Genomic DNA, 56,434 nt, shown 5'->3' with positions numbered 1-56,434 from the left:
CCGCGGCGGACGGTCGCACGCTGGTGCTGGAGGCCGGCGACCCGGCACTGTGGGCGGCCTTCGGCACGCCGCCCCGGCCGGCCGTGCTCATCGACGTACCGGTGCAGATCACCCCGTCGACCCGACCGGCCCCACCCGTCCTGCGACCGCTGCGGCTGCGGCAGCTGGAGATGGTGTCCCTCGACGGACGCGTCGTCGGTCCGGCCGAGCAGCCCCTCGCGTCCATGCGGGTCGAGGTCGTCGGCCAGCCGAACGCGACACGGACCGACTCGGCCGGACGTTTCCGGCTCGTCGGCGTCCCCCACGACCCGGACCGGCCGGCACCGGTCCGGCTGCGCCTCACCGGTCGGGGGCAGGTGCTCACCGCCGAGGTCGACCCGGCCGAACCCGACATCGTCATCGTCTGCGCGCCACCGACACCCTGATCCGCCGACCCGACCCGCACGGGAGGAACCGATGCCCACCTACTTCTCGCCCGGCATCTACGTCGAGGAGGTGCCAAGTGGTGCCCGGCCGATCGGACCGGTCGGCACCAGCACGGCGGCCTTCGTCGGCGTCGCGCCGGACCGCACCGCCCATCTCGGTGCGGCGCTCGCGGTGAACAACTGGACCGACTTCCTCCGCCTGTACGCCGACGGCGACCAGTTGGAGAGCACCCCGCTGGCCCGGGCCGTCTTCGGTTTCCTGGACAACGGCGGCACCCGCTGCTGGGTGGTGAACGTCGGCGAAGGCGGTGCCGTCTCCGGCACCGGCCGCAAGCGTGCCGGCCTGGACCTGCTGGAAGCGGTCGACGAGATCTCCATCCTGGCCGCGCCCGGCTTCCACGACCCGGTCTCCCACGAGGCGCTGCTGAGCATGGCCGAGCGCACCCGCACCATGGTCGCCATCTGCGACCCGGCACCCGACATCGACGACATCTCCACCCTCACCCGGGTCGCCACGCCCGGTTCGGGCCGCCCAGCGAAACCGGCGGACACCGGCGATCCGGCCGCCGCCAGTGGATCCGCCGGTGGGGGCGGTCCGGTGGCGCACCGTCCCCGGCAGTCCGACTTCGGTGCCCTCTACTACCCGTGGCTGCGGGTCCGTGACCCGCTCAGCGGCGAGTTGGTGCTCACCCCGCCGAGCGGGCACGTGGCGGGCATCTGGGCCCGTACCGACGCCCTGCGCGGGGTACACAAGGCACCGGCGAACGAGCCGGTACGCGGCGCGGTGGACCTGGGCCACCTGGTCACCCGGGCCGAGCACGACGTGCTGAACCCCAAGGGCGTCAACGTCATCCGCTACTTCCCCGGGGAGGGCATCCGGGTCTGGGGCGCCCGCACCCTCGCCGCCGAGGCCAGCGAGTGGCGTTACCTCAACGTCCGGCGGCTCTCCATCGCCATCGAGCAGGCCATCGCCAACGGCACCCGGTGGATGGTGTTCGAGCCGAACGACTACACGCTGTGGCGGTCCATCCGGCGGGACATCGGCGCCTTCCTCACCCGGGTGTGGCGCGACGGGGCGCTGCTGGGACGCACGCCGGAGGAGGCGTTCTTCGTCAAGTGCGACGAGGAGACCAACCCGGCCGACGTCCGGGACGCCGGGATGGTGGTCGCCCACATCGGCATCGCCGTGGTCAAGCCCGCCGAGTTCGTGGTGTTCAAGCTGAGCCAGTGGGCCGGCGGCACCGAGACCGAGACGATTGGAGGCTGACATGCCGACCACGGCCACCCCCCAGCCGGGCACCCCGGTCGACCCGTACCGGGCGTACAACTTCAAGCTGTTGGTTAACGGGGTGACGAACGGCCACTTCACCGAGGTCAGCGGCCTGGAGGTGAACATCCCGGCGGTGCCGTACCGGGAGCAGGGCAACGACCGGATCCGGATGGTCCCGGGCCAGGTGGAGTACGGGCCGGTCACCCTGCACTTCGGCCTCACCGCGTCGCGGGAGCTGTGGGACTGGGTGCACGCGGTCGCCCGAGGCACGGTCAGCCGCCGCAACGTCTCGGTGGTGCTGCTCGACGCCGCCGGCACGGCGGAGGTGCTGCGCTGGAACCTGATCAACGCGTGGCCGACCAACTGGCGCGGCGCCCACCTGAACACGCTCGGGCAGGAGATCGCCATCGCGGCGCTGACGCTGCGCTACGAGAGCCTGGAACTGGAGGCCGGCGGTGCCGCGCCGACACCCGCGTAACTGGCTCGCCGACCGGCTGCGGTCCGCGGCGGCCACCGTGGACCGCCTCGCCGGTGCGCTCGACTCCCCCACCCCGCCGGCTGACGCCGCCGCCTCACCGACTGGCGCTACCGTGCGGCCGGCCAGCTCGCCGGGGCCGTCGGGCGGCAGCTCCGGCACGGTCGAGGGTGTGTTCGCGACCGCCAACGGCCCCTGGGATCACCGGCCCCGGCGACCGGGTCAGCCGCCCGCGCACTGGCTGCGGGTCGTCACCGCCCACGCCCCCGGCCTGCTGCGGGACCTGGCCCTCGACCCGTCGCCGGACGCCGGGTCAGCGCCGGTCGGTGCGTACCACCATGAGCCGGGCCACCACGAACCGGGCGGCGACGGCCGGCCGGACGTCGATCCCCCCGGCCCGCCGGGCGGGGGTGGTGCCGAGGGTCCGGAGCACCGACCTGTGCTGTCGCTCGGCGCGGCCGGCCGGTACGTCCAGCGTCCCGACGCGACGGCCGATCCAGCCCCGGCCATCGACGCGCACCCCCGCTCGACGGCACCCTTTACGACGTCCGGACGGGCACCGGAGCCCCACTCCCCCATGTCCTTTGCTCTGCTTCACCCCACGCAGCACCCGACGTCCGGTACCCGGACGTCGACACGTGCGCCGGTTGAAGCAGAGCAAAGGGATCGCAGGACAATGTCCCGGCCCGCTCCGGCAGCCGCCGCGCAGGCGGAGCCGGTCGGGGCCAGCGGGCCAGGTGGGCCCGGCGGACCGGGCGGACCGGGCGGATCCGACTGGTCGGGTGGGATCCGCCGACAGTGGAGCCGAGGGGCGATCGGGGCACCAGCGGCGGCAGCCGCGACGGATGGCCTCGGCGGGGCCGCAGCGTCAACGCCGGGTCACCGCCCGGCCCAGCCGGCGGGAAGATCGACGGTGACGAACCCGGGCACCACCCGGGAACGGCCGCTTCCGCCCCCGACACCCCGACACCCCGACCCAGCGGGCCCGCCGGCCGACCCGGCGGGCCGGCGCACCGACATGGTCAGCCCGCGGTCTGCCGGGCCGGACCCGTGGGCAGCCAGGCCGCCGAACAATCCGGAGCCGACCTCGGCCGAGACCGTCCCAGGGCACCGCGCGACGCTCCGGTTGGTCACCGGACGGCAGCAGACGGCCGACCCCGACCTGCCGGGCGGCGACGGCGGGGCGGGACGAACGATCCGGCCCGGCGACGGACGGCGGTTTCCCAGCGGACTCGTCACCGGCGACGGGCGCTGGCCCGGCAGCGGGCTACCCACCGGCGACGGACGCTGGTCGGTGGGCCCGGACGTGCGCTGGCCCGACCTGGAATCGTCGCGCACCGCGGCTGACCCGTGGCCGGCCCTGCCCGACGACCGGGCCCTGTGGTCGGTGTCCGGACCGGCCGACGGCGACGGGCACCGGATCAGGCGGCTCGACGGGGAACAGGCGGGTGGCTGATGCAACGGGTGGCCTTCCTCATCGACAGCGGCGAGCGGATCGACTGCCTGCTCAACCCCGAGACGGTGCAGGTGACCCGCCTCGCCGGGGTGCGTCAGCGGGGTGGCGCCGACGGTCAGCTCACCGGCGTCGGGCTGGCCGACGATCCACTGCTCTTCACCGGCGGCGGCCGCACCGAACTCGTGCTGGACCTGCTCTTCGACATCGACTTCGCCGAGGGGCAGGTCCGCCCCACCGACGTACGGGCGCTCACCCGACCACTCTGGATGCTGGCCGAGAACTCGGCGGTGGAACACGGTTGGCTGCGGCCCCCGCTGGTGCGGATGGTCTGGGGCAAGACCTGGAATGTGCCCGGTGTGATCGTCGCGGTGGCGGAACGCTTCGACGCGTTCACCGCCACCGGCTCCCCGCGCCGGTCCTGGCTACGGCTCAAGCTGGTCCGGGTGGCCGAGGACGCCCGCCGCGCCGAGGAGGGTTTCGCCGAGGAACTGTCCGCCGCGCAGACCCCCACCGTCGCCCCGGGCACGGCCGTGGTGGCCGCCGGCGACGGCACCGCCGCCGACACCTCGGGCGTACGCTTCGACCTGCTCGCCCACGACGCGCTGGGTTCTCCCCTGCGGTGGCGGCTGCTGGCCGAGCACAACCGGATCACCGACCCGCTGGCCGTGCCCGCCGGCACCGCGCTCGCCGTACCGCCGCTGCCCGGCACCGCACCGCCGGAAACGAGCAGCGCGGAGTCCTCGGGGAGCGGATCGTGAGCGCCGCCGCGCCCCGGGCGCTGACCGTGCTGCTCGGCGGCAGACCGGTGCCCGACGCGGTGACCGGCCAGGTCACCTCGGTGCGGGTGGCCGCGCGGCTGAACCTGCCCACCCAGTGCGAGGCGACGCTGCGCACCGCGCCCGGCACCGCCGCGCTGACCGGCCCGGTACGGATCGGCGCGAGCCTGGACGTCCGGCTCGACGGGCACCCGGAGGCGCTGTTCACCGGGGAGGTCACCGCCGTCGAGGTCGAGTACGCCGCCGACGGTACGGCCGTCCTGCGGGTACGCGGGTACGACCTGCTGCACCGGCTGCGCAAGCGGCAACGGATCCGGGTCTTCGAGTCGGTCACCGCCGCCGAACTGGCCACGGAACTCTGCGCCGACCTGGGGTTGCGCGTCGAGGCGGAGGTCGACGGCCCGCACCTCGACCGGCTGCCCCACCACCGCCCCAACGACCTGGACCTGCTCGTCGACGTGGCCGGACGGGCCGGGCTGCACCTGAGCCTCGACGGCGACGTGCTGCGACTGGTCACCCTGGACGGCTACGGCGAACCGATCGCCCTGCGACTGGGCCGCGACGTGCACGGTCTGCGGTTGTCGGTGAACGCCGACAGCGCCGCCGGGGAGAGCGCGGTGCTGGGCTGGCACCCGCAGCGCGCCGAACCCATCGTCCAGCGGGTGGAAACCCCCCGCTGCGGGCGCCGCACCCCGGCGGATCCCGACCCGGCCGAGGTCGGCGCGGACGGCCCGCGTACCGCCCTGGACCAGCCGGGACGCAGCGACGACGAGATCGCCGCGCTGGCCCAGGCGCGGCTCGACACCCGGGCCGCCGCCCTGGTCACCGCCGACGGCACGGCCGAGGGCACGCCCGCGCTGCGGCCCGGCCGGCGGATCCGGCTGAGCGGGGTGGCCGAGCCGGTGGCCGGCACGTACGTGCTGACGGAGGTGGTGCACACCGTCGACGCGAACGGTCACCTGAGCCGCTTCTCGACCGTGCCGCCGCCGGCGCCGCGTTCCGGGCCGCCGGCACCGGCGGTGGTCACCCTCGGCACCGTCACCGACGTGACCGACCCCGACGGTCTGGGCCGGGTACGGGTCGAGTTGCCCGCGTACGGCGGGGCGGACGCCGGCTGGCTGGCGGTGCTGTGTCCGGGCGCGGGGCGGGGCAAGGGACTCGTCGCGCTGCCCGACCCGCAGGACAGCGTGCTGGTGGCGCTGCCCGGTGGTGAGCCGACCGCCGGCGTGGTGCTCGGCTCGCTGTTCGGCACCGTCGAGCCGTACGACACCGGGGTCGACGACGGGCGGGCCCGGCGCTGGTCGCTGCGTACCGCCGGTGGTCAGCAGGTGGTGGTCGACGACGTGGCACGCAGCCTGCGGCTGAGCACCGACGCCGGCAGTTGGCTGGAACTGACCCCGCAGTTGGCCACCCTGCACGCCGCGACGGATCTCGTGCTGTCCGCGCCGGGTCGGGCGATGGTCGTCCGGGCCCGCAGCGTCGACTTCCTGCACGCCGAGGCCGTCGAGGACCCGCGGACCGCCGCCGAGCAGGCCCGGGCGCTCGCCCGCGCCCACCACGAAGGAGGCAGCTGATGCGTTGGATCCACCGCGACTCGGTGATCAGGTGCAGCCACGACGGCCGGGTCCGCAACCGGGCGTCCCAGGGTTGGGTCACGGTGGCCGGCGTGCCGGTGCTGGTGGCCGACGACCCGAAGGGGCGGGAGATCGTCGCCTGTCCGAACTACGGCGCCACCGTCAAGCCGTGCACCGGCACCGAGGCGGTGCGGGCCGGCTACAGCGACTGGGTGCGCGTCGGCGGCCGGCGGGTCGTGCTGTCGCACCTGTCCGGGTTCACCAACGGCAGCCCGCCCGGCCAGTTCACCTACCGGGTGCGCGATCCCCGGCAGCGTTTCGTGGGGGCCGACAAGTGAGGGCGATCCGGTTCGTCGGTGCCGGCTTCGACCCGGGTCAGGGCGGTGGGCTCGGGTTGACCGCGGCCGGCGGCCTGGCGATGACCGACGGCGACGAGACGGTACGCCAGGCGCTGTTCCTGCTGCTGTCGACCACGCCGGGCGAGCGGCTGATGCGACCCGGGTACGGCTCCCGCCTGCACCGGCTGGTCTTCGCGCCCAACGACGACACCACCGCCGGGCTGGCCATCCACTACGTCCGCGCGGCCATCGCGCGCTGGGAACCCCGCATCGACGTGCTCGACGTCGACGCCGGACCGGATCCCGACGACCCGTGGCGGCTGGTGATCCGGCTGGACTACCGGATCCGGGCCAGCCTCACCCCCGGTCAGTTGGTCTTCTCGGTCGACCTGCTGCCCGCCGACGACGATCCGCCCGTCGGGCCGACCACCGGCCCGGACATCGAGGAGGCACGATGACGTTGCCCGTGCCGCACCTGGACGACCGGAGCTTCCTCGACCTGGTGACCGAGGCCCGGGACCGGATCCGGCAGTCCTGCCCCGGATGGACCGACCTGTCCGCGCACGACCCCGGTATCGCGCTGCTGGAGGCGTTCGCGCACCTCACCGAAGTGATGATCTACCGGCTGAACCAGTTGCCGGAGAAGGCGTACGTCGCCTTCCTCAACCTGCTCGGGGTGACCCGACACCCACCGGCGGCGGCCTGGGCGGACGTCCGGTTCACCCGCACCGGTCCGGACGAGGCCCCGCTGCGGATCCCCGCCGGCACCCGGGTGGCCGCCGCCCGGGGGGCCGACCCACGGCCGGTGGTCTTCGTCACCTGCGAGCCGGCGCTGCTCGCCGCCGGGCAGCGCGAGGTGACCGTCCGGATGCACCACTGCGAGCCGGTGGAGGCGGAACTGCTCGGCGTCGGCACCGGGCAGCCGGGGCAGGTGCTGCGCGCCGGGCGGGCGCCGCTGGCGCGGACCGCCGAACCACTGGACCTGCTGCTCGGGGTCGAGGTGCCGACCGGTTCGGTGGAGCTGGGTGCCGCGGCTCGGGAACACGACGGGCGCACCTTCGAGATCTGGCGTGCGGTGGACAGCTTCGCCGGCCTCGGCCCGCAGGACAAGGCGTACCTGGTGGACCGGTGCTCCGGCACGGTGACCTTCGCACCGGCGCTGGACCTGCGGGTCACCGGCGACGGAACGCTGTCCTCGGGTGACGGCGCGGTCGCGGCGGTGCCACCGGCGGGCCGGCAGGTCCGGCTGTGGTACCGCGCGGGCGGTGGACCGGCCGGCAACGTGGCCGCCGGCACCCTGACCAGCCTGCGTGACCCGCTGCCGGGGGTGAAGGTGGTCAACCCGCTGCCTGCGGCCGGTGGGCGGGAGCTGGAGGCCATGGAGTCGGTGCTGCTGCGCGGGCCGTACGCCTTCTTCGCCCAGCAGCGCGCGGTGACCGCCCGGGACTTCGAGGTGCTGGCCACCGCCGCCGGCGGCGTGACCCGGGCCCGTGCCTTCACCCGGGCCGCCGTCTACAGCTTCGCCCGCCCCGGCGAGGTGGAGGTGGTGCTGGTGCCGCACGTGCCGGACGGCGCGCGGCCCGGCGGCCGACTGCCGGTGTCGGTGTTGCGGGAACACGAGGTCGAGGAGGTCCGGTTGCGGGTCGAGGCGGACCTGGAGCGCCGCCGTTCGCTGGGGACCGCCTGCCGGGCCAGCTGGGCGCGGTACAAGGCGGTGTCGATCCGGGCCCGGGTGGTGGTGCGCCGGGAGGAGGACGTCGAGGCGGTACGCCGCCGCATCCACGACCGCCTGCACCAGACGCTCAGCCCGCTGCCGAGCACGCTCAACCCGACCGGGTGGGCGTTCGGCGAGCCACTGCGGGCGTCCAACGTGTACCGCCTGCTGGAACACGCCGAGCCGGGGGTGCGCTACGTCGAGTCGGTGCGGTTCGAGGTCGACGAGACACCGGACAGTCACGTGCGTACCCTCGCGGCCGACCAGTACCAGCCGCGCACCTGGTACGCCGGCAGCGGGGCGGTGCTGTTCCGCTCGACGAACGCGGGGGCCGGTTGGGAGCCGGCGGGACGCTTCGACGACGGGGAGACCGTGCAGCGGGTGGTGCCGGCGCCCGCGCCGGTGCGACCGGGCATCGTGCCCCGGGCCGGTTCGGTGGCGGTGGCGACCGTACGCAGCGACGGCGGCTCCCGGGTGCACCTGAGCACCGACCTGGGTGAGACCTGGTCGCTGCTGGCCGACCTGGACTCGCGGGTCGGCGACCTGGCCTGGATCGACCGGGACGGCGCGGGCGCGCTGCTGCTCGCCACCGACACCGGCCTGTACGAGGTGTCCCTGCTGCCCGGTTCGGTGCCGTTGCAGATCCTGGTCGACCCCGCCGACGCCGACCGGGGCTTCTACGCGGTGCGGGCGTTCGTCTCCGAGCGCGGCGCCGCCGGGGTGGCGGTGGCCGCCCAGGCCGGCTTCGGGGTGTACCTGTCCGGCAACGCCGGCCGCCCCGGCAGCTTCAGCCACGTGGGTCTGGCCAACGTCGACAACCGAGTGCTCGCCGTGCAGTACGACGGACCGGCCACCCTGCTGTGGAGCGGTACCGGCGAACCGGATCCGAAGCGACCCGGCCAGGGCTGTTTCCGCGCCCGGCTGTTCGAATCCGACGTGAAGTGGCAGGCGCTGTCGGCGGGCTGGCTCGGCGGCACCTGCCGGGACCTCGCCTTCAGCGGCCCGCTCGCGCTGGCCGCGACCCAGAGCGGCGGGGTGCTCCGACTGGACACGCTGTCCGCGCAGCCGCAGTGGACGTCGGTGTCGGTCAACTGCGGGCTGCCGCTGCGCGACCGGACCCGGTTCATGCCGGTGGACACGGTCGCCGCGACCGGCGCGGCGGACCGCCTGGTGCTGGCCGGCGGGGAACGCGGCGTGCACCGCAGCGGCGACGCGACGGAGTGGTCGGCCAGCGCCAACCAGGCCACCGCCGACGTGGTGACCGTTCCGGACACCTGGCTGCTCTGCTCCGGCGAGCACGACATCGAGGTGGTGCGGCAGGATGCGACGAGCGGGCATTGAGCGGCTGCTGCCCGCGGCGTACCAGCGGGCGGCCGGGCCGGGCAGCGTGCTGGGGGCGCTGCTGGACGTGATGGAGGCATTGCACGCCCCGGACGAGGCGGTGCTGGCCGAGATCGACGCGCTCTTCGCGCCGTACCGGGCACCGGCGCCGATGGTGGCGTACCTGGCCCGGTGGGTGGCGATGGACCACCTGGTCACCGCGCCCCGGCGGGACGTCCCGCTGCCGCTGGCGCTGAACCGGCTTCGGGATCTGGTCACGCACGGTGCCGCGCTGGCCGCCTGGCGGGGTACGCCGGACGGTCTGCGTACCGCCCTGGAGTTGGCCACCGGAGTCACCGGGTTCGTCCTGGACGAGCCGGCCGATCGACCGTTCCACCTGGTCGTCCGGGTGCCCCCGGCCGCCGCCGACCAGCTGGCCCTGGTCGACCGGATCGTGGCGGCGGAGAAGCCGGCCGCCGTCACCGCCGAGGTCACGGTCGGCGACGCCCCGGCCGAGCGCGCGGTCGGACGGGCCAGCGTGCCGTCATCCGTCGTCGCACCGTCATCCGCCGTTTCCGCTCCCGAGGAGCCGTCATGACCACCGAATGGACCGTCGTCGCCGCCGCCGAGCAGTTCACCCTGGACGCCCGCAACGCCGGTGAGCTGACCTTCACCGTCTCCAACCCGGGCGTCGCGCCGGACACCGTGGTGTTCGACGTGGCGCCCGGCGAGGGCACCCAACGGCCGTGGTTCACCGTCACCGAGCCGCAGCGGGTGGTACCGGCCCAGGGTTCGGTGTCGTTCCTGGTCCGCCTGGCCGTGCCGGCGGGCACCCCGCCCCGGCGCTACGACATGACGGGGTTCGCGTACTCGGCGAACACCGCGCCGGAGGAGAGTTCCCGCTCCAGCGGCCGGGTCACCTACGAGGTACGCGCGGTGGCGCCGCCGAAGCGTACGCCCTGGCCCTGGATCGCCGCGGCGGCGGCGCTGGTGCTGGTGGTCTCGGCGGTGGTGGTGTTCCTGGTGACCCGCGGCGACGAGCCACCGCCGCAGGCGCGGGTGGTGACCGTCGAGGCGGAGACCCTGGCGACCGGGGCGCGGGTCGAGTCGCCGTCGGGTTCCGGGGCCAGCGTGCAGGTGCAGCAGAACTGTTGCGAGGTGACCTGGTCGCAGGACGCCCAACTGTTCTTCCTCGGCCGTGCGGTGAACGACCGGGTGACCGTGACGGTTGAGCTGCCCGCCGAGGCGACCTGGCAGTTCTCCGCCGTGCTGACCACCTCGTTCGACTACGCCAACACGGTCTTCCTGATCGACGGCCGGCAGGTCGGCGACCCGTTCATCGGCTTCAGTCCGAAGGTGCGGGTCACCGACTGGGTCGACGTGGGTCGGGTGCGGCTCGGCCCCGGGACGCACGAGATCACCCTGGTCGTGATCGGCAAGACGCAGAGCACGAACCGCTACTTCGCCGGCGTCGACCAGCTGCGGTTCACCGAGGTCGGGTCGGCGGACCAGCGGTGACCGTGAACGGAGGGCGGCGGTGAGCGGACAGCAGAAGGCACTGCTCGCGGCGCTCGGCGTGCTGCTGGTGGTGCTGTTCGCGGTGGCGGTGGGTGCCGGCAGCGACGACCGGGGCGACCCGACGGCCCGGCATCCGCTCGTCGACCTGCTGGGCCGGGCCGGGGGCGGACGCGGCGCCGTCGATCCGGCCAGCGTGGACGCGGACTGTCTGGCGGCCACCGGGCAGTTGGTCGTCGACGGCCGCTGCGAACTGCGCGTCGCCGACCCGGACGGACTGCGCACGCTGATCCTGCGCGGTCCGCAGGCGTTCAGCGTGCGGGCGACGGCCCCGGGTGACGCCGACTTCACCGTCACCGACGAGGTGGAACCCGCCGCCGACGGCAGCGGCGCGGTGGCCCGCGTCGCCGTCGACCGGGCCACCACGGTGCTGGTGAGTTGCCCGGCCGGGTGCCTCGTCACGATCGCGCTGGACTGAGGCGAGGGGGCTGGGATGGGTGGGCTGCGCAGGCCGTTCCTGTTGCTGGCGATGCTGGCGCTGGTGCTGGCGGTGGGCGTGGAGGTGGGCGCCGGGCTGCTGCTCGGCGGCGGCGACGCCGGCGCGGAACTGGCCGGCAGCGCCGCCGACCTCGGTGTCGAGGTCGGCGACGTACGCCAGGTCAGCGAGCCGTCCGGCCGCGGTACGGGCTACCTGGCGCTCATCGACGCGGCGGCGCTCTGGACGACCGGGCTGTTCTGTCTGGGCCTGGTGCTGCCGGAGCGGCTGCACGGCCGGATCCAGGGCGTCGCCACCCTGATCTTCTCGATCATCCTGATCCTCGTGGCCCTGCTGGCGCTGGTGCTCGCCTTCATCGAGCTGATGATCATGGTGTCGTTGTTCCTGGCGCCGCCGTTCGGCACGCTCGCGTACCTGGCACTGTGGGGGTTCTTCCCGGTCGGTGACGCCGCGGCGCTGCTCGGCCTGGTGCTGCTGCTCAAGCTCGCCTGGGCCGGGTTGCTGATTCTGGCCCAGCCGAAGTTCCTGCAGAACAAGGGCCTGGTCCTGCTGATCCTGACCAGTCTGCTCGGCACCGTGGTGCTGGGGTTCCTGCACGGCCTGGTGCCGGTGATCCTGGTCAGCATCCTCGACTCCGTGGGCGCCGTGGTCTTCGCGGTCATCGCGATCGTCTGGGCGCTGGTGCTGCTGATCGGAGCGATCCCGGCGATCGTCAAGGCGGTGCGGGCCACCGCCGCGCTGCGCGCCGAACCGGACCCGCACGGTTGAGGCGGGGGCCGCGACCGGCCGCGTCGCGGCGAGCGGCGATTCCCGGACACCGCCGGTGGCGCCGACCGGATATGGTTGCCCGGTGATCGGGCTCGGCCTGCTCTGGTACCTCGTCGGCGTACTGGCCGACGTCGGTGCCACCAGCATGCTCACCGGCACGGCGGCGGTGACCGGCGCACTGCTGACCGCCCTGCTGGCCGCCGCGGCCCTGATCCCCGCGGGGGTGACCGATCCCGACCTGCGGCTCACCCGTCGGATGCTGCGGGAACGCTCCGGTCGTACCGGCATACCCCGCCACCGTGATCCGGACGCCGCCGGCCGAGCCCGCCCCAGAGCCCCCACCACGGCGACCCTCGCGGTCGCCTGAGCCTCACCTCACCCACTTCCTGCCGCTCGTCGGCGACCGCTGCTGGTGACCGTTCCTGCTCGCATCAGTCGTAGTCGCACGTCGAGGGGTGTTCTCATGTCCGTGATCTACCATGCCATCTCCGCGATCCTGCTGTTCTGGCACAGCGCCTGGCAGCGGCTGCTCGGCGACGCGTCCGCGCTGGGCACCGACTGGTCCTGGGTGCTGGGCATCGTCTTCCTGGTGCTCACCGTCCGGGTCGTCCTGTTCCCGGTCTTCGTCAGACAGATCCGTTCGCAACGGGCGGTGCAGGCGTTGCAGCCGAGGATCGCCGAACTCCGGACCCGGCACCGCGACGACCGGGAGACCCTGCAGCGGGAACTGGTCGAGCTCTACCGGGCGGAGAAGGCGAACCCGCTGATGGGTTTCCTGCCGATGGTGGTGCAGATTCCGGTGTTCCTCGGCCTGCTGCACGTGTTGCGTCATCTCAAGCCGACGATGCCGGAGCAGCTGAAGACCTTGTACGGCTGGACCGTCACCCAGTTCGACAGCGCCTCGTCGGCCACGCTGTTCGGCGCCCCGATCGCGGGTACCTTCGGCTCAACAGGGCGGGATCTGGCCCTGCTCGGGGCCGACGGCGCCACGGTCCGGACCGTGGCCGCCGTGCTGGTCGCCACGATGGTCGTCACGACCTACCTGTCCAGCCGGCAGCTGATCCTGCGCAGCGGCTGGGCCACGGATCCGCCGCAGCGGCTGGTACAGCGGCTGATGCTCTACGGCATCCCCGCCTCGCTGCTCGTCTCCGGGTTGATCTTCCCGATCGGCGTGATCATCTACTGGGTGACCACGAACCTCTTCTCGCTCGGGCAGCAGACCTGGATGCTGCGCCGGTACCCGCCGCCGGTCAACGGTGCCTCCAGCCCGGAGGCGCGGGCCGACACGCCGAAGGCGGTCACGAACGGAAACGGCGACGAGCCGGGCCGTCCGGCCGCACCGAAGGTCGGGGCGAAGCCGACCAACCGCCGCCGCAGGCGTGCCACCTGAGTCGTGCGGTCACCGCGCGGCGCACATGCGCCAGGGCAGTTCCCGATCATCGGGAACTGCCCTGGATCGTGCGGTCGACCACCATCGCGGCGGTGGCCGGCCGGCACGGACTCAGCTGACCTCGGCGGTCGTCCAACGGGCGGAGGCGTTGGTGACCGGTGCGACGTCGCCCACCAGGGTGGTCGAGGCCGCCACGTCGCGGCGTGCGCTGGTGCCGACCCAGAGGTCGACGGCACCGGGCTCGACCACGCGGGTGAGCGTCCGGTCGGAGAAGGCCAGCCGGGTGGTGGGCACCGTGAACGCGACGGTGACCGACTCACCCGGCGCCAGGTGGACCCGCTGGTAGCCGAGCAGCTGCGCCACCGGTCGGGTCACCGACGCCACCAGGTCCCGGCCGTAGAGCTGCACCACCTCGTCGCCGGCCACCGCGCCGGTGTTGGTGACACGCACACTCACCGCCAGCGCCCCGTCGGTCGGCACCGTGGCCGGCACCGTCAGGTCCGTGTATTCGAAGGTCGTGTACGACAGCCCGTGGCCGAACGGTGCGGCGGGCGTCGCCAGCAGGTTCGTCACCTCGTTGCCGTCACCCAGCGTCGGGTGCAGGTACGAGTACGGCTGCGCCCCGGCTGACCGGGGCAGGCTGACCGGCAGCCGGCCCGACGGGTTGACCCGTCCGGAAAGCACACCGGCGATCGCGCCGGCGCCCTCCTCACCGGGGAAGAACGTCTGCACCACCGCCGCGCAGCGGCTCAGCGCCCAGTCGATCGCGTACGGCCGGCCGGTCAGCAGCACCAGGACGACGGGCCGGCCCGTCGCCAGCACCGCCTCGACCAGCTCCCGCTGCACACCGGGCAGCTCCAGATCGTCCCGGTCGCATCCCTCGCCGACCGTGCCGCGCCCGAACAGGCCCGCGTGGTCGCCGACGACGAGGACGGCGACATCGGCGGCGGACGCCGCGGCGACCGCCGCCTCGAAGCCGGAGCGGTCGTCGTCGTCCACCGCGCAGCCGCGGGCCGAGGTGACCAGTTCCGGGCCGAACTCGGCGCGCAGCGCGTCGAGCACGCTCGGCACCTCGATGCCGGCCTCCACGTCGGGGTGCTGCACGAGCACGTGGTTGAGGAAGGAGTAGCAGCCGAAGAGGGCGCCCTGCCGGTCCGCGTTCGGCCCGATCACCGCGATTCGGCGGCCCGCCGGCAGCGGCAACGCGTCCTGGTTGGCGACCAGGACGATCGACTTCTCGGCGAGGCGGCGGGCGATCGCCCGGTGTTCGGGCGAGTCGAGGTCGACCGCCTGGACCGGCTCGTCGGTGAAGGTGGCGTCCAGCAGCCCGAGGTCCAGCTTCTGCCGCAGCACCCGCAGCACCGCCTGGTCGATCACCGACTCGTCGATCCGGCCGGCCCGCACCGACTCCGCGAGGGTCAGGTACGCGTCGCCGGTGGGCAGCTCGATGTCGACACCGGCGGTCAGCGCCTGCACGGCCGCGTCCGCGTGGTCGCCGGCGACCTGGTGCAGCAGGTTCAGGAACGCCACTCCGAAGTAGTCGGCCACCACCGTGCCGTCGAAGCCCCACCGGTCCCGGAGCACCCCGGTGAGCAGCGTCGGATCCGCGGCCACGGGCACCCCGTCGATCTCGGCGTACGAGTGCATCACGGAGCGGGCGTCGCCGTCGAGGATCGCCATCTCGAACGGTACGAGCAGCACGTCGGCCAGCTCGCGCGGGCCGGCGTGCACCGGGGCGAAGTTACGCCCGGCGCGGGAGGCGGAGTAGCCGACGAAGTGCTTGAGGGTGGCGTGCACCCCCTGCGACTGCAGCCCGCGCACGTACGAGGTGCCCAGCGTGCCGACCAGGTAGGGATCCTCGGCGATGCACTCGTCGACCCGCCCCCAGCGGGGGTCGCGGATCACGTCGAGCACCGGGGAGAGCCCCTGGTGGACGCCGAGCGCCCGCATCGACGCCCCGATCGCCGCGGCCATCTCGGTGACCAGGTCGGGGTCGAAGGCGGCACCCCACGCCAGCGGGGTGGGAAAGGTCGCCGCCTTCCACGCCGACAGTCCGGTCAGGCACTCCTCGTGCACGATCGCGGGGATGCCGAGCCTGGTCCCCGTCACCAGGTCGGACTGGAACTTCCACAGCCATGACGCCCGCGAGACGGCCTCGACGGGCCGGGTGCCGTAGGCGCGGGTGAGGTGACCGAGCCCGTGCCGGGAGAAGTCCTCGAGCCGGCCGATGTCGCCGAACTCGCCCTGCAGCGGCGCGACGGCCTCACCTTCGGCCTTCTCCCAGAAGCCGACGAGCTGCGCGACCTTCTCCTCGATCGTCATCCGACCGAGCAGTTCACGTACGCGCGTCTCGCCATCGGACCCGTACCGGTCGGGCCGGCCGTGGCCCGATCCTGTCTGGGCCGGCACCGGCGCCGACCCGCCCACGACCTCGCGGACCTCAGTCATGCTGTGTTACCCCTTTGTGTTGGTGCCGCTGCCGCTCAGCCCTTGACCGCGCCCTGGAGGCCACCGACGATCTGCTTCTCGGCGAACGTGAAGAAAATAAGTGCCGGCAACATCGCCAGCGAGGTGAAGGCGAGGATTCCCGCCGTGTCGGAGGTGTACTGGCTGGAGAAGTTCTGCACGCCCAGCGGCAGGGTGTGCAGGCTCGCGTCACCGAGCACGAGCAGCGGCAGCAGGAACGCGTTCCAGCTGGTGACGAAGGCGAGAATACCGACGGTGACCAGCGCGGGCCGCGACAGGGGCAGCAGAATGCGCCAGAGGAAACCGAGCCGACCGGTGCCGTCGATCGCGGCAGCGTCCTCCAACTCGCGGGGAATCGCGGTGAGGAACGGACGCAGGATCACGATCGTCAGCGGCAACGCGAAGGCGACCTGCGGCAGGATCACCGCGTAGTACGAGTTGATCAGATTGAGGTCGCGCAGCATCAGGTAGAGCGGCAGGATCGCCGCTCCGGCCGGGAACAGCAGACCCAGGGTGAAGAAGGTGTAGAGCACCTCCCGGCCACGGAAGGTGTAGCGGGCCAGCACGAACGCGGCGCAGACCCCCAGCACCACGACGCCGATGGTGGTGCCCAGGGACACCACCGCGCTGTTGAACACCTGCCGCCAGAAGTCGCTCTGGGTCAGCACCCGGGAGTAGTTGTCCCAGACCCACGGGTCGGGCAGGCCGGCCGGATCGGCGACGATCTGCGGCGTGGTACGGAACCCGCCGACGATCACGTAGACCACCGGAGTGATCGACACTGCGGCGACCGCGAGCGCCAGCGCGTACGTGAGCGGGTTCCCCCACGAGATCGGGCGACGCTTGGCGGTCGGAGACAGGACGGCGTTCGCGGCCACGATCAGTTTGCCCTTCTGGTGATGGCGCCCTCGATGTCACGACGCAGGAGGAAGCGCTGGAACAGCACCGCCGCGACGAACGAGATGGCGAACAGGATGACCGCCACCGCGTTGCCGTAGCCCCACAGCCGGGCGAAGAACCCGTTGTCCACCATGTACGTCGCCATGGTCGCCGACGCGCCGAGCGACCGCACCGCGGGCACGGAGGTCACCCAGATCACGTCGAAGACCTGCAACGAACCGATCATGGACAGGAACATCCAGATCCGGATCGTGGGTCCCAGCAGTGGCAGCGTCACGTGACGCTGGATCTGCCACCAGCTCGCGCCGTCGATGGCGGCGGCCTCGTTCAGTTCCTGCGGCACGTTCGACAGGCCGGCGAGCAGGAGGATGATGGCGAAACCGACGTACTTCCAGGTGAGTACGGCCAGCATCGTCCAGATGACCACGTCGAGGTCGGCGAGCCACGCCTGCACCAGGCTGCCCAGCCCCAGCGACTCCAGCATGGCGTTGACCGTGCCGGCGTCGGACAGCAGCAGCTTCCACATGATGCCGACGGTGACCTCGGCCAGCACGTAGGGCACGAAGGCCAGCAGGCGGAACAGCGTACGGCCGCGGAAGTTGCGGTTGAGCAGCAGGGCCACACCCAGGGCGATCGGCCCCTGGATCAGCAGTGACCCGAACACGATTATCGCGTTGTTGCGCAGCGCGTCGATGAAGATCGGGTCCTGGAACGCCAGGACGTAGTTGTCGAAGCCGACGTAGTCGGTGGGTGGTCCCACGCCACGCCAGCGGAACAGGCTGTAGTAGAAGGCGAAGCCCATCGGGACCAGCACGAACATCACGTAGACGATGACGGCTGGCGTGGTGAGCCCGATGATCTCGTACCACTTGCGTCGGGTCTCGGCGGCCCGAGCTGACGAGCGTCGGGCAGGCCGGGGTCCCGCCGGCGGCGCGGAAGCGCCGCCGGCGAGGTCCAGGGTCGGGTTGGTCGAGGTCACTTGCGCGCGGCCGCCTTCATGGCCTCGACAACCTGCTCGGGGGTGCCGTTGCCGGCGAAGATGGCGACGATCGCGTCGTTCATCGCGTTGCCGACGGTGCTGCCGAACGCCGTGTCCAGCCAGAGCTGCACGTAGGTGGCGCTGGTGGTGGCCTCCAGGATGGACTTCAGCGCCGGGTCCTTCACGCCGTCCTCGGCACCCTTGGCCACGGGCAGGCCGGTGCCGGTCTCGGCGTAGCCCTTCTGCACCTCGGGGCTGACGATGTACTTGAGGAACTCGACGCACTCGGCCGGGGCGTTCTTGGCGCAGGCGAAGCCGTCGCCGCCACCCAGGGCCGCCTTCGGGTCACCGGCGGAACCGGTGATGGCCGGAACCGGGAACCAGCCGATGAACTTGTTCAGCGCCTCCTGGTCCTCGGTGACGGTGTCCAGGGTGCCCTTGTTCCAGTCACCCATCAGCTCCATCGCGGCCTTGCCGTTGGCCAGCAGGCCGTTGGCGCTGGTCGGGTCGTTCTGACCCGGCGTGGCGATGAAGTTGGGCTGGAACGGCTCGGTGTCGATGAACGCCTTCAGGTCCTGACCGGCCTTGACGAAGCACTGGTCGTCGAAGTTGTTCTCGAGGCTGGCCTTGCGCAGGGTGTCGACCGAGCAGGCGCGCAGCGCGAAGTTGTACCACCAGTGCGCGGCGGGCCACTTGTCACCGGCGCCGACCGCGATCGGAATGACGTTGATCGCCTTGAGCTTGGTGACCGCGTCGTTCAGCTCGTCGAAGGTGGCCGGCGGCGCGGTGATGCCGGCCTGCTGGAACAGCTCCTTGTTGTACCAGATGCCCTCGATGCCCATCCGGTACGGCAGGCCGTACTGCTTGCCGTCGACCTGCCAGATCTCGACCGCGCTGCCGATGTTGGCAACCTCGTCCTTGACCTGGTCGGTGATGTCCTTGAGGTAGTCGGCCTCGACCTGCTCGCGGATCTCGCCACCGCCCCACGCCTGGAAGATGTCCGGCGGGTCGTTGCTGAGCAGCGCGGCGGGGAGCCGGGTGCGCTGGAGCTGGTTGGTCTCGATGCCCTCGATCTCGATCGTGACCGTGGGGTGCAGCGCATTGAAGTCCTTGGCGACCTTCGCCCAGTACTCTTTACCGGGACCGTCCTGGGAGGCGTTGTGCCACCAGGTAAGCGTCACCGGGTTCTTGTACAGCTCGCTCTCGGCAGGTGCCTCACTCTCGCCCCCGCCGCCGCAGCCGGCGACGAGTAGTGCGGTTGTCATGGACAGCGCTAGAAAGGTGGTTGCACGGCGCTTTATAGCCATCGATGTCTCCTCGACCAGTCAGTCGGGTGCTCGGCCTGAGCGAGTTTTTCAGCAAGGTAATCCAGTGTCAATCGGTGTCGATAACGTTTTCGACTCGCCTTCGTAACCGGCCCGCCGGCCCTCTATCATCATCGGCGTGGCGTTTCCCCAGCGTGTCAAGATGTCGGACGTGGCCCGCACGGCCGGCGTCTCCGTGGCGACCGTTTCCAAGGTGGTGAACGGCCGTTACGGAGTGGCACAGGCGACCGTGGAACGGGTCCAGCAGGTCATCCGTCAACTCGGCTACGAGGCGAGCCTGGGGGCGCAGAGCCTGCGCAGCCATCGCACCAACGTGCTCGGCATTCTGGTCGCCGAGTTCGAGCCGTTCTCGACCGAACTGCTCAAGGGCGCCAGCGTGGAGGTCGCCGGCACCGGCTACCAACTGCTCGCGTACTCCGGCGGCGACGGCGCCGGGACGGCCGTAGGGTGGGAACGCCGCTCGCTGGCCCGGCTGTCGGGCACGCTCATCGACGGGGCAGTGATCGTCACGCCGACCGTGGTGGAGACCAAGCAGGGCTTCCACGTCGTGGCCGTGGACCCGCACACCGGCCCGTCGGGGCTGCCGACAGTCGACTCCGACAACTTCGCCGGCGCCGTCCTGGCGACCAACTACCTGCTCTCCCTCGGTCACCGCCGCATCGGGCACATCAGCGGACGCGCCGACCTCGAATCGTCCCGGCTCCGCGAGGCGGGCTTCCGGCAGGCCATGGCCGACGCGGGCGTGACGGTGGACGAGCGGCTGGTCCGGGTCGGCGGGTTCCGGGTCGACAGCGCCGCCGAGCCCGCCGCCGAGCTGCTCTCGTTGCCCGACCGCCCGACCGCCGTCTTCGCCGGAAACGACCTCTCCGCCATCTCCACGATCGACGTCGCCCGGAGCCTGGGCCTGTCGGTCCCCGACGAGCTCTCCGTGATCGGCTTCGACAACATCCCGGAATCGGCGCTGGTGAACCCGCCGCTGACGACGATCATGCAACCGTTGCAGCGGATGGGCGCCGAGGCGTTGCGCCTGCTCATCGACCTGATCGCCGGCGTCGAGCGGGACACCCACATCCGGCTGCCCACCGAACTGGTCGTCCGCTCCTCCTGCCAGGCGCTGCCTGATTGACCGAGGTCGCGGGCCACGCGATCCGGGGACATTTTGCCGGTCGTCGCGCCATCTGACAGCGCGGTGCCCCGGCGACGGTATTTCCAGCCCGTCTTCCCGCTCCTGAATGACGAAACCGCGCCGACACGGTACGGAAACGAACCGCGTCGGCTCAGCCCCCGTCGATGGGAGAGACCTGCCATGAGCAGTGCAGGAAGACGTGTCCGCAGAGCCGCCCTGGTCGTCCTCGCGGGAGCGACGCTGACCAGTCTGCTGGCGGTGACCGCAGCCGCCGCCGCACCCTTCCCGGCGTCGGAGCGGGCGGCCGCGACGGCCCGCACCGACGTCTACATCAAGGATGTCGCCGCCGACGTCGGGCTGGAGCCGCACACGCTCGAACCGCTGTGGATCAGCCCCGACATCAAGGTCTGCCCCACCGCCGTCGAGTGCGCCGTCAGCCAGAACCCGATCGTCGGGGTGACCAACTACGTCTTCGTCAAGCTGCGCAATCCCGGACCGTACGGCTCCGGCGTCGGCAGTGGCGTGCTCCGGGTCTACCGGACCACGCCCGGCGGCGGCGCGACCTGGCCGACCCACTGGACCGAGATCGGGGCCAGCAGCGTCATCGCCGCCCCGGGCGTCACGACCGTCACCATCCCGTGGACCGGAGTGCCCGGGCCGGGTCACTTCTGCCTGATCGCCCGCTGGATCTCCGACTCCGACCCGATGACCGTCGAGGGTCCGAGCATCCCCATCAACGCCAGCCACAACAACAACATCGCGTGGCGCAACGTCGACTCGGTCTTGCTGAACCCGGGCGCCGGACCGGTCGTGCGGCCCTTCGCCATCGGCAACACGCTGAGGGTGCCCTCCAGGAACGAGGTGACCTTCGCGGCCGCCGAGCCGCTGCGGGCCATCGGCGGCCGGGTCGTCGTCGACCTCGGTCCGGAACTCTTCGAGCGCTGGCGGGCCGGTGGCGCGGTCGGCGCGGGGATACGCCCGGCCGGCCGGACCCAGGTGGAGATCGTGGAGCCCACCCGGGCCTTCCTGGGGAACCTGCTGCTGAACCCCGGTGAGCGGTTGCGGTTCTCGCTGCTCTTCTCGGCCGAGACCGCGTCCGACGGGGAGATCGCGTTCAACGTGACCCAGTTCGGGCCGGACAACAACGGCGAGCGGCGGACCGACCTCGGTGGCGTGCAGTATCTGATCAGCACCAGCAGGCGATAGTCCCGACGCCTTCGCGGGGGCCGCGGGCTGGACGACCCGCGGCCCCCGTCAGCGTAGGCAGACCCAGTCGGTGACCACCGTGTGGCCGCCCGCGTCGGCCCGGAGCTGGATCGGACCGGGCGGCGGAGCACCCAGGGAGAAGAGACCCACCGCGTTGACCGGGGCCTCGTCGTAGGTGCCGCTGGTCGTGCGGGCGCTGACCCGACCGCCGCCGGCCGGGGAGAGCTGCCCGACGATCCCGGCGTCGGTCACCTCGATCTCCACGACGACCGGGCCACCGCGGAAGGAAAGCGTACGCACGGAACCCGCCGACCGGGTCAGCCCGGCCGGCTCCGTCTCACTCGCCGAGTCGAAGATCAGCTCGGCCAGGGTCAGTTCGGCGCCCACCGTCCGCCAAGCGAACGCCGCCCGCGCCGCCGTGACGTACTCCTCGGGAACTCCCCCGCCGTCCCAGAGCGCCGCGCCCAGCTCCGCCTTCAACCGGTCGTCATCGACCGGCGGCCACGGCTCCATCGCGTTCACCCCACTTCCGTCCGGTCGTCCCGCCCGGTTCAAGGTACGACGCGAGGGCCGGTGAGTCGCGCAGCCTGCGCAGGCAGCGGGCCTGGGTCGGCCCGATGCTGCCGACCGGCAGGCCCAGCCGGCCGGCGACCTCCCGGTAGGTCAGCGGCGGATCGGCGGTCAGCAACGACAGCAGCTCCTGGCACCGCGGCGGAAGCTGGGCGAAGCTCTCCCGCAGCGCCTGGCGCCGCTCGGCTCGCAGCAGCTCCTCGTCCGGCGCCGCGACGTCCGCCCAGGTCCCGTGGTACGCCTCGAACGCACCGTCGGACGGGTCCACCGGCTGCGTACGCCGGCCGAGGCGGGACATCCGGTAGCACTCGCGCCGGGTCGTCACGGCCAGCCAGGCGGCCAGCGCCTCGGGTTCGCGTACCTGATTCAGGTGTTCCACCAGCCGCAGCCAGACGGTCTGGTTGACATCGGCCGCGTCGGCGCCGCCCAGATCGTGGGACCGGATCACCGAGTACACCAGCGGGGTGTACCGGCGCACCAACTCGGCCCAGGCCGCCTCGTCGCCGTGCGTCGCGGCGGACACCAGGTCGGTGGCGCTGCGATCGGTCAGCACGACATCCCCGTCCGGGCGCTCATCCGACGAGGACACCGTAGTCGGGATGCCAGCGCGGCGCCGCGAGCAACGCCAGGCGTGCCGCCTCGGCGCTCAGGCCGGCGGTGGTCATCAGTGCGGCGAGCCGACCCGCGACGTACGCCGACGCGAACGAGGTACCGGCCCAGGTGGCGTACCCGCGGAACAGCCGGGTCGGCCGACCCGGCAACGGCAGCCGGCCGTGGACGTATGTGCTGTCGTGCCGGCCGAGGGTGCAGGCGTCGACCCATGGACCGAAGCCGCTGTAGGTCGCAGGTGCCGGGCCGGTGGCGGTGGCGGTGACCGCCGCGACCGCCAGCACCCGGTCCAGCGCGGCCGGCCAGATCGGTCGGTCGATGCCGTGATTGCCGGCCGCCGCCACCACCGCGGTCGTCGGTGGTAGTCCGGCCACGGCGTTGGCCAGCGGCAGCGACGGCTGGTCGTCGAGAGTGAAACCGCCCAGCGAGAGATTCACCACCGACACCTCCGGCGCGAGCCGACCGAGCGCGGCCACCAGCATCGCCTCGTCACCGACGCCGGTCGGGCCCAGCGCCGACTCCGGGTCGACGCGCACGCCCGGCGCGGCCTGCCGGACCACCCCGGCGACGAAGGTGCCGTGACCGCCCTGCGCGGCCAGCACGTCGCCGTGGACGTAGAGCGGGTCCTCGTCGTCGGACTCCGGCAGGTACGCGCCGCCGAGCCACTCCGGGTGAACGTCGCCCGCCTGCCGCCAGATGCCGGTGTCGCAGATGCCGACCGTCACCCCTGCCCCCTCGCCGAGCCGGGCCGAATCCGGCGGCGGCAGGGCAGCGACCGTCCTGGGCGGTCCGCTCGGATTGCCCATGATGTTGCCCAGACCGAGCAGCACGTGGTGCGGTTGGACCGCGGGCACCGGCTGGCCGGGCCACTGCCGGGGATCGCGCAGCCTCGTCACCACCCCGGGAATGTCGGTCTCCCCGGCGAACAGCAGCCGGGTGACACCGGCGAAACGGTCGGCGATGGTCACCGCGTGGCCACCGTTGCGCAGCCAGGCGGCGACCCGCCAGGTGTCCGCGTCCGCAGTCAGCAGTTGCCGGGGTCGGTAGAGGATCTCCCGCCCGGACGTGGTGTGCCGCCGCACCTCGCGATCGGCGTTGAGCGCTTCGGCAAACGCGAGCTGGTAGGCCTTGTCGTCGTCGAGGTCGCCGCGCGCCGGCGGCGGACGCAGTCCGGCGCCGAGCGACACCGCCGTCGTAGCCAGGGCGGACGCCGCCAGGAGCCACCGTCGGGACAGCCCGCCTTCGGGACGCGACGCGATGGGATGATCAGGAAGCACGAGGTCCTCCAAGAACGGTCCGGGCAGTGGCACGCGCCACCGGTGGTCGACGCGGCGAAAGTCCCCCGGACTCCCCGATTCTTCCAAGTAATCGGCGTATGTCAATTGATCGGATGACCAGCCCGTGCCCGGCGAGAGCGATGAGCCGGGGCGGTCGACATTGACGCACCGTCATGGATGGGGAACTCTTTGTCCATGCCCGACAGCACCGACGCCGGTGCCGGGACCGCGCTGATGGCGCTCGACACCGTCCAGCGCTGTCCGCGTGAGGCGATCGCGATCGCCCAGCGGGTGCTCGCCGCCAGCACCGCCGACGACGAACGGTCCACCGCCGACCGGGCGATCGGCCTGGCCCTGCGGGAACTCAACGATCTACCCGGCGCGCTACGTCACCTGCGACGGGCGGTACGCACCGCCGGCACCGCCCGGACCCGGGCGCTGGCGCAGATGAGTCTCGGTTACGTACTGGCCAACGCCGGCCGTACCGCGGCGGCGCTGCGGGCCGTAACCGACGCACTGCCCCAGCTAACCGGTGCGGACGCCGGGCGGGCCCGGATGCAGCGCGGGGTGGTACTGCACTACCGCGGACGCTACGACGAAGCGGTTCGCGACTACGGCCACGCCATCGACATCGCCCAACGCGAAGGTGACCTGCTGCTGGAGGCACGGGCCCGCAACAACCGGGGTCTGCTCAACGCCCACCGGGGCACCGTCGGTGGCGCGGACGACCTCTCCCGGGCGGCGGCCGCCTTCCATGGACTCGGCCTGGACCTGGCGGCGGCCGACGCCCGCTGGAACGGTGGGATCGCGGCCGGCCGGCGCGGAGACATCGCGGCCGCGCTGCGCTGCTTCGCTGCCGTCGGCGAGGAGTACCGGCGACTGGCCGTGCCCCGGCCGGCGTTGCTGCTGGACCGCGTCGAGCTGCTGCTGTCGGTGCCGCTGGTCGACGAGGCGGTGCAGGTCGCCGCCGTGGCGATCCGGGAACTACGCCGTCGTGGGATGGCCTCCGACCTCGCCGAGGCGCTGCTGGCCCAGGCCCGGGCCGCGTTGCTCGCCGGTGACCTGGACACCGCGACCGCAGCCGCGGCGGCCGCCCGCACCCGCTTCCGGCGCCAGGGACGCCGGACCTGGGCCGCGTTCGCCCGGCACGTCGAGCTGCGCGCCGAGTTCCGCCGGGGAACCCGTTCGCCGGCCCTGTTCACCGCGATGGTCCGGACCGCCGACCAGCTCGACGCCACCGGCTGGCCGGATCCCGCGCTGATCACCCGCATCGACGCCGGTCTGTTGGCGACTGCCACCGGCCGCACCGACCGCGCCATGGAGCTGTTCGGCCGGGCCGCCCGGGCGCGGGGCCGGGGCACCGCTCCCCGACGGGCTCAGGGTTGGTACGCCCTGGCACTGTCACGCCGGTTGAGCGGCGACGAGTCCGGCGCGGCCCGCGCGCTCCGGCGCGGACTGGCCGTGCTCGACCGGCACCGCACCTCGCTCGGCGCCACGGAACTGCGGGCCCACAGCGGGGCGTACGGGCAGGAACTGGCGGCCGAAGGGCTGGACGTCGCCGTCCGCGCCGGCGCACCGGCCCGGGTCCTCGCCTGGTCGGAGCGGTGGCGCGCCAACACGCTGCGCATGCGCTCGGCGCTCCCGCCCGACGACCCCGATCTGGTCGCCGCGCTCGCCGAGCTGAGGATGGTCAGCGGGCTGCTCGAGGACGCGGTGCTGGCCGACCGTCCGGTACGTGCCCTGCGCGGCCGGCAGGCCCGACTCGAACACCACATCCGCGACCTCGCCCGACGGATGCCCGGCGGAAGCGAGGTGGTCGCCCCGCCCACCGTGGACGCCCTGGCCGAGCGGCTCGGCTCGCGCGTGCTGGTCGAACTGGTGGCGCACGGCGATCGGCTCCGGGCGGTGCTGGTCCGCGACGGTCGGGTCAGCCTGCACGACCTCGGCCCGCGCGCCGAGGCGGCGAGGCTGGCCCGATGGCACCGGTTCGGGCTACGTCGACTGATCACCACCGGGGACTCGGCCGCCGCGCAGGCCGGTGCCGCACACGCCGCCGCGGTACTCGACCGTCAGCTCTTCGATCCGGTGCGACGCCGTCTGGCTGACCGGCCCCTGGTGATCGTTCCGGTCGGTGAGCTGCATGCCGTCGGCTGGGCCGAGTTGCCGACCTGTGCCGGTCGCGCCGTCACGGTCGCCCCGTCGGCCACGGTATGGCTCGGCGCGGACCGACGCGAGGCCGCGGTCGGACCGCCGGTCCTGGCCAGCGGCCCGCGGCTACCGGCCGGGCAGGCCGAGGTCCGCCGGCTCGCCCGGGTGTTGCCGGGAGCCCAACTGCTCACCGGGGCGGACGCCACCGCCGACGCGCTCACCCGGGCACTGGACGATGCCGGGTTGGTGCACATCGCGGCTCACGGCACGTTCCGCGCGGATAATCCACAGTTCTCCACTCTGGAGCTCGCCGGAGGACCGCTGTTCGCATACGAGTGGGAACGCGTCGCCCGTCCACCCGGCTGCGTGGTGCTCTCCGCCTGCGAGTCGGGGCTGACCGGCATCCGCCCGGGCGACGAGGTGATGGGATTCGCCGCGGTGCTGCTGGCCCTGGGCACCCGGTGCCTGATCGCCACGGTGCTACCGGTGCCGGCCGACCCGACCACCGCGCTCATGCTGGACCTGCACCGGCGGATGCGGGCCGGCGCCCGACCGGCGCACGCCCTCGCCGAGGCCCAGCAGGCATTCGTCGCCGCCGGCGACGGCACCGCCCGGGCCACCGCGGCGGCGTTCGTCTGCCTGGGTGCCGGTTGACCGACGGTGGCGCTGCGGCCAGGAATCTGTGGCGGTGCGGGAGTTCCGCGAGCGGCGGGCCGACCACCTGGACCGCCACAGATCGCGGTGCCGTCGATGGCGTCAGCGGGTGAGGGCGGCGGCGGTGTGGCGGTCGAGCCGGCCGTCGGCGACGACGACGCGGTAGTGACCGTGCCGGCTGGTGTTCGTGCGGATGGTGGCGGTCTCCTCGAAAGCGAAGGCCACACAGACCCCGGGGTACATCGTGGTCCGGACGAACCACCTGTCGCCCGGCCCGAGACCGCTGAAGACCAGGGTGTAGGTCCCACCCTCCGGCGCCCGCCCGGTCATCGCCACCCACGCTTCGGCGCACCCGTTGACCTGCTCCTCGCCGGTCAGCCGGGCGGTGAGGACCTCGGGCGGTTCGGCGGCCACCGCACGCCAGAAGAACCCGCCGTAGCCCGCCCCGCCGGGGCGGCCGTTGGTGGCCGGACTGCCCAGCGTCACGTCACGGTCGGCCGGCGCGGTGAGCGTGCTGGTCAGGTCGAGCCGCCACGCGCCGTCGTGGCCGGGTACCGCCGAGGCGGTGAGCACCCGCCGCTCGGTGAGCAGCACCCCACCTGTCGGGTCGCACCACTGCAGCTGGTGGTCGAGCCGGTCCGCAGCCCGGTGCGTCCAGCCGGTGTGCACGATCCGGCCGTGGTCGGCGCGCCAGGTGTAACCGGTGCCGCGCACGTACGTCCGCCCGCCCCACAGGTTGGTGCCGGCCACGTCCTGCACGGCCAGCGACGCCCCCAGGTGCCACACGTGATCGGCGGGCAGCGCGTCGGTGACCCGGGTGCCGGCCAGGGTGCGCACCGGATGCAGGTACGGCCGGGGCCCGTGCCGGGCGTCCAGGTCGGGGGTGAGCACGTACCGGGCGACCGGCGTACCGTCGACGGAAAGTCGTGGGTCGGTCACGACAGCTCCACCCGGGTGACGTGTCGACGGCGGGCGACCGCGTGCACGGCGGCCAGCGCGTACCCGGCGAGGATCGGCACCGCCACCGGCGTGACCAGCACGCCGAGCAGGACCACGACCAGCGCGGTGCCGGCGAGCGCGGCCCAGTTCGCGGGGTGGTCGAGGCAGGCGCGGGCGGCCCGGGTGACCGCCGACCGCCACCCGGTGCCGCCGGCACGCCCCACCTCGACCACGATCGCGGCGGCGTAGCCGAGCAGGGACGCCGCGACGGCGATTGTGACGACCAGCGCCACCGTACCGCCCGGGACGCGGCCGGTGGCCACCGCGACCAGGTCCGCGACGAGCAGCCCGGCGGTGGCCAGCCCGACCAGGACCGCCGGTACGCCCGGCAGCAGCGCCCGTCCGAAGCGCGACAGCGTACGTCGTGCGGGCGGCCAGCTGCCGGTGGTGAGCCACTCGTGCACGGTCGCGCTGGCGGTGCCGATCGCGGCACCGGCGGTCAGCACCGGTGCCGCGGCCAGCACGGTCAGGATGCCCAGCAGCGCGAGGTCGGCGGCGTCGCTGACGGTGTCCCGCCAGTCCCGTCCGGGCTCGTGCCGCCCGGTGCGAGCGTCAGCCCTTGAGTCCACTGGTGTTGATCCCCTCGACGAGCATCCGCTGGAAGGCGACGAAGAATCCGAAGACCGGCAGTAGGGACAGCACCGCCATGGCGAACATCGGACCGACCGCGCTCTGGCTGGTCGAGTCGATGAACAGGGTCAGGGCCACCGGGACGGTGTAGTCGCTCAGGTCGGACAGGAAGACCAGCTGCCGGAAGAAGTCGTTCCAGGTCCAGATGAACGAGAAGATCGCGGTGGTGACCAGCGCGGGCCGGCTCAGCGGCAGGATCACGTGCCGGAAGATGCCGAACGCGTTCGCGCCGTCGATGCGGGCCGCCTCGTCCAGTTCGCGGGGGATGCCGCGCATGAACTGCACCATCAGGAAGACGAAGAACGCCTCCGTGGCCAGGAACTGCGGGATCAGCAGCGGCAGGTAGGGCCATTCCCCACCGACCAGGCCGAGGGTGCGGAAGAGGATGTACTGCGGGACGATCAGCACGTGCCCCGGCAGCAGCAGGGTGCCGATCATGACGGCGAACCACACCCCGCGCAGCCGGAACCTCAGCCGGGCGAAGGCGTACGCGGCCAGCAGGCAGCTCACCGCGTTGCCGACCACGGTGAGCAGGCTGACCAGGGCGCTGTTGAGGAAGAACCGGGCGAAGCTGACGTCGAAGTTGGTCCACCCGTCGGTGTAGTTGCCCGGGGTGAAGTCGCGGGGCAGCAGACCGATGTTGTTGACGATCTCCTCCTGCGACTTCACCGAGGTGCCGATCATCCAGAACAGCGGGTAGAGCACCACCGCGACGATGGCCAGCAGCACGACCAGCCGGAGCCAGGAGCGGCTGCGGGGGCGTTGCGGGCGGGTCGCCCCCGGCGGGGCGACGGTACCGGCCACCATCAGCGGTCCTCCCCGTCGGAGTAGTGCACCCAGAACCGGCCGGTGCTGAAGAAGATCACCGTGATGATCGCGATGGCGATCAGGAACACCCAGGCCATCGCGGAGGCGTAGCCCATCTCCAGGTCGGTGAAGCCGGTGATGTAGAGGTTGAGCGTGTACATCAGGGTCGAGTCGACCGGCCCGCCGGTGCCGTTGCTGAGCACGAACGCGGCGGTGAAACCCTGGAAACCGTTGATGGTCTCCAGCACCAGGTTGAAGAAGATCACCGGGGAGAGCATCGGCAGGGTCACGTTCACGAACTGCCGGAACCGGCCGGCTCCGTCGACCGAGGCGGCCTCGTACAACTCGGTCGGCACCTGCTTGAGGCCGGCCAGGAAGATCACCATCGGTGCGCCGAACTGCCAGATGGCCAGCACCATGAGCGTCTCCAGGGCCCAGTCCGGATCGTTGACCCAGGGTTTGCCCTGGATGCCGAACAGGGCGAGGAACGAGTTGAACGCGCCCTCCCGGTTGAACATGTTGACCCAGACGATGGCCAGGGCGACGCTGCCGCCGAGCAGCGACGGCAGGTAGAACAGGCCGCGGAACAACCCGACTCCGCGCCAGGCCCGGTTGAGCAGCAGGGCCACCCCGAGCGCCGCGGCCAGTTTCAGCGGTACGGCGATCAGGGCGAAGCTGAGCGTGACCCGTACCGAGTGCCACCACGACGGATCGCTTGTGAACATCCGCTCGTAGTTGGCCAGCCCGACCCACTCCACCTCGGACAACGGGGTGAGGATGTCGTAGTTGGTGAAGCTCAGGTACAGCGACAACAGCATGGGTAGCGCCGTGATGCCCATCAGACCGATGAGCCAGGGCGACAGGAAAACGTAACCGGCCAGACCTTCACCGTGCCGGATCCGTCCGGTCCCGCGCCGGTTGGCGTCGGGCCGGACGGATCCGGTGCCGCGTCGGGTCGGGTCGGGCGCCGTGGTCAGGGCCACGAACTGCTCCTCTCCGGGTGGTGCGGCGGGTCAGGAGGCAATTGCCGCCTTGCATGCCTCGACGAACTGGGCGGCGGCCTCGGCGGGGGTCGCCCGGCCGTACTGCGCGTTCTCGGCGGCCTTGGTCAGCTCGGCGCGGACCTTGCTGTGGCCCTTGATCGGCACCTGCGGCGCCTCGCCGAACGTCTTGGCCAGCTCGGTCTCCACCGCGATGGACTGCTTCATCGCCTCGTCGGTGGTGTCGTCGCTGATGACCCGGCGCAGGTCCAGGTTGGACGGCAGGCCCCGGTCGGTGCCGAGCAGCTTGACCGCGTCGGGGTCGTTCGCCAGGAAGTTGATCACATCGACCGCGATGTCCGCGTTCTTGCTGCCCCGGAAGACCGACCAGTACATCGAGGCGCGGGCCCACTGGCCGCTCGGGTCACCCGGGTAGGCGATGACACCGAGTTCGTCGGAGGTGTTCTTCTTCAACTCCGGCATCTGGTTGACCCAGACCCAGGAGGTCGCCGACTTGCCGGTCACCACGAGCTGCTTGGTGATGTCGGTGGCGTTGCCCTCGTGGATCACGTCCGGGGTCGGCGTGGCACCCCGGTCCCGGGCCCCCTTCCACAGCTCGAACCACCTGGTCACGTCCTCGGCGGTGAACCCGAGTTCGGTACCGGCGTAGAGGTCCTTGCCCTGTTGGCGCAGCCACACCCAGAGCGCCTTGTAGTCGGCGCTGGGGTCCTGGGTGCCGGGTACGCCGGTCTTCTCGCTGACCTGCTCGGCCCAGGCGATGTGCTCCTCCCAGCTCATCCCGGTGGTCGGCTCGGGCAGGCCGTTCTTGGTCAGCAGCGTCTTGTTGTAGACCAGGCCCTGGGTGTTCTCCCCGGCGGCCACGCCGGCGAGCTTGCCGTCGACCACCCCGTACTGGAGCAGGCTGGGCGGGAACTTGGTGGTGTCGAGGTCACCGGAGTCCTGGTACGGCTTGAGGTCCAGGGTGGCGTTGCGGGCCGCGTACTCGGCGAGGAAGTTGTCGTCGATCTGGAAGATGTCCGGCGGGTTGCCGCCGGCGGTGAGGGTGGCCAGCTTGTCGAAGTAGCCCTGGTTGGCCTGCCAGACCTTCTCGAAGACGACGTCCGGATTCTTCTGGGTGTAGAGGTCCAGCGCCTGCTCGGTGAGCTGGGCCCGGGCGTCACCACCCCACCAGAAGATCGAAATCTTGGTCTTGCCGTCGGACGCGGCGTCGTCGCCGCAGGCCGCCGCCGCGCCGACCAGCGGCACGGCCACGACCGCGGCGAGCAGGCCGCGCAGCAACCGGCGGCGGAGCAGGGGGGTACGGTAGGTGCGCCCGTCGGGCGCGCTGGCGGTGGGGTGTGTTGCGGGGTGCATGTGCGCTCACTCCTTGGCGTTAGGAGGCGACCACGTCACCGGCGGCCACGACCGGGTTGCCCGGGTCCGCACGGCGATGCGGGCCCGGGCCAGCGGCAGCGGTTCCGGGACGTTCCCGGCCGGCGTAGGGGCCCGGCCCGGTGGAGTCGCGGATGACCAACTCGGTCTGGAGCATTACCTGTGCGGTGGTGCGACGGACGCCGACTGCCACGGTGGCACCGCCGCCCCGCGCGGTACGCGGGAGATCGGTGTCCTGTTGCAGCAACATGTCGACGGCCGTCCGGCCGGCGGCCGCGGTTGGCGTGGCCACCGTCGTCAGCTTGGGGCGGGTGAGTCGGCTCAGGGAGATGTCGTCGACGCCGACGACACTGACCTCCTGCGGCACCCGGACCCCGAGTGCGTCGAGCCCTTCCATGAGGCCGATCGCCATCAGGTCGTTGTAGGCGAGCACGGCGGTGACGCCGGCCCGGTGGACCTGCTCCGCCTGGGCGAGACCGCCCGTCTCGGTGGGCGGGTTGGGACCGAGGACCGTCAGGTCGGCGCCCGCGGCCCGGGCGGCGGCGCTGGCGGCGCGCCGGAGTTCCCGGCTGGTCCACGAGCCACGCGGCCCGCCCAGCAGCGCCAGCTGCCGGTGGCCCAGCCCGGCGAGGTGCTCGATCGCCGACCGCGCGCCCTGCCCGACGTCCATCAGCACACACGGCAGCCCGGCCAGTTGCCGGTTCACCACCACCAGCGGCACCTCCCGGCTGAGCTGCTCGATCAGGCTGTTGCTCATCCGGGGGCTGCACAGCAGCACCCCGTCGACCTGCTTGGCCAGCGCGTGGACCAGTTCCTCCTCGGCGGCGGCGTCCTCGTTGGTGTCGGCGACGAAGACGTGGTAGTCGCGGTGGCGGGCCTGGCTCTCCGCCGCCTTGATCAGTGGCGGGAAGAAGGGGTTGGCGATGTCGGCGATGATCAGCCCGATGTTGTGGGTACGGCCGGTGATGAGTGCGCGGGCGGCGCGGTTGGGCCGGTAACCCAGGTCCTCGGCGCACGCGAGCACTCGTACCCGGGTCTCCGGGTTGACCAGGTGGGGCGCCGAGAAGGTGCGGGAGACGGTGGAGATGTGCACTCCGGAGGCCCGGGCGACGTCCCTGATGGTGACTGGCATCCAGGCCCCCTTCGTCGATGTGTCGGCGGTCACGGTGCCGCCAATTAATGCAAACGGTTGTGCCACTGTCAACGGTGGATGGTTACAGCTGTGTTTCGGCAGACCGCTTGCCATGCACAGGTAAGCCCTTCAATCGGGGCAAAGGCCGCCGATTTTTCCGCCTTCGTTGACGCGAGCCGATCGACCGTGGTTACTTCGATGCAAAGGTTTGCAGAAAGATCGAGGAGGATCGCTCCGTGTCACCGCAACCCGGCAGCCGGACCCGGTACGCCGTGGTCGGCACCGGCGCCCGTGCCGAGATGTTCGTCCGGGCGCTGGCGCGCGAGCACGCCGACACCGCCGAGCTGGTCGCCTTCGCCGACGTCAACCAGGCCAGGATGGACGCCCACAACCGGTGGCTGGGTGAGCTGGGGCACCGGCCCGTGCCGACGTACCACGCGGGTGACTTCACCGCGATGCTGGCCAAGGAGCGCGTCGACGTGGTGCTGGTGACCTCCGTGGACGTCACCCACGACGGGTACGTGGTGGCCGCGCTGGAGGCCGGTTGCGACGTGGTCTGCGAGAAACCGATGACCACCGACGCGCCGCGCTGCCAGCGCATCCTCGACGCGGTACGCCGCACCGGCCGGCGGGTGACGGTCGCCTTCAACTACCGCTACAACCCGCTGCACGAGCAGCTGCGCCGGCTGCTGGCCGACGGCGCGGTCGGCGAGATCGGTTCGGTGCACTTCGAGTGGCTGCTCGACGTACGCCACGGCGCCGACTACTTCCGCCGCTGGCACCGCGACAAGGCCAGCTCCGGCGGGCTGATGGTGCACAAGGCCAGCCACCACTTCGACCTGGTCAACTGGTGGCTGGACGCCACACCCGTGCGGGTGTACGCGGCCGGCCGGCTGTTCTTCTACGGCGACGACGGCCGCCGGCACGGCTACGCTCGGGACTACGACCGGGCGCACGCGTCGCCGGCCGCCGACGACGACCCGTTCGCGTTGCGGCTGGCCGAGCACCCCCGACTGCGCGAGCTGTACCTCGACGCCGAGGCCGAGGACGGCTACCACCGCGACCGCAACGTCTTCGCTCCCGGGGTCAGCATCGAGGACGACATGGCGGTGCTGGCCACCTACTCCACCGGGGCGACCATGACCTACCACCTCACCGCGTACGCGCCCTGGGAGGGATACCGGGTGATGGTCAACGGCAGCCGGGGCCGCCTCGAACTGGAGGTCACCGAGAGCGAGTTCGTCAGCCCGGCCGCTGCCGGTGCGCTCAAGGGCGCCGCGCTGCACGGCGACCAGGCCGCCGAGGAGGGTGGCGCCGCCACGCTTACCCTGCGCCCCTTCTGGGCACCACCGCAACGCATCGAGGTCGACGGCTACACCCGGCACGGGCACGGCGGGGCGGACGGCCGGATGACCCAGGTGCTCTTCGGCGGCGTACCCGATCCGCTGCACCGCGCGGCGACCGCCCGGGACGGGGCGCTGGCCCTGCTCACCGGCCTGGCCGCCAACCGGTCCTTCGACACCGGCGCCCCCGTCCGGGTCGCCGACCTGCTCACCCTCGATTGACACCGACCACAGGAGCCGCTCCCCGTGCCCACCTCGACCAGACCCGACCTGCTCCTCCCCGCCGAGCCGGGCCAACGCGCGCTGGCCCGGGAGCTGTACGCGCTGGTGGCGCGGTTGCCCATCATCTCCCCGCACGGGCACGTCGATCCGGCGTTGCTGGCCGAGGACCAGCCGTTCCCCGACCCGTCGCAACTGCTCATCGTGCCCGACCACTACGTCACCCGGATGCTGCTCAGCCAGGGCGTCTCCCCCGGCGAGCTGGGCGTGCCCAGTCGCGACGGCAGCCCGGTGGAGACCGACGGGCGACGCATCTGGCGGCGCTTCGCCGACCACTGGCACCTGTTCCGGGGCACCCCGTCGCGACTGTGGTTGGAGCAGACCTTCACCGAGGTGTTCGGGGTCGACACCCGGCTCACCCCGGGCACCGCCGATGAGGTGTACGACGCCCTCGCGGCCCGGCTCGCCGAGCCCGGCTTCCGGCCTCGGGCGCTGTTCGAGCGGTTCAACATCGAGGTGCTCGCCACCACCGAGTCGCCCCTGGACGACCTGGGTCGGCACGCCAAGCTCGCCGCCGACGGCTGGGGCGGCCCGGGTGGACGGGTGGTCACCACCTTCCGCCCGGACAACGTGGTGGACCTGGACTTCGAGGGCTGGTCGGACAACGTCGACCGGCTCGGCGAGATCGCCGGAGAGGACACCGGAACGTACGCCGGCTATCTGGCCGCGCTGCGGGCGCGGCGGGCCGCCTTCATCGCCGCCGGTGCCACCTCCTCCGACCACGGCCACCCGACCGCCCGCACCCTCGACCTCGGTGCCGACGCGGCGACGCTGTTCGACCGGGCGCGGCGGGGCGCGGCGGAGCCGGGCGACGCGGAGGCGTTCCGGGCGCACATGCTGCTGGAGTTCGCCCGGATGTCGCTCGACGACGGCCTGGTCATGCAGCTACACCCGGGCGCGGTGCGCAACCACAACCGGTGGCTGCACGCCCGGCACGGCCGCGACGTGGGTGGCGACATCCCGCAGGTCACCGAGTACGTGCACGCGCTCGCTCCGCTGCTGGACGCGTACGGCAACGATCCCCGGCTGCGGGTGGTGCTCTACACCCTCGACGAGGACACCTTCACCCGGGAGCTGGCACCGCTGGCCGGTGGGTACGCCGCCCTGCTGCTCGGCGCTCCCTGGTGGTTCCTGGACTCCCCCGAGGTGCTGCGGCGCTTCCGGGAGTCGGTGACCGAGACCGCCGGCTTCTACAACACGGCCGGGTTCGTCGACGACACCCGGGCGTTCTGTTCCATCCCGGTCCGCCACGACGTGGCGCGCCGCGTCGACGCCGGCTTCCTGGCCCGGCTGGTCGCCGAGCACCGGCTGCCCATGGACGAGGCCGCCGAGACCATCGTCGACCTGGCGTACCGGCTGCCCAAGCGGGTCTTCAAGTTCGGAGAAGGTTCATGACCAGCATCACCGACGTCACCGTGCACGACGTGCGGTTCCCCACCGCCGCCAGCGGCGACGGCTCCGACGCGATCAACCGCGGCGACTACTCGGCCACCTATGTGGAGTTGAGCACCGACGGCGGCCCGACCGGCGCCGGGTTCACCTTCACCAACGGCCGCGGCAACGAGATCACCTGCGCCGCCGTCGAGGCCCTGGCCCACCACGTGCGGGGACGCGGCATGGCGGAGATCACCGCCGAGCCGGTGGCCTTCTGGCGCTCGCTCGTGGCCGACGTGCAGCTGCGCTGGCTCGGCCCGGAGAAGGGGGTCATCCACATGGCCACCGGCGCGCTGGTCAACGCGGTGTGGGACCTGCGGGCCAAGCTGGCCGGCAAGCCCATGTGGCGCTACCTGGCCGAGCTGCCCACCGACGAGCTGGTGGCCAACGTCGACTTCACGCACATCACCGACGCGCTCACCGCCGACGAGGCCGCCGCGATCCTGGACAAGGGACGCGACGGGCTGGCCGACCGGCTGGCGCTGCTGGAACGGGACGGTTTCCCCTCGTACACCACCTCGGTGGGCTGGCTCGGCTATCCCGACGACAAGGTCCGGGCGCTGACCCGGGCCGCGTACGCGCAGGGGTGGCGGGCGATGAAGATGAAGGTCGGCGGCCCGCCCGCCGACGACCTGCGGCGGGCCCGGATCATCCGGTCGGAGATCGGCCCGGACGCGCTGCTGATGATGGACGCCAACCAGGTCTGGGACGTCGACGAGGCGATCACCAACATGACGGCGCTGGCCGAGGTCGACCCGTACTGGATCGAGGAGCCGACGCACGCCGACGACATCCTCGGTCACGCCCGGATCGCCCGCGCGATGGACGAGCTGACCGGCGGACGGTGCCGGGTCGCCACCGGCGAGGTGGCCGCCAACAAGGTCATTTTCAAGCAGCTGTTGCAGGCCGAGGCGATCGGCGTGATGCAGATCGACGCCTGCCGGGTCGGCGGAGTCAACGAGGTGCTCGCCGAGATGCTGATGGCGGCGAAGTTCGGGGTACCGATCTGCCCGCACGCCGGCGGTGTCGGCCTCTGCGAGTACGTGCAGCACCTGGCGATCTTCGACTACCTGCGGGTGGGCACCAGTCTGGAGGGACGGATGGTGGAGTACGTCGACCACCTGCACGAGCACTTCGTCGACCCGGTACGCACCCGCGACGGGCGTTACCTGCTGCCGACCGCGCCCGGTTACAGCGCCACCATGCGCCCCGAGTCGATCGCCGCCTTCCGCTTCCCGGACGGCCCGGCATGGCGGTGACCGTGGGCGCGTCCCGGCTCGGGTTGGGCGCGGTGCGCCGGTTGCCCGCCGAGGCCCGCCCGCTGGTCCGCCCGGGCACCGTGCCGGCCGGCGTGGTGCACCTCGGGCTCGGCGCCTTCCACCGCGCCCACCAGGCGGTCTACACCGAGCAGGCGATCGGCCTGGCCGGCGGCGACTGGGGCATCGTCGGCGTGGCCCCACGCAACGCGGCGATCGTGGCGACCCTGGCCGCCCAGGACAACCTGTTCAGCGTCAGCACGCTCTCTGCGGCCGACCAGCGCACCCGCGTGGTCGGCTCACTGGCCGGGGTGCGGCTGGCCGCCGCCGACCCGCTGGCGGTGGTGGCCCTGCTGGCCGACCCGGCGATCCGGGTGGTCACGCTGACCGTGACCGAGAAGGCGTACCAGCTCGATCCGGCCGCCGGCACGCTGCGTCCCGACACCGACCTGGTCGCCGATCTGACCACCGACCGACCGCCGGTCACCGTGCCGGGGCTGCTGGTGCGTGGCCTGCTGGCCCGCGCCGCCGCCGACGCCGGGCCGATCGCCCTGGTCAGCTGCGACAACCTGCCCGCCAACGGCCGCCGGCTGCGGAGCCTGGTGACCCAGTCCCTGGCGTACGCCGGCACGTCGCAACAGGTGCTGGACTGGGTCGAGGGGCAGGTCGGTTTCCCGGGCACCATGGTGGACCGCATCGTCCCGGCCAGCACCCCGGAGACCCTCGCCGCGGCCCGTCGGGCGCTCGGCGTCGAGGATCTCGCGGCGGTGGCGGCCGAGCCGTACACCCAGTGGGTCATCGAGGACGACTTCCCCGGCGGTCGGCCGGCGTGGGACCGCGCCGGGGCGGTGCTCTGCGCGGACGCGGGCCCGTGGGAGCGGCTGAAGCTGCGCGCCCTCAACGGCGTGCACTCGGCGACCGCGTACCTCGGCGCGCTGGCCGGTTGCGAGACGATCGCCGACGCCCTCGCGCTGCCGCACCTGGTCACCGTGCTGCGCCGGCTGATCGCCGAGGACGTGGCCGCCAGTTTCGTCCCGCCCGACGGGGTGGCCGTGGTCGACTACGGCGAGCAGGTGCTGGAGCGCTTCGGCAACCCGGCGATCCGGCACCGCACCCTCCAGGTGGCGATGGACGGGTCGCAGAAACTGCCGCAGCGCATCCTGCACACCGTCGCCGACCTGCGGGCGGCCGGACGACCGGCCCGGTGGGCGGCGCTGGTCGTCGCCGCCTGGATCCGGTTCGCCCAGGGCAGCGCCGACGACGGCCGGTCGCTCCCCCTTGACGACCCGCTGGCGGAGCGGATCCGCGCGGTCCTGGCCGCCGCGCCGCGGACCCCGGCGGGTGCGGTGGACGCCATGCTCGGCCTCGACGAGGTCGTACCGCCCGAGGTGGCCGCCGACGCGCAGGTCCGCGCCGACGTGGTCGGCTGGCTCACCGACCTGCACCAGCACGGGGTACGCGCCACCCTGGCCGGTGCGGTGTGATGAGTCCCCGGGTGGCGCTGGTGGGGGCGAACGGGCACGGACGCTGGCACCGTCGGGTGATCGGGCCGCTGCACGAGGCCGGGCGGGTCCGGCTGGTCGCCCTGGTCGACACCCGGCCGATCGAGTGCGAACCGGCGGCGCCGGTGCCGACCGGCGTGCCGGTCTTCACCGACCACCGGGCGATGCTCGCCGACGTCACGCCGGACGTGGTGGTCATCTGCACCCCGCCGCACACCCACCTGCGGATCGCCCGGGACGCGGTGACCGCCGGGGCGGACGTGCTGCTGGAGAAACCGCCGCTGCTGTCCACCACCGAGCACGAGGAACTGTCCGGGGCGCTGGCCACCACCGGCCGGGCGGTACAGGTCGGTTTCCAGGCGCTCGGTTCGGCCGCCCTGAGCGCGTTGACGGACGCGGTGTCGGCCGGCCGGGTGGGCGCGGTGAACGGCATCGCCACGGTGGCGGCCTGGCAACGCCCGGACGCCTACTACGCCCGCGCGCCCTGGGCCGGGCGCCGGCTGCTGGACGGGCGACCGGTGCTCGACGGCGCGCTGGCCAATCCCCTCGCCCACGCGGTGATGCAGTGCCTGGCGGTCGCCGAGGCGCTCGGTGGCGGACCGGTGGAGCCGGTGAGCATCGAGGTGGAGCGGTACCGGGTACGGCCGATCGAGGTGGACGACACCGCCGCGCTGCGGATCCGGACCCGGCACGGTCCGCCGATCGTGGCCGCGGTGACCCTGGCCGGCGAGGAGTTCGTCGCCGGTGAGGTGATCGTCACCGGAGCCGTTGGGCGGGCGGTGCTGGAGTACCCGACCGACCGGCTGCTGCTGCCCGGCGAGGCCACCGCCGGTACGGTGCCGGGCCGGCGCGGGCTGCTGGAGAACCTGCTGGACCACCGGGCCGATCCACACGTACCGCTGATCGCGCCGCTGGCCCGGACCGCCCCGTTCACCGCCGTCCTGACCGCCCTGCGGGCGGCGCCCGAGCCGGCGCTGCTCGACGGCGACCTGGTGGAGGCCGTCGGTGCCGGCGCAGAGCGGGTGTTGCGGGTGCGTGGCGTAAACGAGGTGCTACGTCGGGTGGCCGACGAGGGCCGGCTGCCGTCGGAACTCGGCGTGCCATGGGCGATAACGCCGTGGCGAACCCGACCCGTCGGGCAGGAATAGGAGGCACCGCCGCAACAAACTGCAAATCCTCGGTCCACACAGGATCCGAGACAACGCGATGAACAGCAGTTTCCCGACCACGTCACGTCGGGCCGATGCCACCCGACAGTATTACCTGCAACAAATCTGCACATCATTAATATTGACCCTCGTAAAAACGCGACCGTAACCTTCGTCACTAATAAGAAACAACGACGAAGGAAACGGAAACGAGCCGATGCGCAGACTTGCCGCCGCCGCGGCATCGACGATTATCGCCCTGACCGCCCTCCCCACCGCTGCCGTGGCGCGACCGTCGCACGACACCGATGCGCCCGCCGGCAGCCACCGCGAGGGGGACGCTCGGGCTCCACTGTCCCCGTTGGCCCGACAGCTCGGCCGGCAGGCTCTCCCGGCCGGCGACGGCTGGGCCGCCGCCGGGCCGGGCACCACCGGGGGCTCCGCCGCCGCGGCCGAGCAGATCCACGTGGTGAGCAGCCGCGCCGAGCTGGTCGCGGCGCTCGGTGGCGACAACGCCACGAACGCGACGAACGCCACCGCCAAGATCGTGTACGTCAGGGGCGAGGTCGACGGTTTCGAATCCGCCGACGGTCGACTGCTCGACTGCGCCGACCTGGCCGATCCCGGGTACTCGCTGGAGGAGTACCTGGCCGCGTACGACCCGGCGGTGTGGGGCCGGGTGGCACCGAGCGGGCCGCTGGAGGAGGCGCGGGTACGGTCGGTGACCAACCAGACCCGCCAGACCCAGATCAACGTCGGCCCGAACACCACCATCATCGGGTTGCGGGGCGCGCGGCTGACCGGCCTGACCCTGATGATCGACCGGGCGACGAACGTGATCGTCCGCAACATCACCTTCGACGACGCCCGGGACTGCTTCCCCGCCTGGTCACCCACCGACGGCGAGGCCGGTAACTGGAACTCGCAGTACGACCTGGTCTCGGTGCGCCGCAGCGAGAACGTCTGGATCGACCACAACACCTTCACCGACGGCGACAACCCGGACAGCGCCCAGCCCGTCCACTTCGGACGCCCCTACCAGGTGCACGACGGCGCGCTGGACATCACGCACACCGCAAGCCTGGCGACCGTCTCCTGGAACCGGTTCTCCGGTCGCGACAAGCTGATGCTGATCGGCTCGTCCAACACGGTCGGCCCGGACGTCGGCCGGCTCAACGTGACCCTGCACCACAACTTCTTCGACGGCGGGCTGCAACGGCTGCCCCGCGTCCGCTTCGGTCAGGTGGACGTCTACAACAACACCTACCGGCTCGGCGGCGACGGCTTCCAGTACGCCATCGGCGTCGGCGTCCAGTCCGCCGTGCACGTCGAGAACAACCACTTCGCCCTCGGTGCCGACGTCAGCGCCGCCGACCTGCTCCACGACTGGGGCGGCACGGCGATCACCGCCCGGGGCAACTGGGTCAGCTCGGCCGGTGCGCCGTCCCGCCCGGTGGACCTGGTGGCCGCGTACAACGCCGGACACGACCCCGACCTGAGCGCCGACGCCGGCTGGACACCGACGCTGCGGCACGGCCCGGTGCTGCCGGCACCGCTGGTGCCGCTGCTGGTCCGTCCACTCGCCGGCGCCGACCGCCTACCGCTGTAGATCCCACACCACCACCACCAACCAGGAAGGTGAGACGAGGATGAGACGACAAGTCGCACTCCGGCTCCTCGCGGGGCTGGCCACCACCGCCGTGGGAGCCGCGGTCTGCGTGACGCTGACGACGCCGCAGGCGTCGGCCGCGGTCGGCAGCGCCACCGGCTTCGCGACCGGCAACGGTGGCACCACCGGCGGCGCGGGCGGGCAGACCGTACGCGCCACCAGCGGCACCCAGATCCACGCGGCCCTGTGCAACCGGGCCAGCAGCAGCACCCCGATCACCATTCAGGTCGAGGGGACCATCAACCACGGCAACACCACGAAGGTGTCCGGTTCGAGCTGCAACACCGCCGCCGACGTGATCGAACTCAAGCAGATCAGCAACGTCACGATCCTCGGTGTCGGCAACGGGGCCGTCTTCGACCAGATCGGCATCCACATCCGCGAGGCCAGCAACATCATCATCCAGAACGTGACCGTCCGGAACGTCAAGAAGTCCGGCTCGCCGACCTCCAATGGCGGCGACGCCATCGGGATGGAGGCCGACGTCCGCAACGTCTGGGTCGACCACGTCACCCTGGAGGCCTCCGGCGGCGAGTCGGAGGGCTTCGACGGCCTGTTCGACATGAAGAACAACACCCAGTACGTGACGCTGTCCTACAGCATCCTGCGCAACTCCGGCCGGGGTGGCCTGATCGGGTCCAGCGAGAGCGACACGTCCAACGGTTACGTCACCTTCCACCACAACCTGTACGAGAACATCGACTCCCGTACCCCGCTGCTGCGCGGCGGCATCGCCCACATCTACAACAACCACTACGTACGCCTCAACGAGTCCGGCATCAACTCCCGGGCCGGGGCACGCGCCAAGGTGGACAACAACTACTTCCAGAACTCCAAGGACGTGCTGGGCACCTTCTACACCGACGCCGCGGGCTACTGGCAGGTAAGCGGCAACATCTTCGACAACGTGACCTGGTCCTCGCGTAGTGGCGACACCAACCCGGCCGGCCCGAACCCGACCTCCAACACCAGCGTCAGCATCCCGTACTCGTACCGCCTCGACGCGGCCAGCTGCGTGCCGAGCATCGTCAGCCAGACCGCCGGCGCGAACAAGGGCATCCGTACCTCCAACGGCAACTGCACGCCGCAGAGCCCGACCGCCGGGCCGACCAGCCCGACGCCCGGACCGACCACCACCACCGCACCGCCGACCAGCAACCCGACGCCGACGCCGAGCCAGCCCAGCGGTACCAACCTCAGCATCGGCGCCGGCTCCGACGGCTCCAGCAAGGCCAGCGGCACCAGCTACGGCGACGTGCGCGACGGCGACATGAACACCGCCTGGTCACCGAGCGGCACGACCGGCCAGATCTCGATCAAGTGGGGTTCGGCCACCACGGTGTCAAAGATCAACATCCGGGAGGCGTCCGGCTCCGTCGGCACCATCCGCAACTGGCGGGTCCTCAACCACGACACCGGCGCCGTCCTCGCCACCGGCACCGGCGCGGGCGTCATCAGCTTCGGGTCGACGTCCCTGCGCAAGATCACCTTCGACATCACCAGCTCGACCGGCACCCCACGGGTCGCCGAGTTCGAGACGTACGCCAGCTAGCCCACCCGCACGACCCCGGTGGGAGCCGTCGACACCCGACGGCTCCCACCACTGTTCCCTCCGCCCCCTTTGCTCTGCTTCAACCCACGCATCGGTCGTGGCGCCAATCCGTTGCGTCAGTTGAAGCAGAGCAAAGGGGGCGTACCAATACCTCCTGCCGGCGCACGGCCCGCCCAGCGGCACGTCCGCCCAGCGGCGCGACGCCGCGGGGCGGCATGGTGCCACGGGCGGTGGGACACCGCCACGTCCGCCGACGGGAGCACGGCCGTGATCGCGTACGGCAGAATCTGCGGGCGATGCACGCGGCGACCATCCTCACCGCGCTCGCCGACCTGGCCCCGGCCGGTGCCGAGCGGATCCTCGACGTGGCCGGAACCGGCCGACCGCTGGTCTGGCTGCCGGAACCGCACCGGGGCCCACGCGGCGCACGACTGGACCGGCTCGCCGCGCTGGACGCCCTGCACCGCGACGAACGGATCCTCCGTCTCGGGCTGGCCTTCCTGGTCGGCACCGCCGACCTGGACGGCACCCGGCGACGAATCCGACTCCCCCTGCTGGCCCAGCCGGTACGCCTGCACCGCGGCCGGCGCGACTACCGGGTCGTGCCGGCCGGTGACCTCGAACTGACCCCGCTGATCGAGGACCGGGAACTCGCTGCCCGGCTGGAGGCCGCACCGGGACTGGCCGGACCGGGCTGGCTGACGGCCCCCGGCACCACCGCCTGGATCACCGCGGCGGCCGAGGCCGCCGGCGTGAAGGTGACCACCGTGCGGGCGCGAGCGCCACGTGGCGTCGACGGCGACGCCACCGGGGTCGCCGCGGCGGCGCTCTTCGTGACCCGCGACGTGTTCGCCGGTCGCCTCCGGGACACCCTGTTGAGCTGGGCCGGCCGGCCCGGGCTGGCGGACACCGCCCTGAGCCGGCTCTACCTCGGCACCGACGGCGACGCGGAGCCGACCGCCGACGACCACGGTGACGGGGATAAGGTGCTGTCGCCGCTGCCGCTGAACGCCGCGCAGCGGGACGTGATCCGGCGCACCAGGACGGCACCGGTGGTGGTGGTCTCCGGTGCGCCGGGCAACGGCAAGAGCCACGCCCTGGTCGCCGCCGCACTGGACACCGTGGCGCACGGCGGATCGGTACTGGTGGCCACCCAGTCGACCCACGCCGCCGAGGTACTGGGGGAACTGCTGCGCCGGTATCCCGGCCCACCGCCGGTGCTCTTCGGTGACGCGGAACGACGCGGAAGCATCGCCACCGAACTCGCCGGAGGCGTCGCCGTCGGCGTGGACGACGCACAACTACGCCACGACACCGATGCCGTGTCGGCCGCCCGCGACCGGGTCGACGGGGTCCGGGCCGGCATCGCCGCCGCACTGGAACAGGAACGCCTCGCCGCCACCCTGCCCGACTGGCAACCGCTGCTGCCCGCCCTGAGCCACGACGCCCCGGCGGTGTTCCAGCCCGACACCGACCTCGACGCGATCCGCGCCGCCCTGCAGGCCGCGAGCCGGCCCGGCGAGCGCTGGTGGTCCCGGTGGCGCAGGTCCCGCGCCGCCCATCGACTGCACCGGCTCACCGGCGCCGGCCCGGCCGTACCCGTGTCCCAGCTACGGGCGGCGGTGGACGCCGCACACGCGGTACGTGCCGCCGCCCGACTGTCCGCCAACGGCGGCACGGACCTGACCACCGCCTGGCGGGCGTTGGTCGAGGCGGACGTCGCGCTCGCCCAGGCGGTCGGCACGGCGCTGCGGAACCAGACCGCCAGCGCGCGGCGGTGGACCGGGGACGCCCGGCGCGCCGCCAGCGGCCTGGGCACCGCCCTGCGGGCCGGACGCAACCGGCGCCGGGAACTGCTCGCCACGCTGGACGCCGAGGCGCTGGTCCGGGCGCTGCCCCTGTGGGTGGGCACGGTGGCCGACGTCGAGGACCTGCTGCCACCGGCGGCCGGCATGTTCGATCTGGTGGTGCTCGACGAGGCGGCACACATCGACCAGCTGCGGGCCGCTCCGGTGCTGGCCCGGGCCCGCCGGGCACTGGTGGCCGGCGATCCACGGCAGCTGCGGTTCGTGTCGTTCGTCGCGGACGCCGACGTGACCGCGACGTTGCACCGGCACGGCCTGGACCACTACACCGACCGGCTCGACGTACGCCGGGCGAGCGCCTTCGACGTGGCGGCCGGCGCCGCACCCGTGACCTGGCTCGGTGAGCACCACCGCTGCGCGCCGCACCTGATCGGCTTCTCCGCCCGCCGGTTCTACGACGACCGGTTGGAACTGGTCACCCGGCATCCCGGCAACGAACGGGCCGACGCCATCGACGTGCTGACCGTCGCCGACGCCGCCGTGGTCGACGGCGTCAACCAGGCCGAGGTGGCGACCGTGCTCGACCTGGTCGCCACCCTCGCGGCCCGACCCCCGCAGGGCGGCATCGCGGTGATCAGCCCGTTCCGCGCCCAGGCCGACGCGGTGGAGACGGCGCTGCTGGCGGCGTACGACGTCGACGAGATCGAACGGTTGGGCCTGCGCACCGGGACGGTGCACGCGTTCCAGGGCAGCGAGGCGGACGTGGTGATCGCCACGCTCGGGCTGGTCGACGACGACCCGCCGGCCCGGCACCGGTTCGTCGCCGAACCGAACCTGTTCAACGTCCTGGTCACCCGGGCCAGGAGACAGCTCACGGTGGTCACGTCGCTCCGGTCGCCGGAGGGCATCGTCGGCGACTACCTCCGGTACGCCGGACAACCGCTGGAGGCCACCGACTCCGCACCTCCGGACACCACCGGCGCGCGAGCCGCTGAGCCGGACACCTGGACCCGGGCTCTCGCCGTCGAGCTGACCCGGATCGGGCTGGCCGTGCGGCCCGACTACCCCGTCGGCCGCTGGCGGGTCGACCTGTGCGTCGGCGACGACGGCCCGGTCGGATTGTGCTGCGCGGTGCATCCGGACGGCGTGGCCGCGCACGTGGAACGGCAACGCACCCTGACCCGGGCCGGCTGGCGACTGTACGACGCGTTCGCCAGCCGCTGGGCCGACGACCCGATCCGCGCCGCCCTCGACCTCGCCACCCGCATCCACGACGACGCCTCGCCCGAACAGGCCAATCCCCCGCTGGCTGAGCAGTCGGACGCGGCCTGACCGCTCCTCCGACCGGTCGGCGTCGCGCAGGTCAGGGCTCCCGCATCCAGGTCTTCGGATCGGTCACGAAGACACCCTTACCCTGCTGCCGCCGAATCACCCGCAGGGCTTCGAGTCGGGCGTAAGCCATCTGCACGGTCCCGTGACTGACGTCGTAGGTCGCGCGCAGCTCGGCGATCGAGGGCAGCCTGTCCCCCGGCTTCAACTTCTTGGACTTGACGTCGGCGATCACATCGTCGGCGATGCGCCAGTAGTCCGGCACTTCTCGCATGGCACTCCTCGCGTGGCAATCCGATTCGATCACACCGCGACGCGCCTAACAAGCGACGTTGACTCGTCTGACATATCTAGTTATGTTGGTTGGGAGCCGGCCCTCGCGTGGCAACGAGTTCGGCTCATTCCCCTGGTCGGGGCGGGTGCGCGTGCCCGTCCCGACCCACAGAGCTGCTCTGCCGTCGTACCGCCGAATGGGCTGCGGCGGCCGAGCGGGCGGGCCGTGCGGACGCCGGCCACGCACGGCCCGCCCGCTCCAGCGGCGCCGCACCGTCGCGCCTCCGACTACCCGAAGAGGACCCACGTGGCCCAGGTGTATCGAGGTGGCCGGCCCTACGGGACCGGCCACCCGGCCCGGTTGACCCCGCACGAGGTACGCACCCGCACGTTCGCCCCATGTCGCCGTGGGGTCGACCCCGACCAGGTGCGCGAGTTCCAGGCCACGGTCGCCGACGAGCTGGCCGACCTGCACCGGCAGTTCCGAACGGCCGCCCAGGAGAACGAGCGGCTCAAGCGGGCCCTGCGCGACTGGCAGTCGATGCACGCTCGGCACTGTCAACCACCGAACCAGGGCCCCTGGTGACCACGCGCCCGACTCCAGGCGATTTGCTCCGGATCGACGGCCACGCCTCGGTGCAGTTCGCCGGTGGTCGGGCGCTGACCCTGCGGGTCGTTTCGGTCAGCGACCGGCACGCCTACGACGGCTGGATCTGGCTGACTGGGTACGTCATCGACCGGCGTGGCGATGCCACCGCCAAACGCGAGCTCTACGTCCGACTCGCCGGTCTCCGGCCTGCCACCTCGCGCCAGCCGGTGACGAGTGGTCGCGGCAGGTGAGCTGCGATTTCGTGCGTCCGTGCCGGTGCCCGGTCAGCCTCGGCGGGCTGCGGTGGGCTGGCGGGTGGCGAGGATGGTCAGGGTTTCCCGGCGTACGGTGTCGGGCTCGTGCATCAGGCGACGATGGGCGAAGCGGACCACCAGGATGCCGACGGTCGCCAGTAGGGCGTCCCGGCGCAGGTCGATCTCACGCTGGCGGGGGTCGCCGTGGGTCGTCGCCCCGTCGAGTTCGATGTTCACCTGCTCCCGCTCGGCGAGGAGGTCGAGGTACATGCTGCGGCCTCCGATGATGATCCGCACCTGCCGTTGGAACGCCGGCATTCCGGGACCGGTGAAGACGTGCTCGTGCCCCCAGATCTCCAACGGGCTGCGGCAGCCTTCGTCCAGCCGGGTCAACAACGTACGCAGCGCCGCCCGGTCCGGCAGCTTCGACGCGCCCCGCAGGGCCGAGGCCAACCGCTCCGGTGTGGTGAGCCGAGCGTTGACCGCCTCGATGATCGGTGCTCGCTGCTCAGTGGGCGACAACATCGGCCAAGAGTCGACGAGGGTCTGCTCGACGCGGGTCACGGGCTGACCCTGGCGTACCACCACCTGCGGGGGTTCGACGGTGAGGCCCCGTCGTCGGTGCACCCGTGCACCGGGTCGGCCCCGCAGGCCACTGTCGATCGGGGTGCTCAGGTGCAGCGGCTCGCCGTCCGCCTGGCGGCGTAAACCCCACAGGTCGAGCGCGGTGAGGTGACTGAACGCAGCCCGGCCCCGCGCCCACGCGCACACCGCCCGGCGGGCCACGACCGGGTCGAGGCGGTTGAGCGCCGGAACCCGCTGGGGCCGGTCAGCCAGCAGGTGCGCCGCCACGAACACCCCCGGCAGCACCCGCACCAGGTCGCCGGTCCCACTGGCGCGCTGCAGCACCCACCGCGGCACCACCTGCTGGACGGCCGTCCGGGTCACCACGCCGCCACCCCGCGCCACCAGTTCCCGAAGCACCCCGTTCACGTCGCCAACCGGTGCCGCCGCACCAACCCGCTCCGCCACCCCACCGGGCGCCGCCTGTGGACACCCGCCGCACTGTGGAAAACCCCCACCACGCCACGGATTCTGCTAGGCCGTCGAAGGCTCCCCGGATCTGTGGCAGTGAAGGTGGCGCGAGGTCGGCGTGGCGAGTGTCAGGACTGCCACGAATCGGGGGACGTCAAACTGGGCCGGCGTAATGGTGAGGGGCGGCAGGGGCGGGTCCGCCGGATGGTGGGAATGATCCTATATAAGGGACGGATGGAGTTGCCGCCGTATCTGGCCACGATGCCGATGCACGCGATCACCGAGATGCACGGCGAGGCTGGGCTGCGGGAGCGGTTCCGGCTGGAGATCGAGGGGTTCGCTACCGAGGAGCGGCAGCGGCTCGACGAGGCGTTGGATCTGGCCTCGCGCCTGCACCGCGATGATCGGCGGTCCCGGGAGCCGTACGTCAACCATCTGCTCCGGGTGGCGATCCGGATGCTGCACCACTACCAGGTACGCGACGTCGACGTGATCGTCGCCGGGCTGCTGCACGACACGGTCGAGGACCATCCCGCCGAGCTGGCCGGCGACGGAGAGCCGGGCGGGGGTGCGGACGGTGCTGAGGAGATTCTGAGCGTCGACGTCCGGGCGGCGGCGCTGGGGGCGCTGGCCGAGCGGTTCGGCTCGCGGGTGGCGCGGCTGGTCGCGGCGGTGACCAACCCGCCGTGGGAACCCGGGCGCGACCGGTACGAGCAGTACCGGGAGCATGTCGCGGCCAGTCTCGAACGGGAACCGTGGGCGCGGGTCATCAAGGTCTCCGACTTCACCGACAACGGCGTCGGGGTGATCCATTCGGTCGGCCCGAAGGTGGAGTCGTCGGCCCGCAAGTACCGGCCGTTGGTGCCGGTGTACCGCGACCTCGTCACCCGTGCCGACACTCCCCTACCGGAGCCGGTCAAGCGACACATCCTGGACCAGCTCGACCTGGCCGAGCAGCGGTTCAGCGCCATCCTCGACCAGCCCGCCCACCCCGCCTGAGCAGCACCGTCCGAACCCGCAGGCTGCGGCTGGCTGTCACCGTTCGGCCGGGGTTCCGGTGGGTGGGGCCGTCGGCAGGTTGAGCCTGCTCACCAGCAGTTCGGCCTGGGCCACCGACCCGCCGCCGACCCCGAGTCCGCCACGGGCGGCACGGTAGAAGTTGTCCCGTGCCTCGTTGGCCCGGTGCAGCAACGTGGGCCGGTCGGCGTCGGCCTGACCGTCGCGTGCCAGCCGCTCGACCTCCCAGACACTGTCCCGCCACGCCCGCGCTGCCGCGACCGTCGGCGCGTCGCCGAGCAACAGCACGTTCTCCCAGGCCAGCGTGTGCCGGAAGTCGGCCTCCGCCAGCTCGGCGAGCGCCACGTCCCGGTCGACGTAGCCGCCGGTCAGCCGGCTGGCGATGGTGTGTGTCTCCTTCAACGCACGGGCGAACTCGACGTACGCGTCGAGCCGGCGCTCGTCCCAGCGCACCGTCTGGTTCCGTCGCCACCGTGACCGGTCGGCCAGCGACGTGGCCACGATCGTGCCGATCGTCCCGACCAGTACGCCGAGTAGTGCGGGTAGCTGCGCAGCGATGCCGTCCATCGCCGGACAGCCTGACAGCAGCGGGCGCGGAGCGTCCACACGTCGCCAGCGGATCCGCACTGGGTACGATGCGATGATCTAGACGACCCTCGGATAGGAACTCGGCATGCCCAGCTCGTCGGCCGTGCACGTGAATCCGCTGACCCAGTTGTCCCTGGCCGAGCTACGGCGACGCACCAGCGTCAAGTGGCGCCAGTACGCCGACGACGTGCTGCCGCTGTGGGTGGCCGAGATGGACGTCCCGCTGGCCGCGCCGGTCGCCGAGGCACTGCACGACGCGGTCGGGCGCGGTGACACCGGGTACGCCTGCGGGACGCACTATGCCGAGGCGCTCGGCGATTTCGCGGCCCGCCGGTGGGGGTGGTCCGACCTGCCGGTCGACCGCACGACCCTGGTCCCGGACGTGATGCTCGGCATCGTCGAGGTGCTCCGGCTGCTCACCGGTCCCGGTGACGCGGTCGTGGTCTGCGCGCCGGTCTACCCGCCGTTCTACGCCTTCGTCAGCCACGCCGACCGGCGGGTGATCGAGGCACCGCTCGGCGCGGACCAGCGGATGGACACCTCGACGCTGGAGGAGGCGTTCCGCCGGGCCCGCGCGGGGGGTCGCCGGGCGGTGTTCCTGCTGTGCAATCCGCACAACCCGACGGGTGTGGTGCACCGCCGCGACGAACTCGAAGCGGTCGCCGACCTCGCCGGCCGGTACGGGGTGCGGGTGGTCTCCGACGAGATCCACGCCCCGCTGGTGCTGCCGGGGGCACGGTTCACGCCGTACCTGACGGTGCCCGGTGCCGGGGACGCCCTGGCCGTGCTGTCCGCCTCGAAGGCGTGGAACCTGGCCGGGTTGAAGTCGGCGCTCGTGGTGGCGGGCCCGCGGGCGGTCGCCGACCTGCGGCGGATCCCGGAGGAGGTGAGCCACGGGCCGAGTCATCTGGGCGTCATCGCGCACACCGCCGCGTTCCGCGACGGCGGTGAATGGCTGGACCGCCTGCTGGTCGGACTCGACCACAACCGCGAGCTGCTGGGGGTGTTGCTGGCGCGGCACGCCCCGGCCATCCGCTACCACCGTCCCGAGGGGACCTACCTCGCCTGGCTGGACTGCACCGCACTCGACATCGACAGTGGTCCGGTCGGCGACGAGCCGGGGGTGGTGACCGACGTCGCCGGGCCGGCGAAGCTGTTCCTCGACCGTGGGCGGGTCGCCCTCAGCTCCGGGCATGTCTTCGGCACCGGCGGTGCCGGCTTCGTACGGCTCAACTTCGCCACCGCACCGGAGATCCTGACGGAGGCGGTGACCCGGATGGGTCGCACCGTTGCCGAGCACCACGCGACGGCTGGTTAGGGCTGCGTCGCGGCGCGGTCAGGCGAAGAACCCCTCGCGCAGGTTGATGCCGTGTTCCAGCCACGCCTTGAGGCAGCAGAGCATCTGGGTCCAGCCCTGGCAGTTGCCGTACGAGGCCTCCTGGCCCTCCGGGGTGGGCCGCCACCCCTGCTCGGCGATGGTGACCAGGGTCCGGTCGTCGCCGAGTGACTCGAACTCCATGGTGACGGTGGTGAAGTAGGACGCTCCGGTGACCGGGGCGTCGGTGGTGGACTGGGCGCCGTCGGCCGCCTCCCAGCGCAGCACGATCCGGCGGTCCTGCTCCACCTCGACCACCTCGACCGGGAAGGCACCGGGGAAGTCGGCGAAATCCCAGGTGACCGTGGCGCCGGTGACCAGTCGGCCCTTCGCGCCGCCGGTGGTGAAGTACCGGGAGAGCTGGTCGGGATCGACCACCGCTTCGAACACCTCGTGCACCGGCCGGCTGATCCGTCCGGCGATCTTGAATCGCAGGTCCATGGCGATCCCCTCTCGCGTCGTCGACGTGTTATAGCTTTATAACATGTCGAGTCGTCAGGGAGAGCGTTCCGACCCGGAACCGGTCGACGAGGATCGCGTCTTCAAGGCGCTGGCGTCGTCGACCCGCCGACAGATCCTCGACGCGTTGAAGAACGAGCCGCGGACCACGGGCGCTCTCTGCGAGCTGTTTCCCCGGCTGGACCGCTGCACGGTGATGCAGCACCTGCGGGTGCTGGAGGCAGCCGGACTGGTCATCGCCCAGCGCAAGGGCCGCGAGCGGTGGAACCACCTCGACCCGCTACCGATCAAGCACATCCACGACCGGTGGATCGGTGACTACGCCAGCGCCGCGGTGGGAATGCTGGCCACCCTCAGAAGTGACCTCGAAGGCCGTGCGCTCGACCACGGGCCAGGATGACCGCCTACCGGCGCCGTCAGCCAGTGGCCGTCACGAAGACACAGAACGGGTGTCCCTCCGGGTCGGCGTACACCCGGAACGGCTCGTCGGGGCCGGTCAGCCGGTCGGCGAGCAGGCGACCGCCGAGGGCGAGCACCCGCTCGTGCTGCGCCACCAACTGCTCGACGGAGGTCACGCTCAGGTCCAGATGCAGCTGCTGGGGCACCGGGCCGTCCGGCCAACTCGGTCGCGGCAACCGCTCAACCTGCTGGAAGGCCAACTGCGGGCCGCCCTCCGGCGTTCTCAACACCAACCAGTCAGCTCCGCGCTCGTCGACCTGCCCGGGCTCGGGTGGCTCGTCGCCGGGCCGGTAGACCAGGCCCAGCAGCGCGCGGTAGAACTCCGCCAGCGACCTGGCGTCGGTGCAGTCGAGCACCACCTGACACAACCTGGGAGTGTTCTCCCGCTCGACCATCCCGGGTCACCTCCGACATAGGTGGGAAACGCGGCTCGGTCAGTCCCGGCCGGGTGCCGGCCCGTTGTCGTTGAACCGGAAGCTGCTCGTCGGCGGCCCGTCGCCCAACTCCTCCAGGATCAGCCCGGCGTCCCGTGACGTCCGCAGGTACGCCGAGTTGTTGCTGATCAAGAACCCCTCGTCCGCGTCGGCGGCGGTGATGGTGAACTGCTGTCGTGGTTCGTCCTCCCGGCAGGCGGCGCCCTCCACCAGCAGCGGCCGGCCGCCGCCGGGGTTGCGGACCTGCCAGCAGACCGGGTCGCCGGTACCGGAGCCACCGCCGGCCCCACGGTACGACCGGATCAGGAAACTCCGCCCGCCCAGTGGGGTCGGCACGAACAACTGCCGACCGCTGTCGTCGTCCACCTCGGCCAGACGGCCGTCGTCGGTCAACGACAGTCCGGCCTCGAAGCCGTCCACCCGGGTGATGGTGATCTGGCGGGTGCCGGACAGCACCGCCGGGGTGGCGGTCGGCTCCGGGCTGGCCGATCCCGAAGCCGTGGGCATGGGCACCGTCGTGGTGGTGGCCTCGGCGATCGGTGAACTCGTCGCCGTCGGCGGGGCGGAGACGTCGTCGGTGGTGCCCGGGTCACCGCACCCCGCGACGCCCACGGCCAGTGCCACCACCCCCACTGCGGCGAACCGGCTTCGCTTCGACATTCCACGCTCCCCATCCCGACCGTGCGGGCATCTCCGGTCCACGAACCACCCCAGGCCGTCCTCGTTGATCGACGTACCCGGAAGGCGGCACGGGTATGCAAGGGAGCTGATCGAGGCGGTCCGGCGCCCCGACGCGCGAGATCGGTGCATACCCGGTATTCTCGCGTGCCATGCGGCCTGGACCCGACAACCGACACGTGGCGCTCGCGGCCGTGCTGGGTGGCATGCTGCTCGGCGCCGTCGACTTCATCTGGATCAAGTACGTGCCGTATCCGGCCGGTGACCTCGGCAACTCCAGTGCGGTGTGGGCGGTCGCCGCCTTCCTCTTCGGCTGCTGGGTGCGGTCGGGCCGGCTGCGTGCGGCGGCGGGCGCCGCCGTCGCGCTCGTGGTCGCGGTGCCCGCCTACTACGTCACGGCGGCGCTCGTGCAGGGCGACGACTGGGCCGTGCTGTGGGCACCGACATCCCTGCTCTGGATGTGTTTCGGCGTCCTCGCCGGAGTGCTCTTCGGCATTGCCGGGGTGTGGGCACGCGGGGCAGGCTGGCGACAGGTGGTCGGGCCCGCGTTGCCGGCCGCGGTGCTGTTCGCCGAGGCGGGGCTGGAGATCCGCCGGATCGGCGACCCCAACTACGGCGACGACCCGATCTGGGACGCCCTGATCAGGATCGCGCTCGGCCTGCTGGTCCTCGTCCTGGCCGCGCGGACGAACCGGCAGCGGGTGCTGGCCCTCGCCACGGCGGTGCCGCTGGCGCTGGCGGGCCTGGGGGCGTTCCTGCTGGCCGGGTTCCGCTGACCCACCCGACCACGGGCCTCAGGCCAGTGACAGGAACAGCTTCTCCATCTGTTCGAGGTTGGCCTTGCGGTCCTCCCCGGCGGAGCCGCTGACACACTGCTCCAGGCCGCTCGCAATGATCTTGAATCCGGCCCGGTCCAACGCGCGGGAGACCGCCGCCAGCTGGGTCACCACCTCGGCGCAGTCACGCCCGTCCTCGAGCATGCCGATGACACCACGGATCTGACCCTCGGCACGACGCAGTCGCTTGACCACATCACCGACCGCGTCCTCGTCGACCTGCATCTCCCACCCCTTCCGGCTCGTCGGACAACAGTACACCGGGGGGTATTTCCCGACGCCCGACCGCGAGCCGTTTGCGGTTCGCGGATTCGTGGTCAATACTCGGATCAGATACCCCTGGGGGTATGCCGCCGAACCTGAGGATGGAGTGTCCGTGACCGCCAGGAGCAGTTCCCCGACCATCGACGTGCCCACCGCACGAGCCCTGATCGCCGCCAACCCCGACGTGTTGATCGTCGACGTGCGTACCCCGGGCGAGTTCGAGACCGCGCACGTGCCGGCCTCGATCAACCTGCCGCTCGACCAGGTCGACGCGCACCTGGGCCGGATCGTCAACGACGCGGGGGGCCGGATCCTGCTGATGTGTCAGTCCGGCAACCGGGCCACGGCGGCCTGTGCCCGGCTGACCGACGCCGGACTGACCGACGCCACCGTCATCACCGGCGGTATCAACGCCTGGGTCGCCGCGGGTGGACCGGTGGAGCGCGGCCGGCAGCGGTGGAGCCTGGAACGTCAGGTCCGCCTCGTCGCCGGCGGGGTCGTGCTGCTCGCCGTCGTGGCCAGCGTCTGGGTGCCCGCCGCCCGGTACGTGGCCGGCCTCATCGGCGCCGGCCTGACCGTCGCCGCCCTCACCGACACCTGCGCGATGGGCGCGATGCTGGCCCGGCTGCCGTACAACCGCGGCGCCGGTTGCGACGTCGACCGGTCTCTGGCGCGGCTGCGCACCGAGCGGCACCAGGCATGAACGGTACGCAGTACGTCCGGCCGGACCGCGACGGCCTGGCCCGGGTGGTGCCCCTGCTCGGGTGGCTGCGGCACTACGACCGCCGCACACTGCGCCACGACCTGATCGCCGGGCTGACCGTGGCGGTCATGCTGGTCCCGCAGAGCATGGCGTACGCCGCACTGGCCGGCATGCCGCCGGTCACCGGGCTCTACGCCTCGGTCGTGCCGCTGCTGGTCTACGCGCTGCTGGGCAGTTCCGGATCCCTTGCCGTCGGGCCGGTGGCCATCACCGCGTTGATGACCGGCACCGCGTTGGCTCCCCTCGCCGCCGGCGATCCGGCCCGGTACGCGGCCCTCGCCGGCCTGCTCGCCCTGCTGGTCGGCGCGATCCAGATGCTGATGGGGGTGTTGCGGCTCGGTGCCCTGGTCAACTTCATGTCCCACTCGGTGTTGTCCGGCTTCACCTCCGCCGCGGCGATCGTGATCGCGGCCAGTCAGGTGAAGGACCTGTTCGGGCTCGACGCCGAGCGCGCCGAGACCTTTCCGCAGATCGCCGCGTCGCTCTGGCGGTCAGCCACCACGATCCACCCGCTGACCGTCCTCGTCTCGCTGGCCAGCGTCGCCGGTCTGCTGCTGCTGCGCCGCTTCCTGCCGAGGCTGCCCGGCGCCCTGCTCGTGGTGGCCGGTGTCACCGTGGCCAGTGCCGCGTTCTCCCTCGGCTCGCACGGCGTACGGATTCTCACCGAGGTCCCCGGCGGGCTACCCGCCCCCGCCGTCCCCGCCCTCGACGGCTCGGACGTGACGGCGCTGCTGCCCGCCGCCGTGGCGATCGCGCTTGTCGCCTACCTGGAGGGCATCGCGGTGGCGAAGTCCCTCGCCGCGCGGGCCCGCCAGCAGGTCAGTCCCAACCAGGAACTCGCGGCGGTCGGCTCGGCGAACGTCGCGGCCGCCCTGTTCCAGGCGTTCCCGGTGGCCGGTGGCTTCTCCCGCAGCGCGGTGAACTTCTCCGCCGGAGCCCGCACGCCGCTGGCCAGTGTGGTCACCGCCGTGGTGGTGGCGCTGACCGCGGTGTTCCTGACGCCGGCCTTCCATCACCTGCCCAAGGCGGTGCTCGCCGCGATCGTGGTGGTGGCGGTGCTCGGACTGGTCGACCGCCGGGCCGCGGTGACCGCGTGGCGCACCCGCCGCTCGGACGGCCTGACCCTGGCCCTCACCTTCGTGGTCACCCTGCTGTTCGGGGTCGAACCTGGTCTCGCCGCCGGTGTCAGCTTCGCGCTGGCAGTCTTCTTGTGGCGTTCGGCCCGGCCGCACCTGGCCGAACTCGGCCGGGTGCCGGGCACCCGGACCTACCGCAACGTGGCCCGCTACACCGGACTGGTCACCGACCCTCGGGTGGCGATCGTCCGGGTGGACGGGCCGATGTACTTCGCCAATGCCCAGTTCCTGGCCGACCAC

General features: G+C 72.2%; 55 protein-coding genes (2 of these 55 cut by a window edge). 34 read left to right on the top strand and 21 right to left on the bottom strand.

Features of this window, described 5'->3' with window-relative positions:
• The 3 genes in view from O7597_RS24185 to O7597_RS24175 are tightly spaced (at most 31 nt apart) and all read left to right on the top strand, a layout consistent with a single transcriptional unit that may run on beyond the window.
• Positions 1-425, top strand: the 3' portion of a protein-coding gene (locus O7597_RS24185) for a carboxypeptidase regulatory-like domain-containing protein (RefSeq protein WP_281580818.1). The gene continues 268 nt to the left of window position 1, outside the view; the window shows 425 of its 693 coding nt (coding positions 269-693); the start codon falls outside the window, past its left edge; its stop codon occupies positions 423-425.
• A gap of 31 nt (positions 426-456) precedes the next feature.
• On the top strand, positions 457-1,692 hold the full coding sequence (locus tag O7597_RS24180) for a phage tail sheath subtilisin-like domain-containing protein (protein WP_269741018.1): 1,236 nt from the start codon (positions 457-459) through the stop codon (positions 1,690-1,692).
• Position 1,693: 1 nt separating this feature from the next.
• The gene (locus tag O7597_RS24175; protein WP_093402636.1) at positions 1,694-2,173 is read left to right on the top strand and encodes a phage tail protein; all 480 of its coding nucleotides are present in this window, start codon (positions 1,694-1,696) and stop codon (positions 2,171-2,173) included.
• A 310-nt stretch (positions 2,174-2,483) separates the two neighbouring features.
• Here the strand turns inward: O7597_RS24175 and O7597_RS24170 are convergent, their stop codons facing one another.
• Entirely contained in the window at positions 2,484-2,690 is a 207-nt protein-coding gene (locus tag O7597_RS24170; RefSeq protein WP_269741017.1) for a hypothetical protein, read from the bottom strand.
• 606 nt (positions 2,691-3,296) lie between these two features.
• On the opposite strand from O7597_RS24170, the gene O7597_RS24165 reads away from it, so the two are divergent.
• The 12 genes from O7597_RS24165 (at position 3,297) to yidC (ending at position 13,517) form a co-directional block, all read left to right on the top strand.
• Positions 3,297-3,626, top strand: coding sequence for a hypothetical protein (locus O7597_RS24165; protein WP_269741016.1), 330 nt, complete (start codon positions 3,297-3,299; stop codon positions 3,624-3,626).
• Positions 3,626-4,384, top strand: coding sequence for a hypothetical protein (locus O7597_RS24160; protein WP_269741015.1), 759 nt, complete (start codon positions 3,626-3,628; stop codon positions 4,382-4,384). Before O7597_RS24165 ends, O7597_RS24160 begins: the two co-directional genes overlap by 1 nt.
• Entirely contained in the window at positions 4,381-5,976 is a 1,596-nt protein-coding gene (locus O7597_RS24155) for a phage baseplate assembly protein V (RefSeq protein ID WP_281580817.1), read from the top strand. The genes O7597_RS24160 and O7597_RS24155 overlap by 4 nt, the downstream gene beginning before the upstream one ends.
• A complete protein-coding gene (locus O7597_RS24150; protein WP_269741013.1) occupies positions 5,976-6,314 on the top strand; it encodes a hypothetical protein in 339 nt (112 codons plus the stop codon). Before O7597_RS24155 ends, O7597_RS24150 begins: the two co-directional genes overlap by 1 nt.
• Positions 6,311-6,772: a GPW/gp25 family protein gene (locus O7597_RS24145; protein ID WP_269741012.1), complete on the top strand. Its 462-nt coding sequence runs from the start codon at positions 6,311-6,313 to the stop codon at positions 6,770-6,772. Before O7597_RS24150 ends, O7597_RS24145 begins: the two co-directional genes overlap by 4 nt.
• Positions 6,769-9,369: a putative baseplate assembly protein gene (locus O7597_RS24140; protein WP_281580816.1), complete on the top strand. Its 2,601-nt coding sequence runs from the start codon at positions 6,769-6,771 to the stop codon at positions 9,367-9,369. Before O7597_RS24145 ends, O7597_RS24140 begins: the two co-directional genes overlap by 4 nt.
• Complete coding sequence (locus tag O7597_RS24135; protein WP_281580815.1) at positions 9,350-9,946, top strand: phage tail protein; 597 nt, start codon at positions 9,350-9,352, stop codon at positions 9,944-9,946. Before O7597_RS24140 ends, O7597_RS24135 begins: the two co-directional genes overlap by 20 nt.
• Entirely contained in the window at positions 9,943-10,866 is a 924-nt protein-coding gene (locus tag O7597_RS24130) for a hypothetical protein (protein ID WP_281580814.1), read from the top strand. The genes O7597_RS24135 and O7597_RS24130 overlap by 4 nt, the downstream gene beginning before the upstream one ends.
• A gap of 19 nt (positions 10,867-10,885) precedes the next feature.
• The gene (locus O7597_RS24125; protein WP_281580813.1) at positions 10,886-11,341 is read left to right on the top strand and encodes a hypothetical protein; all 456 of its coding nucleotides are present in this window, start codon (positions 10,886-10,888) and stop codon (positions 11,339-11,341) included.
• A gap of 15 nt (positions 11,342-11,356) precedes the next feature.
• The gene (locus O7597_RS24120) at positions 11,357-12,127 is read left to right on the top strand and encodes a hypothetical protein (protein WP_269741007.1); all 771 of its coding nucleotides are present in this window, start codon (positions 11,357-11,359) and stop codon (positions 12,125-12,127) included.
• Positions 12,128-12,209: 82 nt separating this feature from the next.
• Positions 12,210-12,494, top strand: a complete 285-nt coding sequence (locus tag O7597_RS24115; RefSeq protein ID WP_281580812.1) for a DUF6412 domain-containing protein — start codon at positions 12,210-12,212, stop codon at positions 12,492-12,494.
• 96 nt (positions 12,495-12,590) lie between these two features.
• Positions 12,591-13,517 (top strand): membrane protein insertase YidC, encoded by a 927-nt coding sequence (yidC, locus tag O7597_RS24110; RefSeq protein WP_281580811.1) that lies wholly within the window; start codon positions 12,591-12,593, stop codon positions 13,515-13,517.
• A gap of 111 nt (positions 13,518-13,628) precedes the next feature.
• On the opposite strand, the gene O7597_RS24105 is transcribed toward yidC, so the two are convergent.
• Genes O7597_RS24105 through O7597_RS24090 form a run of 4 tightly spaced genes read right to left on the bottom strand, consistent with a single transcriptional unit; the run spans position 13,629 to position 19,127 of the window.
• Entirely contained in the window at positions 13,629-15,965 is a 2,337-nt protein-coding gene (locus O7597_RS24105; RefSeq protein ID WP_269741004.1) for a glycoside hydrolase family 3 N-terminal domain-containing protein, read from the bottom strand.
• A 35-nt stretch (positions 15,966-16,000) separates the two neighbouring features.
• On the bottom strand, positions 16,001-16,867 hold the full coding sequence (locus O7597_RS24100; RefSeq protein WP_093402815.1) for a carbohydrate ABC transporter permease: 867 nt from the start codon (positions 16,865-16,867) through the stop codon (positions 16,001-16,003).
• Entirely contained in the window at positions 16,864-17,862 is a 999-nt protein-coding gene (locus O7597_RS24095; protein WP_269741003.1) for a sugar ABC transporter permease, read from the bottom strand. The genes O7597_RS24100 and O7597_RS24095 overlap by 4 nt, the downstream gene beginning before the upstream one ends.
• Positions 17,859-19,127: an extracellular solute-binding protein gene (locus tag O7597_RS24090; RefSeq protein WP_281580810.1), complete on the bottom strand. Its 1,269-nt coding sequence runs from the start codon at positions 19,125-19,127 to the stop codon at positions 17,859-17,861. Before O7597_RS24090 ends, O7597_RS24095 begins: the two co-directional genes overlap by 4 nt.
• 178 nt (positions 19,128-19,305) lie before the next feature.
• Here O7597_RS24090 and O7597_RS24085 point away from each other — a divergent pair, with 178 nt between their 5' ends.
• Entirely contained in the window at positions 19,306-20,313 is a 1,008-nt protein-coding gene (locus tag O7597_RS24085; protein ID WP_269741001.1) for a LacI family DNA-binding transcriptional regulator, read from the top strand.
• A 180-nt stretch (positions 20,314-20,493) separates the two neighbouring features.
• Positions 20,494-21,519, top strand: coding sequence for a hypothetical protein (locus tag O7597_RS24080; RefSeq protein ID WP_269741000.1), 1,026 nt, complete (start codon positions 20,494-20,496; stop codon positions 21,517-21,519).
• A gap of 48 nt (positions 21,520-21,567) precedes the next feature.
• Here O7597_RS24080 and O7597_RS24075 read toward each other — a convergent pair whose 3' ends face one another.
• The 3 genes from O7597_RS24075 to O7597_RS24065 are packed head-to-tail and all read right to left on the bottom strand — an operon-like array spanning position 21,568 to position 23,975.
• Positions 21,568-22,032, bottom strand: coding sequence for a hypothetical protein (locus tag O7597_RS24075; RefSeq protein WP_269740999.1), 465 nt, complete (start codon positions 22,030-22,032; stop codon positions 21,568-21,570).
• Positions 22,007-22,642 (bottom strand): sigma-70 family RNA polymerase sigma factor, encoded by a 636-nt coding sequence (locus O7597_RS24070; RefSeq protein ID WP_269740998.1) that lies wholly within the window; start codon positions 22,640-22,642, stop codon positions 22,007-22,009. Before O7597_RS24070 ends, O7597_RS24075 begins: the two co-directional genes overlap by 26 nt.
• Positions 22,643-22,661: 19 nt before the next feature.
• Positions 22,662-23,975, bottom strand: coding sequence for a S8/S53 family peptidase (locus O7597_RS24065; RefSeq protein ID WP_269740997.1), 1,314 nt, complete (start codon positions 23,973-23,975; stop codon positions 22,662-22,664).
• Positions 23,976-24,170: 195 nt separating this feature from the next.
• Between O7597_RS24065 and O7597_RS24060 the strand changes: the two genes are divergently transcribed.
• A complete protein-coding gene (locus O7597_RS24060; RefSeq protein WP_281580809.1) occupies positions 24,171-26,777 on the top strand; it encodes a CHAT domain-containing tetratricopeptide repeat protein in 2,607 nt (868 codons plus the stop codon).
• Positions 26,778-26,879: 102 nt separating this feature from the next.
• On the opposite strand, the gene O7597_RS24055 is transcribed toward O7597_RS24060, so the two are convergent.
• From O7597_RS24055 to O7597_RS24030, 6 genes are read right to left on the bottom strand one after another with little or no spacing between them, the layout of a single operon-like run.
• Complete coding sequence (locus O7597_RS24055; protein WP_281580808.1) at positions 26,880-27,716, bottom strand: PmoA family protein; 837 nt, start codon at positions 27,714-27,716, stop codon at positions 26,880-26,882.
• Positions 27,713-28,345, bottom strand: coding sequence for a hypothetical protein (locus O7597_RS24050; protein ID WP_281580807.1), 633 nt, complete (start codon positions 28,343-28,345; stop codon positions 27,713-27,715). The genes O7597_RS24055 and O7597_RS24050 overlap by 4 nt, the downstream gene beginning before the upstream one ends.
• Positions 28,329-29,213, bottom strand: coding sequence for a carbohydrate ABC transporter permease (locus O7597_RS24045; RefSeq protein WP_281580806.1), 885 nt, complete (start codon positions 29,211-29,213; stop codon positions 28,329-28,331). The genes O7597_RS24050 and O7597_RS24045 overlap by 17 nt, the downstream gene beginning before the upstream one ends.
• The gene (locus O7597_RS24040) at positions 29,213-30,196 is read right to left on the bottom strand and encodes a sugar ABC transporter permease (protein ID WP_269740992.1); all 984 of its coding nucleotides are present in this window, start codon (positions 30,194-30,196) and stop codon (positions 29,213-29,215) included. Before O7597_RS24040 ends, O7597_RS24045 begins: the two co-directional genes overlap by 1 nt.
• Positions 30,197-30,226: 30 nt before the next feature.
• Positions 30,227-31,567, bottom strand: a complete 1,341-nt coding sequence (locus O7597_RS24035) for an extracellular solute-binding protein (protein ID WP_281580805.1) — start codon at positions 31,565-31,567, stop codon at positions 30,227-30,229.
• A gap of 19 nt (positions 31,568-31,586) precedes the next feature.
• Positions 31,587-32,717: a LacI family DNA-binding transcriptional regulator gene (locus O7597_RS24030; RefSeq protein WP_281580804.1), complete on the bottom strand. Its 1,131-nt coding sequence runs from the start codon at positions 32,715-32,717 to the stop codon at positions 31,587-31,589.
• Between the two features lie 236 nt (positions 32,718-32,953).
• Here O7597_RS24030 and O7597_RS24025 point away from each other — a divergent pair, with 236 nt between their 5' ends.
• The 8 genes from O7597_RS24025 to O7597_RS23990 all read left to right on the top strand — a co-directional run bounded on the left by O7597_RS24025 (position 32,954) and on the right by O7597_RS23990 (position 46,037).
• Complete coding sequence (locus O7597_RS24025; protein WP_281580803.1) at positions 32,954-34,282, top strand: Gfo/Idh/MocA family oxidoreductase; 1,329 nt, start codon at positions 32,954-32,956, stop codon at positions 34,280-34,282.
• A gap of 24 nt (positions 34,283-34,306) precedes the next feature.
• Positions 34,307-35,734: a glucuronate isomerase gene (gene uxaC, locus O7597_RS24020; RefSeq protein ID WP_281580802.1), complete on the top strand. Its 1,428-nt coding sequence runs from the start codon at positions 34,307-34,309 to the stop codon at positions 35,732-35,734.
• The gene (locus O7597_RS24015; protein ID WP_269740987.1) at positions 35,731-37,032 is read left to right on the top strand and encodes an enolase C-terminal domain-like protein; all 1,302 of its coding nucleotides are present in this window, start codon (positions 35,731-35,733) and stop codon (positions 37,030-37,032) included. The genes uxaC and O7597_RS24015 overlap by 4 nt, the downstream gene beginning before the upstream one ends.
• Positions 37,023-38,513: a mannitol dehydrogenase family protein gene (locus O7597_RS24010; protein ID WP_281580801.1), complete on the top strand. Its 1,491-nt coding sequence runs from the start codon at positions 37,023-37,025 to the stop codon at positions 38,511-38,513. The genes O7597_RS24015 and O7597_RS24010 overlap by 10 nt, the downstream gene beginning before the upstream one ends.
• On the top strand, positions 38,513-39,679 hold the full coding sequence (locus tag O7597_RS24005) for a Gfo/Idh/MocA family oxidoreductase (protein ID WP_281580800.1): 1,167 nt from the start codon (positions 38,513-38,515) through the stop codon (positions 39,677-39,679). Before O7597_RS24010 ends, O7597_RS24005 begins: the two co-directional genes overlap by 1 nt.
• A 217-nt stretch (positions 39,680-39,896) precedes the next feature.
• Positions 39,897-41,288: a polysaccharide lyase family 1 protein gene (locus O7597_RS24000; RefSeq protein WP_281580799.1), complete on the top strand. Its 1,392-nt coding sequence runs from the start codon at positions 39,897-39,899 to the stop codon at positions 41,286-41,288.
• Between the two features lie 40 nt (positions 41,289-41,328).
• Positions 41,329-42,900 (top strand): pectate lyase, encoded by a 1,572-nt coding sequence (locus O7597_RS23995; RefSeq protein WP_281580798.1) that lies wholly within the window; start codon positions 41,329-41,331, stop codon positions 42,898-42,900.
• Positions 42,901-43,196: 296 nt separating this feature from the next.
• Entirely contained in the window at positions 43,197-46,037 is a 2,841-nt protein-coding gene (locus O7597_RS23990; RefSeq protein ID WP_281580797.1) for an AAA domain-containing protein, read from the top strand.
• Between the two features lie 31 nt (positions 46,038-46,068).
• On the opposite strand, the gene O7597_RS23985 is transcribed toward O7597_RS23990, so the two are convergent.
• Positions 46,069-46,308 (bottom strand): winged helix-turn-helix domain-containing protein, encoded by a 240-nt coding sequence (locus O7597_RS23985; protein WP_269740980.1) that lies wholly within the window; start codon positions 46,306-46,308, stop codon positions 46,069-46,071.
• A 306-nt stretch (positions 46,309-46,614) separates the two neighbouring features.
• Here O7597_RS23985 and O7597_RS23980 point away from each other — a divergent pair, with 306 nt between their 5' ends.
• The gene (locus O7597_RS23980) at positions 46,615-46,893 is read left to right on the top strand and encodes a DivIVA domain-containing protein (RefSeq protein WP_281580796.1); all 279 of its coding nucleotides are present in this window, start codon (positions 46,615-46,617) and stop codon (positions 46,891-46,893) included.
• Positions 46,890-47,147 (top strand): hypothetical protein, encoded by a 258-nt coding sequence (locus O7597_RS23975; protein WP_269740978.1) that lies wholly within the window; start codon positions 46,890-46,892, stop codon positions 47,145-47,147. The genes O7597_RS23980 and O7597_RS23975 overlap by 4 nt, the downstream gene beginning before the upstream one ends.
• 33 nt (positions 47,148-47,180) lie before the next feature.
• Here O7597_RS23975 and O7597_RS23970 read toward each other — a convergent pair whose 3' ends face one another.
• Positions 47,181-48,143, bottom strand: coding sequence for a DUF559 domain-containing protein (locus O7597_RS23970; RefSeq protein ID WP_281580795.1), 963 nt, complete (start codon positions 48,141-48,143; stop codon positions 47,181-47,183).
• 276 nt (positions 48,144-48,419) lie between these two features.
• Between O7597_RS23970 and O7597_RS23965 the strand changes: the two genes are divergently transcribed.
• Entirely contained in the window at positions 48,420-49,184 is a 765-nt protein-coding gene (locus O7597_RS23965; protein WP_269740975.1) for an HD domain-containing protein, read from the top strand.
• Positions 49,185-49,220: 36 nt separating this feature from the next.
• On the opposite strand, the gene O7597_RS23960 is transcribed toward O7597_RS23965, so the two are convergent.
• Positions 49,221-49,769 (bottom strand): hypothetical protein, encoded by a 549-nt coding sequence (locus tag O7597_RS23960; RefSeq protein WP_281580794.1) that lies wholly within the window; start codon positions 49,767-49,769, stop codon positions 49,221-49,223.
• Between the two features lie 106 nt (positions 49,770-49,875).
• Here O7597_RS23960 and O7597_RS23955 point away from each other — a divergent pair, with 106 nt between their 5' ends.
• The gene (locus tag O7597_RS23955; protein WP_281580793.1) at positions 49,876-51,108 is read left to right on the top strand and encodes a MalY/PatB family protein; all 1,233 of its coding nucleotides are present in this window, start codon (positions 49,876-49,878) and stop codon (positions 51,106-51,108) included.
• Between the two features lie 18 nt (positions 51,109-51,126).
• On the opposite strand, the gene O7597_RS23950 is transcribed toward O7597_RS23955, so the two are convergent.
• Complete coding sequence (locus O7597_RS23950; RefSeq protein WP_269740972.1) at positions 51,127-51,606, bottom strand: SRPBCC family protein; 480 nt, start codon at positions 51,604-51,606, stop codon at positions 51,127-51,129.
• Positions 51,607-51,649: 43 nt separating this feature from the next.
• Here O7597_RS23950 and O7597_RS23945 point away from each other — a divergent pair, with 43 nt between their 5' ends.
• The gene (locus O7597_RS23945) at positions 51,650-52,024 is read left to right on the top strand and encodes a metalloregulator ArsR/SmtB family transcription factor (protein ID WP_269740971.1); all 375 of its coding nucleotides are present in this window, start codon (positions 51,650-51,652) and stop codon (positions 52,022-52,024) included.
• A gap of 16 nt (positions 52,025-52,040) precedes the next feature.
• On the opposite strand, the gene O7597_RS23940 is transcribed toward O7597_RS23945, so the two are convergent.
• On the bottom strand, positions 52,041-52,478 hold the full coding sequence (locus O7597_RS23940; protein ID WP_269740970.1) for a VOC family protein: 438 nt from the start codon (positions 52,476-52,478) through the stop codon (positions 52,041-52,043).
• 39 nt (positions 52,479-52,517) lie between these two features.
• Positions 52,518-53,177, bottom strand: a complete 660-nt coding sequence (locus tag O7597_RS23935) for a hypothetical protein (protein ID WP_269740969.1) — start codon at positions 53,175-53,177, stop codon at positions 52,518-52,520.
• A gap of 170 nt (positions 53,178-53,347) precedes the next feature.
• Here O7597_RS23935 and O7597_RS23930 point away from each other — a divergent pair, with 170 nt between their 5' ends.
• Positions 53,348-53,971 (top strand): DUF6518 family protein, encoded by a 624-nt coding sequence (locus O7597_RS23930; RefSeq protein WP_269740968.1) that lies wholly within the window; start codon positions 53,348-53,350, stop codon positions 53,969-53,971.
• Between the two features lie 18 nt (positions 53,972-53,989).
• Here O7597_RS23930 and O7597_RS23925 read toward each other — a convergent pair whose 3' ends face one another.
• Positions 53,990-54,256: a metal-sensitive transcriptional regulator gene (locus O7597_RS23925; RefSeq protein WP_099846331.1), complete on the bottom strand. Its 267-nt coding sequence runs from the start codon at positions 54,254-54,256 to the stop codon at positions 53,990-53,992.
• Positions 54,257-54,407: 151 nt separating this feature from the next.
• Between O7597_RS23925 and O7597_RS23920 the strand changes: the two genes are divergently transcribed.
• Entirely contained in the window at positions 54,408-54,998 is a 591-nt protein-coding gene (locus O7597_RS23920; RefSeq protein ID WP_269740967.1) for a rhodanese-like domain-containing protein, read from the top strand.
• Positions 54,995-56,434, top strand: partial view of a sulfate permease gene (sulP, locus tag O7597_RS23915; RefSeq protein WP_269740966.1) — the 5' portion only. 324 nt of this gene lie beyond the right edge of the window; only the first 1,440 of its 1,764 coding nucleotides appear in the window; the start codon lies at positions 54,995-54,997; its stop codon lies beyond the right edge, outside the window. The genes O7597_RS23920 and sulP overlap by 4 nt, the downstream gene beginning before the upstream one ends.

Source organism: Verrucosispora sp. WMMC514 (genome assembly GCF_027497295.1).
GTDB classification, from domain to species: domain Bacteria; phylum Actinomycetota; class Actinomycetes; order Mycobacteriales; family Micromonosporaceae; genus Micromonospora; species Micromonospora palythoicola.
Note: the sequence above shows the minus strand (reverse complement) of the source record. Positions and strands in the feature narration are given on the sequence as shown.

Bases quoted from the DNA above. Each gene is read 5' to 3' on its own strand.
- O7597_RS24180 (WP_269741018.1), top strand. From the start codon at position 457: ATGCCCACCTACTTCTCGCCCGGCATCTACGTCGAGGAGGTGCCAAGT.
- O7597_RS24175 (WP_093402636.1), top strand. From the start codon at position 1,694: ATGCCGACCACGGCCACCCCCCAGCCGGGCACCCCGGTCGACCCGTAC.
- O7597_RS24160 (WP_269741015.1), top strand. From the start codon at position 3,626: ATGCAACGGGTGGCCTTCCTCATCGACAGCGGCGAGCGGATCGACTGC.
- O7597_RS24150 (WP_269741013.1), top strand. From the start codon at position 5,976: ATGCGTTGGATCCACCGCGACTCGGTGATCAGGTGCAGCCACGACGGC.
- O7597_RS24140 (WP_281580816.1), top strand. From the start codon at position 6,769: ATGACGTTGCCCGTGCCGCACCTGGACGACCGGAGCTTCCTCGACCTG.
- O7597_RS24135 (WP_281580815.1), top strand. From the start codon at position 9,350: ATGCGACGAGCGGGCATTGAGCGGCTGCTGCCCGCGGCGTACCAGCGG.
- O7597_RS24130 (WP_281580814.1), top strand. From the start codon at position 9,943: ATGACCACCGAATGGACCGTCGTCGCCGCCGCCGAGCAGTTCACCCTG.
- O7597_RS24120 (WP_269741007.1), top strand. From the start codon at position 11,357: ATGGGTGGGCTGCGCAGGCCGTTCCTGTTGCTGGCGATGCTGGCGCTG.
- yidC (WP_281580811.1), top strand. From the start codon at position 12,591: ATGTCCGTGATCTACCATGCCATCTCCGCGATCCTGCTGTTCTGGCAC.
- O7597_RS24105 (WP_269741004.1), bottom strand. From the start codon at position 15,965: ATGACTGAGGTCCGCGAGGTCGTGGGCGGGTCGGCGCCGGTGCCGGCC.
- O7597_RS24090 (WP_281580810.1), bottom strand. From the start codon at position 19,127: ATGACAACCGCACTACTCGTCGCCGGCTGCGGCGGCGGGGGCGAGAGT.
- O7597_RS24080 (WP_269741000.1), top strand. From the start codon at position 20,494: ATGAGCAGTGCAGGAAGACGTGTCCGCAGAGCCGCCCTGGTCGTCCTC.
- O7597_RS24075 (WP_269740999.1), bottom strand. From the start codon at position 22,032: ATGGAGCCGTGGCCGCCGGTCGATGACGACCGGTTGAAGGCGGAGCTG.
- O7597_RS24060 (WP_281580809.1), top strand. From the start codon at position 24,171: ATGCCCGACAGCACCGACGCCGGTGCCGGGACCGCGCTGATGGCGCTC.
- O7597_RS24045 (WP_281580806.1), bottom strand. From the start codon at position 29,213: ATGGTGGCCGGTACCGTCGCCCCGCCGGGGGCGACCCGCCCGCAACGC.
- O7597_RS24035 (WP_281580805.1), bottom strand. From the start codon at position 31,567: ATGCACCCCGCAACACACCCCACCGCCAGCGCGCCCGACGGGCGCACC.
- O7597_RS24030 (WP_281580804.1), bottom strand. From the start codon at position 32,717: ATGCCAGTCACCATCAGGGACGTCGCCCGGGCCTCCGGAGTGCACATC.
- O7597_RS24015 (WP_269740987.1), top strand. From the start codon at position 35,731: ATGACCAGCATCACCGACGTCACCGTGCACGACGTGCGGTTCCCCACC.
- O7597_RS24010 (WP_281580801.1), top strand. From the start codon at position 37,023: ATGGCGGTGACCGTGGGCGCGTCCCGGCTCGGGTTGGGCGCGGTGCGC.
- O7597_RS24005 (WP_281580800.1), top strand. From the start codon at position 38,513: ATGAGTCCCCGGGTGGCGCTGGTGGGGGCGAACGGGCACGGACGCTGG.
- O7597_RS24000 (WP_281580799.1), top strand. From the start codon at position 39,897: ATGCGCAGACTTGCCGCCGCCGCGGCATCGACGATTATCGCCCTGACC.
- O7597_RS23995 (WP_281580798.1), top strand. From the start codon at position 41,329: ATGAGACGACAAGTCGCACTCCGGCTCCTCGCGGGGCTGGCCACCACC.
- O7597_RS23990 (WP_281580797.1), top strand. From the start codon at position 43,197: ATGCACGCGGCGACCATCCTCACCGCGCTCGCCGACCTGGCCCCGGCC.
- O7597_RS23985 (WP_269740980.1), bottom strand. From the start codon at position 46,308: ATGCGAGAAGTGCCGGACTACTGGCGCATCGCCGACGATGTGATCGCC.
- O7597_RS23965 (WP_269740975.1), top strand. From the start codon at position 48,420: ATGGAGTTGCCGCCGTATCTGGCCACGATGCCGATGCACGCGATCACC.
- O7597_RS23960 (WP_281580794.1), bottom strand. From the start codon at position 49,769: ATGGACGGCATCGCTGCGCAGCTACCCGCACTACTCGGCGTACTGGTC.
- O7597_RS23955 (WP_281580793.1), top strand. From the start codon at position 49,876: ATGCCCAGCTCGTCGGCCGTGCACGTGAATCCGCTGACCCAGTTGTCC.
- O7597_RS23950 (WP_269740972.1), bottom strand. From the start codon at position 51,606: ATGGACCTGCGATTCAAGATCGCCGGACGGATCAGCCGGCCGGTGCAC.
- O7597_RS23945 (WP_269740971.1), top strand. From the start codon at position 51,650: ATGTCGAGTCGTCAGGGAGAGCGTTCCGACCCGGAACCGGTCGACGAG.
- O7597_RS23940 (WP_269740970.1), bottom strand. From the start codon at position 52,478: ATGGTCGAGCGGGAGAACACTCCCAGGTTGTGTCAGGTGGTGCTCGAC.
- O7597_RS23935 (WP_269740969.1), bottom strand. From the start codon at position 53,177: ATGTCGAAGCGAAGCCGGTTCGCCGCAGTGGGGGTGGTGGCACTGGCC.
- O7597_RS23930 (WP_269740968.1), top strand. From the start codon at position 53,348: ATGCGGCCTGGACCCGACAACCGACACGTGGCGCTCGCGGCCGTGCTG.
- O7597_RS23925 (WP_099846331.1), bottom strand. From the start codon at position 54,256: ATGCAGGTCGACGAGGACGCGGTCGGTGATGTGGTCAAGCGACTGCGT.